Below are 57,671 nucleotides of genomic sequence, written 5' to 3' on the forward strand. Positions count from 1 at the left end.
CCTGGAGTTGTTCTCTACCGAGTTTTTTATAGATCACCAACTGATTTTCCTCGAGATCAATGTAGCCTGAATCTGCAAGGATTGTTTCATTTTTCTGAGCAGTGGTGATGGTGACCTTTGGCTTTGAAAGAGTGTGAAGCATTTTGAGCTGACTTCCCTGAGTGGATGCCGAGTGAACTTCAACGCATTGAGTGTGATCGATAGAACAAGTTTTTAGATTGAATCCACTTATGGAAGAATCAAAACTCTTCGCTGAGGCGATAACCCCAGCGAAGAAAAATCCGATTTGAAGAAAAATTAATTTTGTATTCACAAAGTGGCTCGAGAGTTATTGCTTAGGTGCGTTTGCTGGCAAGAAGCTGTCAGCATTTCCTTCTGGGAATAGACCACCCAGTGTATTGTCACGAAGTGCAGTCGGGCTTGTTCCTTCCGCATTCCAAGTTTTTACTCCCAATGAACGCAAGTCTTGAGCTGGTTTGTCCAGTGGTGCAAGAATGTTTACGTTCGCAGAGTACTCGTGAGTTTGGCCATCTTCTGATTCGATAGACCAATTCACCGGCGCAAGGCCCGCGAGAGCTTGATCTACCAACGTGATATCCGCAGAAAGTTTGTCTTGGTCAGTGCATACGCCTTCCTTCACAAGATAGCCTTGACGAGGATATTGCGTGTTCGTGCTTGGGCATAAAGAGTCGTGATATTTCACAGCCCATTTAGCTGCGACACTCATATCGGAACCCAAGGCGCGAATGTCTGTCAAAGATTGAGTCTTCGACAGTTTCAAATCAACGCGAGATTCGATCATTTGCGCGACTTGAGAAGCAGAAAGTTTTTGTGTCGAGATATCTTTTGCAACTTGGGCTGCACCCTTAAGGCTGTAGCTATTCACAAGGGAAAGAAGAAGGATTTCTCCCGCAGCTTCCTGCTTCAGAACCATGAGGTCCGCGATATTTACTTTCACAGTTGAGCTTACTGATTTAGTGCATTCTACTGTGGCATCTGCTTGAGAGGCCTTAGGGAACACTTTGCATTGGCTATCATCCTTTTCCATAGATTGATCACCGAACATCAAAGAGTTCATTGAAAGTTGCAAATCCAAATCTTGGTGAGCCGTCACGAAGGTACGGAAATCTTGAAGGGCGGTTTTATATTGATTCAAAAGATTTTGGATGTCCTCTTCAGTTTGGAAAACAGGAGTGTTCGGGGCAGATCTTGTGAAGAAGTCATGCAATGGAGAAGTCTTTGGAATTTTATTAAGTTTCTCTGCCAAATCCGCTGCATATCCGTATTTTTGAGCCATTGGAGCAAGGCGTGTATAAAGACCTCTGAACACCATGAAACGTTTTAAGAAAGCTAGATAAAGTGCTGCTTTCATATTCTGCGGGTCTTTCTTTAAAGCCAATTCAAAGGCATGGTTCGCGTAATTTAAAGTATGAGCGGTCATAAGCTTTTCGCCTGCAGCGACTAAACCATCAGCTGACATCATAGAGCTGATCGATATTCTTTCTCTTCCAGCTTTGGTGGCAGCAGCATCGGCCTTCGTGTTAGCCTTCGTCACTGCATTTAAATCTGTTTGTCTTGGCGAGCAGGCATTTAAAGACATCATAAGGCCTGTGCAAAGAAGAATTGATTTAATTTGCAGTTTCATAAGCTCATCCTTTGTAAAAGAAATGGTTAGGCTATCTGCATGAAAGAGTACAAAGATGACGCCAAAATTGCCGGAACTAGGACTGACGTAAAATTCATTACAAGCAATGGCTTTGTCTAAAGATTGGACATCATACTCATTCTGGGCTTGTCATTTGTCTTGGATCACTCAAAAATCTAGTTATTCATTTGAGGGAGAAGTCGTGCGCCAGTCTCATTTTCATACATTCGCTCTTTGCTTACTTTTCACTGCTTGCGCTTCCGAGCCGAAGAAAGAAGGACCTGATTGGATTCGTCAACCGACTCGTACAGTCGATAACGGTTATATCGTTTACGTCGGTACAGGTGACTCTCGCGATTCAGAGCGTGCGCAATTAAGAGCAGAGGGAATGGCACTCGAAGATTTAGCTAATGAGTGCTCATTCATTCCTAAAGGTGCCCGATTAGAAGATCGCTATATCGTCAAAGGCAAAAGTGAAAACACTGCCTATGTGAAAGTCGCCGTGGAATTCCAAGAATGTACAGAGGCACAGAAAGCTCTTGAACCCTCTGACATCAGAAAACTGGCGAACACAAGTTTCACCGAACAACTTCGCAGATTCCAAGACCTTGAAGAGACAGGTGAGCTTCCAGACAAATCCGAATACGCAGTTCTTGATATGCCGGCAGAAGTTCAACCTCCACCGACAATGCAGCCAGGGGTGAGCGACTCTGTTCATTTTGCAGTGATGAGGCAATATGTCGCTTATCAAAAGCAAGTTGTGATCTTGGCGCCTCCCACCGTGTACCCGCCGAATTCTCCGGCATCACGAACATTCGTGACAGATCTTCAGCCGACTGTGGGACAGATTCAGCAAACAGCGGCAGCGAATCCTGCGCTTGTGAAGAATCCGCAGCCTTGGTCTAAAATTTATGATCGTCCTCATGTAACAAGACCTGCGGTGTTGGCGCCTCATCATCAATCTGGATACAAAAGTGCCTTGCCGTATATTCATCAAAACGATGTGATCAAAGGACGCAATAAGGGCTCTAAAAAACGCAGACGCGGTGGACGCCACGGCGGAGAGGCCCGTGAAGGTGGCCGATAGTTTTATCGGCGCCAAGCTTTAGCAATTTGTTTTGTGAAGAAATCAGGGGCCAAGGCATTGATCCAAAGTTTTAACTGCAAATTGAATTCTGCCTTGTTCGCTTTCCCTTCAAAAAACTGATTTACAACCTCGATCGCCACATCTTCAGGGATCGCATAATCAAACGATTTTCCGATCTGATAATAACGTAACGATGTACGGCCCATATCTTTTTGCAAAGGCGAGTGCTGACTTTGTGCGATGTAAGTCATAAATGGCACTTGGCCGTTTTGCTCACGCTGCAACGACTCCATCAATGTCCATAGTGCTGCGTGTGAAGAGGCGTAGGTGCTAAGCAATGGATAACCACAGCGGCCGCTAGAAGATAAGACGCTTAATACGCCCAAAGGCTTTTCGCTTTTCCATTCCTTCAAATAAGTTTGAATCAATTGAAGGGGAGCAAAAAACTGCACTTCGAAGATTTCGCGAATTTCTTTTTCCGATTGATTTTCCAGCAAATCCACAGTCAAGCCGCCGGACGCGTTGATCAAACCGGCATATTTTATCTTAGGCACTTGCACCTTTAGTTTTTCAAGCCAACCTTGGTGCATAAAATCAACAATGGCGTGGCCCGCGATTAAAGATTTCTCTTTCTCGGAAAGATTGTGAAGAAGGCTCCTCATTTTGATTTCACTGCGACCAATGAGAAAGACGGATTGATCATGTGTAAGAAGTTGCTTCACAACAAGCAAGCCAAGGTTGCCCGTGGCGCCATTTACAATGATGGGTTCTTGTTTTGATGTTGTTATCGCGGCGGTTATGGCCTTCGTTGCCATGACAGGAATTGGTTTTTCCAGAAGTTCTGCCACTGCTGTTATGAATGTTTCCAATTCTGAATGCAGCGTGAAGAAGTGCGGCGATATACGAACATAATTACCGCGAACTGTGACCGAAATTTGCTTTTTCTCGAAATATTCGTGAACTTTGCGATGATCGACCTTTTGAGGGATTTTAAAACAAACAATACCCGCGGTCAGATCCTTTGGACTTGTGAGTAATTCCAGATTTAAACTTTGCAGTTGCTCTGTCAGGAATTTCAAATGGTCTTGGATTTTTTCATGAATGCGATCGATGCCGATCTCCATGAAAAGTTTCAAGGACTCGCCCATGCCAATAATGGGAATGTAATTGGGAAGGCCGGGCTCAAAGCGTGTCATTTCGTTTGAAAATTCAAGCTTTGATAAATCGAAGTATTCCGGATAGCGATGACTTGTCCAGCCCACCATGGGAACGAATAAAGTGTCTAGCAATTCGCGTTTCGCATAAACGAATCCGCATCCCACAGAGCCTAAAAGCCATTTCTGTGATCCTGACGCCATAAAGTCGAATCCCATGTCATGACAATGAATGGGGCTGTTGCCGATCGCTTGAATCGCGTCAACACAGGAATAAATTTTATTTTTACGACAGAAATCTGCGAATTCTTTTAAATCAATGCGCTTGCCAGTTTCAAAGCTGACGGCGCTGACACTGATAACTTTAACGTTTTTAAGATCGATACCTTGCAAGGCTTGGGTGATAGTTTGATCTTTGCTGATGGAAAATGGCACAAGCTCAACACCGAAGCGCTCTAAATTTTTCCAAGGATAATAGTTAGACGGAAATTCATTGTCAGGAACTAGAACACGGTCGCCTTCCTGCAAATTCAAAGCAAGGGCGATGGTACTGACAGCGCTCGAAGTGTTTTGAACAAAAGCAATTTCAGAGGCATGGGCGCCCAAAAAGCTAGCTAGGTTTTTGCGGATCATTTCGACTTTATTGAGGCTTTGATAGAAATGTTTTCCCAACGGCTCTTGCATCAAACCGATTTCATCTTGCATGGCTTTAACGGATGAATCTGGAACAGGGCAGGTGGCTGCGTAATTTAAAAAGCACTGCCCTTGAAGAAAGGGCAGCTTTTTTCTAAATTCTAAAATCTCAAGCTCGGTCATCATAATTGACCTTTGTCCTTTTGCACGGCTGATCTATACACGCGCATAAAACGTAAAAGCAAAGTGATCGATCCGCCAATGATAATCCAGTAGAAGAAATAAAGAATGAAATCTAAGCCCCAAGAAAATTTAATGCTGAAATACTGAAATAGAGAACACAACATCAAAGCTGCTAAGCGATCCGTCTGACCGACAGGTCCCACGCTTTGCACAGGCAATCCAGATGGGGCTCCGAAATAACCAAAGAAGGGGACTGCCCAAGCAAATAGCAAAACGAAAACACCTAAAGGATAAATGCCTTTTGCGATAACCAAAGTTGGAATCAGCATCAAATCACAAATTTCCGGAGTAATGCGATTTAAGATATCGCCTAAAGCAGTCGATTTGTTGTAGTGAACCGCAACCAATCCATCTAGGGTGGCCACAAACATACGCACAAATCCTAGCAGGCCACCGACGATAAATAAAATCTCGGGCCCTGTTGTAATCGCATAATAATAGCAAAAGGCCATCACAGCCCCTACAGGTAAAATTGCCCAGCTAATATTATTCGGGTTCACGTCACGACAAGCGGGAACCGCAAAGCTAATCATCTTGCGGAATGGATATTTTAAAAGATACAAGCCAACGTCCATGATATGATCCTTTTATAAAAATTTAATAATGAAGTAAGCGACTGGGATCGTGAAGATCAACGCATCAATCCTGTCGATTATTCCAGATCCACCTGGCAACCAAGTGCCGGAATCTTTCTGTCCATGAAGCCTTTTAATAAGCGAGAAAGCCAAATCGCCAAAAAGTCCCAAGACACCAATAGAAACAATGATCAGTGAAAGCTTCCACCAACCCAGGCCGTCCAAATTGAAAACGTTAAAGCCAAGCGGCAATCCCATACCTAGTAAGGCCAGTGTGCTCACCAAACCCACCCACCATGTTTTTTGTGGACTGACGTTGGCAGCGACTTTCGCGTGAATCATTTTACTTTTGAATGATGAATCCACGGGGGCTTTGGAAAATGCTTTTCCAACCCAGTAAGAAATCAAATCACGAATTTCGGTTAAGAAGACGACCAATAAGAATGCGTGAACTTCGAAGCGATAAAGCGAATAAGATAAAGGCAATAGAATCGCAAAGAAGTTAAAGCTTGTTGTGATCGAAGCAAAACTTTTTGCAGGACCATCCGTGCGATTTTGCAAAACATAAAACAGCGGAATGAAAACTCCTAAGAAGGTAATGCTGAAAGCAAAGAATACCGGCTCCATATCAAAATACAGAAGTATATAGTTGATCACGCAACCGATTGCTGGAAATACGAATAAAGAATCTTCCGCAATTTTACCTAATGACTTTTCCTCAGGAAAAATAAGGCTGTGGTATTCAGCAAGAGATAGCAGACTTCCACAGCATAGAAGAATTGCAATCACAATCGGATGCAGCACCAAGGCAAGAGCGAACAGACTTAACATCCACCAGAAAGTTAAAGTCCTTGCCATCAACTCGTGGGCGCTTTTGTGGCCCTTTTGCTGAAGTTTATTGATAAGCACAGAAAAGAAAGACAACAAACCAATACAAATCAAAAAGAAGACCAAGAGCGAGGTCTGTCCAGACACGCTGAACTTATAAAGTGCAATCGCATTGGCGATCACAAAGAACGCAATTTGAAACATCCTACCTGCCGTACAAAGTGTGTGATTGGTAACTGAGTCCTTGAGTTTGTTTTTTAATTTTATAAATACGCAAAATTCCAGTCAGGAACGTCAGTACCGCTAACACTACGATAAAGTAGTTGATGTAAAAAGCAGTCAGCGTAGAGAAATAACAAACAATCGCAAAAACGCAGAACAGAAGACTGCGTTCGGCTTTGCCTCCGAAAACGGATTCATGTCGGCGAATGTGCCCTGGAAGAGCGCGGCCCAGAAGACCTGTGAACTCTGCGAACCAGCAACAGACTAAGAAAATTCCAAGATAAAGGCTGTTTACATAAGGGATAAAATAAAGAACTCCATAGCAGATGCTATCGCCCCAGATATCGCCGAGTTCGTTTAAAACTTCACCCATCGGCGTTGCGCGATCTTGTGCGCGAGCGATCATTCCGTCCAAGGCATTAAAGACGAGTCTGAATAAGACTAAGATTGGAAATGCGAGGAGGGGCCAAGCAGCTGTATGATTTTGTGGATCCAAGTTGCGAAATCCAAAGTAAAGGGCCGCCGTTGATAAAAAGACGAAAAGCCAACCCAGCAGTGAAGCATGGTTGGCTGTCATCCCCGAAAACGCAAATGAGGTCGCCAGTTTTTGAAATCTGGCTTTCAGGGCGTAAAGCATATTAGCTTTCTAGTACGAAGTCCCAGCGAATTTTCACTGTGCCGTCGCCCTCAATAATTCCTTTTGGAGGATTAGGGAAAGGAGCAGCGGCACGGAATGCTTCAACGGCAGCGTCATCAAGATCACGCACACCTGAATCGCCTAGAACTAACACACGCACCAAAGTTCCTTTGTCGTTCAAGATGATCATCAATTTGGTTACACGGTCTTGTCCTGTTGAAGCAGGAGAGCGACCTTCTTTAAACATTTTAGAAAGTTTTTCGCGCACTTTACCTTCCCAGTGTTGGGCAAGTTGGCGACGAATGCGGTTGTAGTACGAGTAGTACTTAAACTCGCGAGTGTTCAACATGGTTTCAAGGCCTGTATCAACATCCTTAATATAGTCATCGGTACGGCTGGCATCAGCACCTTCGCGTGCCACATCAGATCCATCTCCGTGACCTAGACCTTCGCCTGCTTTGTCGGCTTTTTGGGCGATATCTTTTTTACGTTGTCTTTCCATGGCTTCGTTCGGGTCAAAGCTTTTGAAAAGATCTTTAGCGACCTTTTCTTCGTTAGCCTTAACTTCTTCCTTAGCCGCAGATTTTTCGTGATCGTTGCCTTTAGGACCTGATTTCGCGGGAGCCGCTTTTTTCAAATTTTGAAATTGCCCACGGTTTGCTGCCACAGTTTGTTTCGTAACCACTTGATTTTTAGCGCTCAAGAAACGGGAGTTCACAGGCTCTTTTTCATTCAAAGAGTTTTCGTTTTGCTCAACAACTTGATTCGCAGGAACTGTTGCAACCTGGGTTTTCTCTTGGCGTTTTTCGGCTGCAGCCATTTTCGCAAGATCTTCAGGAGTGATCAAATCAATGCTCACGCTTTGAGTTGGTTTCGGTTTTAATGCTTCAAGATCTCCAAAAAGAAGGAGCCCGCCCAGAACTAAAACGTGGACCAACAGCGAAAGGGACACAAACTTTTTGAAAGATGGTGACTTCTTCATAGGACCTCACGTCTTTCTATCGGTATTATGACACGTTAATATGAGGTTTGGGTGAGCTAGTCCGGTAAGAATTCGACAGAGGTCTAGGGCCAGACTTTGACTGTTCGGAGTTTCTCGAGTGAAAATGATACATCTATGAAATTTGACTCGTGGTACCTGACAGACAAAGGCCTTCGACGTGATTCCAATCAAGATTCCTGTTTAATCAACAGAGAATTAGGTCTGTTCATTGTGGCAGACGGCATGGGAGGACACTCTGGCGGGGAAGTCGCTTCCAGTATGGCTGTGGAGACGGTGGAAGAATTAATGCTTCAACCGAATGCGATGAAAAAATCTCCGCGAGAGCTTCTACAACTTTCTTATGAAGAGGCTTCAAAACGCATTTTTGATCTTGCAGCTAACGAGCGTCCTGAGCTTGCAGGGATGGGAACCACAATGGTGATGGCCCATTTGCGCGGCAAGCATCTTTATGTTGGAAATGTCGGTGATTCCCGTTGTTACTTGTTTAAGAAGCCTTATCTTTGGCAAATCACGGAAGATCACTCGTTGATCAACGAACAATTGCGCGCTGGTGTCATGAGTGAAGAACAAGTGATGCAATTTGTCGGAAGAAACGTCATCACTCGCAGTGTCGGCTACGAACGCGATGTGTATCCTGATATTATCGAGAGGGAAATCAGCCCTGGCGAAATTTTCCTAATGTGCTCAGACGGACTTTCGGGATTGGTGCCCGATCAAAGAATTTCTGAAATTTTGAATCAAAATACACCTGACAAAGCAGTCAAAGCCTGTGTAGAACAAGCCCTGGCAAATGGCGGAGACGACAACGTCACAGTCATGCTTTTACATTTTTACGAATAGCTATAAGTAGCGGCATTACGAGGACTTGGTTTGGAGAAAAAGAAAGTCACATTATTCATCGTGAGCAATCAGACGGGTAAAACCCGTAAGCTGGTGTTATCAGCAGCCTGGTTGAAAGCGGTTTCTTTTATCATGGCCATTGTCATCGTTATTTTTGCGGCTGGGATGGTGGACTATTTTGGTCTGCTTTTGCAAGCCATGGAAAATAAACGTCTTAAGGTTGAAAATGCTCAACTGATAAAGCAATTCCAGATCGTTGAAAGTAAAGTCAGTGCTCTTGAAAACTCGCTCGAGCGCGTGAAGACATTTACGACAAAATTGAAATTGATCACGAATGTTGATTCTAATGATCGCATCACGAAGCTGACGATGGGTCCAAAACCTGCAGCTGGTCAACAGGTTGAAGAGTATGAGCCAATGGAGCAACGTCCTGACGGCGAAGCTCTTGCTCAGCAAGACCAAGTCTTTGTGAACAAGAAACCTCTGAATGATCAAACAGGAGAGTTGGCGAAGGAAACTACTGACAAAGATTATGCGTCTTTGGTTGTTCGTATCGATAAAGCTGTTAAAGAAACTCAATTAAAGGAACAAAGTGTGATCGATTTGTGGGAAGGTTTGTCGGAAAGACAATCGCTTCTTTCTGCAACTCCAAATATCAAGCCGGCAAAGGGTTGGTTGACGTCGCGCTTTGGTTATCGTGTGTCACCGTTCTCTGGGAAGTCAGTTCTACATGCGGGCTTGGATATCGCAGCAGCGCCGGGTTCACCTGTTTATGCGCCGGCCGATGGTGTCGTTACATTTGCAAGTTACGACGAAGGTTATGGTAAACTTGTTAGCGTCGATCACGGTTACGGAGTTTCCACTCGTTTTGGTCACATGTCTCAGATTTATGTTCAGGTTGGTCAAAGAATTAATAAGTGGGACGTTCTAGGAGCGGTTGGTAATACGGGCCGTTCGACGGGTCCTCACTTGCACTATGAAGTTCGTATCAATGGAACTCCAGTAGATCCAATCAACTACATTCTTGACGAATAGCACTGTCAGCTTCACAAAAAAAGCTTAGAAACTTTCCGGCTAAGGTTTAGACTTAAATCACCGGAGGCGTTTATGAAAGTTCTGAGTTTACTCTCTATTTTGTCTTTTATTGTTTCCACACAAGCCATGGCAGCATTACCTCCGCAATTTTCCGAATGCTTATTTGGTGATAGCGCTTCTGTATCGACTCAAGATGTGAAAGACATCGCGCAAGTTTCTAAAGTTACTTACTGCCAAAATCAGATAGGTTTAACTAATAAGTCTGACACCATGGATATGCTTAAAAATAAGAATATCCAAGTCGGTATTTCATTGGCGAAAACAAATTACAGCCGCGAGGATTTGATAGATCTTGCAAAGACAGGTTCCTACGTTCTTTATGTCGATAGCTCAAAGCTTACAAAAGAGTACTTGATCGATATCGCAAAAGCGGGGGCGCAACTTGTGGTGGTGAGCGCCACGGCGGGATTGTCGGCCAGTGATTTGCGTGACATTGCCCGCGCAAAACCATTTGTGTACAATGTAAATTCAGCTTCACAAAAAGAAGATTTAAAAAGCCTCGTGGACTTGGGTGTGCAAGTCGTGATTCGTTCAAGTCAGGCGGGCTTGTCTAAAGAAGACATTGTCGAAGTGGCAAAAGCCAACTCCGACTTAGTCAGTGTGATGCCCTAAAACTATTGATTCATCACGGACACTGTTGGAAGTGGACATTGAAGCTCTTTAAGTTTTTTGCCAATCAGAATCGCGTCGTTTTGATAGCCTTTGCTTACAAGTATCTTCTTCGCCTGATCTACAATCGACAGTGATGTTGAACTTCCATTCAGCAGCAGATTTCCGCGACATGCTGATACGACGGCAGTATCCATTTTCACATCTAGAACCGGATCGATCATATCACAGAAGAATTGAATCGCACCCAAGTGATCCATCGCTGCACTCCAATCTAGCCATGCCCCTTCAAGTTGTTGGCAGGCGATTTCGTTTTCACGAGACCCTGGTGGCAATAGTTTAAGATTCAAAGTGTCGAGTGTTTTCATTGAGTTAACGTCTTTAGTTTGTGCGACGGGGTCCATGTACATCGCGCCACCTGGGGTGAACTTCACAGTCTTGCCTTGTCCGCTATCTGTTAGACTCCACGCGCCTGATTTCAATGCTGAAACACCGGCAAGGAAAGCAGAGATCGCCTGTGAATGCATATCACGAGTGTGCTCAATCCAAGCAAGAACTGGCGGTTTGCCGAAGTTCCAGATTTTTCTAGAGCCGAACAAACCTGCTTTTAAAAGAACCATTCTTTGCGCCAACTCGGAACGATCAATGATTGAGTTATCCTGAGCAAGGTCTTCCATCGCCTTTTCTACACGTTGAATAGTGACCTCTTGAATCTTGATTTGGTTATATTGAGCTTTCCAATTGCGGTACTGTGCATTTTGATTCAGCTCGTTTTCAAGGGCGATCTTATTTTGCCCCACAATCGTAGCTGTAGCATTCACGGCATTGCGAATACCAGAGAGCCAAGAGCGACCTGTTTGCGCGCAGGACCGAAGAGCGGTGTCGTCGGTACTGATTTTCGGTGCAAGCTCAGAAATTCTTTTCACTGAAGTCAGATGCAATGCACGCAAGGTCATTGCTTGAAGCATTTGTGATTTATTTCCTTGCGAAACGGCGGCGCTTAAGTTGTTGAACGTTGAGGCAGGAAATGATTTTCCATCCTGAGACCACTGAACAAGCTCTTGAGATAAGGTGCAAACCATCAGGTCATCATTGCTTGAACTGACTTGCATATCGATAGTCGCCAAATCTGTACGATCACTGGCAAGTTGAGATTCGATCCCAGCGATTGATTTGCTTACTGTGGCTCTGTATTTTAACAAAGCTGAAAGCTCACCCGTGGGACGAGAAAATTCACCCTTATAACGAGCTACATCTTTCTGAAGCTCTTCATTGATCTTGTCGATTTTGCCACTTTGGGCAAGTTGCATAAAGCGAACTTTTTTAGCGACCTTCGTGAATTCACATGTATTTTGTAGCACGGCATTTCGGTGATCTGGGTTCGACATATCCAAAGTATTGTTGTCGATCATTTTCGCTAAAGCTGAAATGCCAGAAGTTGCAACAACTCCGCCCACAACGAACGGAAGGGCCGGAGCCAGGGCCGCGTTCATCGAAACTGCAAACAACGCATATGGTGCGATGCCATTGATAACGTCATTCAATGCAAGCAAGGTTTTACCAGTAGACATCGTTTGACGACCGCATTTTGAGTTCAAGAATTTATTATTATTAAGAATATCACCTACGTTGCCAACCGCAGTTAATGCAGCTGTCATACTTTGATCTATCTGGGCTGTATTCATTTGAGTTGGGTCAGCGGCATTCATGATACTTTGTAGAGAAGCGATGTTGTCTTTGATAACCTTGCCGTTATCCTGCAATGATTTCATCGAAGGATCGTTTGAGCATTCTGTTGTGACAGCCACTTCTTTTGTTAAGGCATCAACAGCTTTGATAAGTTCGGCGTGTGGCCTATTTTGGAAAAGAGGACATTGGTAAGGTTCTGGTACGGTGGCTGAACCCATCGTAGGTTTGCCATTTTTTCCAATTGTAGATGAGCTGCCATTTGAAGAGCCGTTGTTATTTTTTTTGTTCTGCTGACCCGAGTTCTTGGAAGAGTTGTCTGTCGAGCCAGAAGCATCGCCATTTAAAACAGCATCATCAATAGCGAACATATCGATGTCATAGCTTGCGACTTCTTGCTTAATGGGGTTGCTCTTAGCAAAGGCTACAGCAGGAATTTGCGGTAAACCAACACTGATAGTTAGCGCAATCATTAACGTGCTTTTGCTCAAGTTCGTTTTCATCGGATCTCCGTGTTTAACTTTTCGCCGAGTAACTCTTTACGCGTGCCAAATTGAGGCGCGATCCCTGACTCAACGACCTCAACTTATTGAAATCATTAGAGTGGTCCCGTACTTCCATTTAAACGCCTGTTATCGTGAAGCTAGATTTGCAAGAGCAATGCACAGGCGCTTCATCTTGAGACAATGGAGTAGGGGGTGTTGTCGAAATATCGTCAAGTGATACCGCAATGGTCACCTAATAACAGTATCCCTAAGATTTCTTCGTATTTTCGATTTCATCTGCAAATTAAGAGGTTCTGAATAGTCTTCGTTGGAACGGGAATTGTATTGAAGAAGATATGGGATTTTTAGTTTCATTTCTTTTAGTATTCTTAGGTTTTTCAAAATGCCACGCGAAGGTTGATATTGATTCAACTCAACCATTGGTTATTCCTGTGGATACTTATACTCCGAAAATTACATCAGCAGATGTGGCCCAGATTATTCCAACTGATGCGTCTGTAGCGAAAGGATGCTCGACATCCACGATGATGACTCGTATTGCAGATCGCAGCTTCAATATGTGGTTCAATTCGCCCGTAATTCAGGAAAGTATGGTCGGGCATATGGCGAAAGAAACCCAAGAAAAGTTGAAAACGGATGTCGTTGTCCCTGCGGAATCTAAAGGCGGTATCACTCATAAATTCGCTTTTAGAGTAGAAGCTTTCCAAGCCTTAGCAAAAATGGAATACACGGGGTGGATGAATGCCGCGATCAATTATGACGCAAAGGCCGCATCCACTGATATTTCAGTGAAAGAAAAAGTCCTCGTTAACAAAGAATTATTTGTAACTCATAAAGCCAACAAAGATCAGGATCTATCGATGATTGGTCTTGCCTGGCAGTGGTAAAAAGCCCTACGCTTAGGGCATGGAAAATATAGTATTTATTGCAGGAAAAAGAACAGCCTTTGGAGCATTTGGCGGATCTCTTAAGGACGTATCAGGAACTGATCTTGGGGTTGTTGCCGCTAAAGCGACTCTCGAGCAAGCGGGACTTTCCGCTGAGAAAATCGATCACGTTGTTTTCGGTAACGTGGTTCAATCAAGCGCAGATGCTGCGTACCTTCCAAGACATATCGGATTGAAAACAGGAGTTCCGGTGGGCGTTGGCGCCTTGGGAGTGAATCGTCTTTGCGGTTCTGGTTTCCAATCGTGGGTGAATGCTGTGCAGATGATCCAAACGGGTGAAGCCACAGCAGTCCTTGCCGGTGGTGTTGAGCAGATGTCATTGATTCCTTATGTAGCTCGCAAAGTTCGCTTTGATGGTATGCGCATGGGGAACTTCGAACTTGAAGATATGATGACAGGCGCTTTGACAGACACTTATGCGAAAACTCCGATGGCGATCACGGCTGAAAATTTGGCGGTGAAATACAATATCACTCGCGAACAAGCCGATCAGATGTCGATTCGTTCACAACAGCGTTATCATGCAGCTGCACAAAAAGGTTATTTCGCGCAAGAGATCACTCCAGTGACTGTTGAAACGCGCAAAGGATCTGTGGTTGTTGATAAAGACGAACATCCAAAGCCGGATGTGACTCTAGCGAAACTTGCGACGATGAAGCCAGTCTTCAAAAAAGACGGTATCGTAACAGCGGCAGGGTCATCAGGTATCGTTGATGGTGCGGCTTGTTCTTTGTTGATGAGCGAAAGCAAAGCCAAAGAATTGGGAATGAAACCTTTAGCTCGCATCGTAAGCTATGCCTCTGTAGGTTGTGATCCATCCATTATGGGTATCGGTCCGGCCGGTGCGGCTCGCAAAGCTTTGGAAAAGGCAGGCTTGAAGCTTGAACAAATGGATCTTGTAGAGGTGAACGAAGCGTTCGCAGCTCAATACCTGGCTGTTGAAAAAGAGTTAGGTCTTGATCCAGCGAAAACAAATGTAAATGGTGGTGCAATTGCAGTAGGTCATCCATTGGGCGCTTCTGGAACTCGTATCATGAATCACTTGGTTTACGAACTTCACCGTAGAAATGCGAAATACGCGTTGGGTTCTGCATGCATCGGTGGCGGCCAAGGGATCGCTATCATCATCGAAAAAGTCTGATACACTCCGCTCTGCCGGGGTGGCAAGTCTATATTGTGGCGACCAAGTAGGGTCGCCGTTTTTTTCGTAGTAAGGAAGCTTCATGGATAATGGAATTAATTTACATCAAAGAGTGGCCTTGATCTCAGGCCCCATGACAACAACAGTTTCTAGTATCGTGATGACACTCACTCGTCTTGGTGCTGACTGCGTGATTCTAGATACGGACAAATCAGTAGGTTCAGCTTTCGCAAATCAAATCAACGACGCCCGCGAAATCAACGATAAGTACGGTCGCGCGATGGTGATTCAAAGTGATTTGAAAACTCCTGAAGAAATCAAGGATGCTGTTGGTAGAGCAGCACAAACTTTCGGTGGTTTGGATATCTATATCGATGCTTTGATGATTCAAAAGCCAACCCCAATGAAATTCGAAGGTGGCATCGATAATATCGATGGAATGATCGACAAGCATTTGAAATTGCCGTTGATGTTGACTCAAGCGGTGATGGCTTACTTGAAAAGCCGCAAAAAAGGTCGCGTTTTGTTTTTGTTAAATGATTCACCTGTCGCGAAAATCAAAGAAGATCTTGTGGGTTCTGCGATTCGCTCGGGACTGGTTCAGTTCGCAAGTTCTTTGGCAAAACAGACCAGTGAATTCAATGTGACTGTAAACGCTTTAACTGTGGCTTTGACGGAAGAATACATTCTAGCTCACGACCCTGAATCAAAATCCATCAAAGAAGCCATGGAGAAAATGAAAATCATCGATCCTTCGCTGAAAATTACGGAAGGCGATAAGATTTCTCAGACCATTGCATTCCTGGTAAGTCCAATGGGCGCTACAATGAACGGGCAAAAATTCGTTCTTTCTTAGAGGTCTTTCATGAATAAGTATTTCCGTTTGATATGGACATACCTGATATCTCGCCATCGCAGCAAAATGGAGGCGTTTGACGAATGTTCAACGCCGTTTCGTTGCTGGCCCAATGATTTAGATGTTCTAGGACATATGAACAACGGCGTTTATTTTTCCTTGCAGGATTTAGCTCGCACGGACTACATGATTCGTATCGGAGCTTTAAAGCCCATTACTGACAACGGCTGGTATCCCGTTGTGACTGCGGAACGCATACGGTTTAAAAAATCTTTAAAACCCTTTCAGAAATTTGAAATCAGAACGAAGCTGTCTTATTGGGATGATAAGTGCATTTACCTGATTCACACTTTTGTGGCGAATGGTGAGGCGTATGCCTGGGGTACTATTCGTACGCGCTTTTTAAAAAAGGCGGGTGGTTTGGTCAATCCTGAAGAGCTATTGCAAGCCATCGGAAAGAGCACTCAAGCCCCGCCAATTCCTGAATTTTTGAAGTCTTGGATCGAAAGCGAAGAGGCGCACGAATCTTTGGTGCAGGGAAAAAGATAAGGCGCAGATTAAATATTCTGCGCTTTCAAAATCATTTCAGCTTTTGCAAAATCCTCTGGCGCTACATAGATACGATCGATAATGCGCGTACCTTCATAACGTTTAAAGATTTCAGTGGATTGATTGATCGGTGTTGGTTTGCTCCAAGGGTCGTATTGATCCACCACGTAAATCTGTGCAGCACGCTCTTCCGGAGAAGCTGTGTGATACTTTGAAAGACGTGCTTTTGAGCTGGCCCAAATAACTTCCAAACCTTCTTTTTCCAAAGCTTTTTTGATGAATTCGGGACGCTCTGATTCCGTCGTGTTGTGCTGCTCGAGCAAAACTTTGAACGGACGGCGTTCAGCGATACGACGAGCCCACGGATTGGAAACACTACGCAAGTGCTCGTGCAGGCGATAGTCGTTGTACAATGTGTACTCTTTGATATCGCCAGGTAATTTGAATGTGCAATCTGGGGAGGTCAAATAGCGATTCAACATTTCTTCATAAATGATGCTTTTGTGATGGCCGTACACCATCAAATGCATGTGATGGCGAGAAATCAAAAAATCATCAAAGGAATATAAAGCGCGGCGGTTCATAGCCAGATACAATTTATTTTCCACACGGTGGAAAGTCATGTTTTGGATCAACCAGTTCGAATCAATCTTGCCGTAGTTCGTTCCGCAGAAGTAAGAATCACGTTCAAGGTAATCCATGCGATCGGCGTCGATTTCACTGCTGACAAGTTGAGAAAGAATCGGGCGGAAGTCCACTCCATTGTCGACGAAAAAATCATCCGGGCAGTGAAGGGCCTTATCAATCAAGCAAGCAATGTGAACAGGAGAAATATCTGCAAATTGTTTTTTGATTGTCTCAGAGATCGGCGAATCCGTAACGTACTTGATCGTATAGTCCTCGTGATTTGCTTTACGATTTTTGTACATCACCATGTGCGCTTCATCGCCATACTTTAGCTCTTCATCGTAGATTTTGATTTTCAAATCTGCGAGGGGAGGCATCACTTGTTCAGTTGTATGACTTAAAGGTCCGTGACCCACATCATGAAGAAGTGCTGCAAGTCGAACGATTTGTCTAAAGCGCATTTTCACCGAAGGTTTTGAGAACGGATAAACGCGGAAGATCGAATCAAAGACAAGAGTCGCCAAGTGAGCAACACCAATAGAATGCAAATAGCGATTGTGTGTCGCGCCCGGAAAACTAAATTCAGAAAATCCAAGCTGCTTAATGGCTCTGAGGCGCTGATATTCGGCGGTGTCCAAGACAGCAACCTCTGGATCAGCATAATAAATGGAGCCATGAACAGGATCCCGAATTTCCATTAATCCTCCTAGGTACGCCGTACCTTTTTGCGATGCCGCGCACAAGACGGCTGGCTGCGGTTCAAGGTATCGGATGTTCAGATTATTCTGTCAATACAGGGTGTTTGTCGAGTGGCGGATGACGGCTTCTCTACTAGACCTAGGTATTGGCTTTGAATGCATGGTCTATATATTGATGTCTCTTGCTGCATGCCAAGAAAAAAATTCCTTCCTACCGCCGAGTTTCCTTATCACGTGACTGCTCGATGTACGAATCAAGAGTGGTTTGGTGCACCAATGGAATATGTATGGACCGTTTTCTCTGATTACCTCCATTTTATTTGGAGAGTCTACGATGTCCGAATTCATGCATTTGTTCTTATGGGAAATCACTTTCACATGCTGATCTCTACTCCAGAGGGAAATCTGGATTTAGCTATGAATTATCTTATGCGAGAGGTCAGTAAGCGGATCGGTGAACGTTCCGATCGCATCAATCAAATATTTGGTGGCCCCTATCATTGGACGCTCATCCGTGATTCCCGTTATCTTCACCATGCTTATAAATATATTTACAGAAATCCAGTGAGGGCAGGAATCTGTGCTCGGGTAGAGGACTATCCCTATAGCACTCTTCAAGGAGTATTGGGGCTCGATTACTTGTACATTCCAACCTATGACGACTTCGCTTTGATGTCCTCTCCGGATTCGCATCTGCAATGGTTGAATAAGGAATATAATGAGGAAACCAGAGAGGCGATTCAGAAGGCTTTACGCCGAAAAGAATTCGCACTTCCGAGACAGAAGAAATCTCAGCGCCCACTTTTAATAGAAAATCTTTTTCCATAACCAATAATAAAAACCCCGTAATTCCCGCCACTTAATTGCGCAAAGCATCGCAAAAAGGTACGGCGTACCTCCGGGGCTTTGGGCTAGTTTTGCTTTTTTTTGAGACGTATCACTTTAGGAATTCTTAGGCACACCGATGAGTAAGGTACGAAATGAATCGCCCATCGGCACCAAGACGGTGCCCTGAGTTTCAAGGATCGAGACTCAGCAAATCTTCAAGGAGGAGGAATTATGGGTTTACGTATTAACACGAATACAGCTTCGTTAAATGCACAGAGAGTTCTGTGGGGAACGAAGATTGGTCTTGATAAGAGCATGGAAAAGCTCGCTTCAGGATTCCGTATCAACCGCGCCGGTGACGATGCCGCAGGTCTAGCGATCTCTGAGAATTTGAAAGCTCAAGTTCGCGGTCTAAAACAAGCGTCACGAAATGCTCAAGACGGTATCTCTCTAGTCCAAGTGGCAGAGGGTTCGATGAATGAGATCTCTTCGATCTTGATTCGTCTCAGAGAGTTGTCAGTGCAAGCAGCTTCTGACACTGTCGGACCGACTGAGCGTCAATTCCTAAACGTTGAGTATGATCAACTGGTGTCAGAGATCGATCGTATCTCCGAAGGTACAGAGTTCAACGGAACTCAACTTTTGGCAGGAACGGGTTCAATCTTGGACTTCCAAGTTGGTACTAGAAATAATCCAGAAATCGACCGTATCTCGTTCGACGCATCAAAAGCAGACGCAAACTCTGCAGCACTTGGTGTAAACTTGACGTCAGTAGCGGATAAAGCTTCAGCACAAAATGCTCTAGCAGCTATCGACCAAGCGATCGTGAGTGTCTCTGCAATGCGCGCAGACTTCGGTGCGATCCAAAATCGTCTTCAATCTACAGTTTCAAACATCCAAGTGTCTGTAGAGAATATGTCAGCAGCTAACTCTCGTATCAGAGACGTAGACGTCGCTGAAGAGACATCTGAGATGACAAGAAATAATATCTTGTTGCAAGCAGGTACTAGCGTACTAGCACAAGCGAACCAACAAGCTAACGTAGCATTAAATCTCTTGAATAAATCTTTCCAAGGCTAGTCTTAACTGACTAGTCTTCTGCGGAAGATTTGTGGTTCACGGTCTTGAAGATCAAGATCACCCTCGAGAGTAATAGCTAAGCTCGCTATAAAGAGCTGACAATTTGATCTGTTTCCTGCGACGAGGCCGCTATGACGGCGGCCTCATTTTTCTAGAAGTTTTCTAGAGCAGTGAAGCGGAGAAGAAGTTTATAAAACTTCTGAATAAGTTTTGTGTTTGATATTTTTCATTTCCGAAAGAACAAATCTTTCGATGACAGCATTCTGCTGTGTTCACACGTTGTATCTTTGCGCACAACGCGCGTTCTAAAAAGCTTCTTCAAGAAAATCTGAAAAATAAAAAAAGAAAAATGAAAATCTGGACTCGAGACAGTTGTTATTCATGTCGATGAGTATAGCGGAGCTTCATCGTAAGCATCCAATTTTAACAACTAACAGGTGCACGGATCGCGCCTTAAGCCAATGGATGGCAAAAGTTCACGGAGGACTATATTATGCACGGAGGATAAAATGGGATTAAGAATTGGAACGAACGTGTCAGCATTGAATGCACAAAAAAACCTCTACATGACACGAATCAACGCAGATAGATCAATGGCAAGATTGGCCTCGGGTATGAGAATCAATCAAGCTGCAGATGATGCTGCGGGACTTGCGATCAGCGAACGTTTAAAAGGACAAATTCGCGGTCTAAGACAAGCTAACCGAAATGCCAATGACGGTATCTCGTTAGTGCAAGTGGCAGAGGGTTCACTGAACGAAGTTTCCAACATGCTCATTCGCTTGAGAGAGTTGGGCGTTCAAGCTTCATCTGATACGATTGGTGAAACAGAAAGAAAGTTCCTAGATGTTGAGTATCAACAGTTGAAGTCCGAGGTTCAGCGTATTACTGAATCAACGAAGTTCAACGGTTACGATCTTCTGAACGGAACTGGTGGAATGATTGATATTCAAGTGGGCGTGAACAACGATGCTTTCCAAGATCGCATCAGTTTCAATGCCGGCGCAGCAAACTCTTCGTTGGAAGCTCTGGGCTTGACAGCTGAAAGTGTCGCAACAAAAGAGGGCGCGCAACTTAGCTTGAGTACTGTGGATACAGCAATGACTTCAATCAATGCGATCCGCGCGAACTTTGGTGCTCTTCAAAATCGTTTGGTATCAACATCTAACAACTTGTTGATCGCAGACGAAAACTTGTCAGCAGCGAATTCGCGAATCAGGGACACTGACGTGGCGGCAGAGACTTCCGAGATGACAAGAAATAACATCTTGTTGCAAGCGGGTGTTTCAGTCCTAGGTCAAGCGAATCAATCGCAACAATTAGCCTTGAAACTATTGGGCTAATTAAAAGATTTCTAAAAGAAAAGGGCAGCTTCTTCAAGCTGCCCTTTTTGTTTTTACTGATTAAGTTTTGTGATGAGTGCGATGTACTTTTTTGCAAGGGCATCCAGTTGATCAAAAGCATCAGACTTGCCCAGTTGGTTTGCTAAAGCTTTGCCGGCTGCCTGTTTACCGTGGGCCTCGCCCATTTTATTTGCGATGTACAAAGACATTTGTTTGGCATTGTTCATGTCTGAATCTGATGTGATTTTTGCCGGATCCAAATCAACATAAGAGAAGAATCTTTCACGCAGCAAGAAGGTATATTGTCCCGCAACGATGAACTCGAAAGGACCAGCCACTTCTTCTTTAGGACGGTATGTATCGGCTACTTCTTTGAAACGAGTCAACGAATCTGGTTGTCCTGCAAATAAAGAAGTTGCTGGTGCCGTTTCCATTTTAAACTCATAGATATGGCGATTGCCCTGAGCATCCGCAAGCAAGAACCAGAAGCGAGGAAGATCTTGGCTGCCGCCTGTGTCTTTCTCTTTAAATCCAGTATCCAGGTAAGTCATGCCTTGCATGTGGCTTTTGAAAACGGGCGCAGACTGAGTCAGCAAATCTTGAATTGCTTGTGGCGTTTTAGAAAGTGGAGTCAATTCCGCTTTGTCGTTAAATTTATCTCCGTCAGTGAGCTTGCCGATTTTCTTATTGTTGTGAGTTTGGAAGTCGCTGTCAGAATTGCTTTCGATCTCTTTGAGATACTGGGGTTTATCCATTTTCTTGCCGTTAACGCCGTCAACGTAAGCTTTGAATAGGTCTTTCGCGTCGACTTTGAATGGTGAAATTTGATTACCAACAAAATAGCGAAGGAAGTCTCCTGCTAGAGACGCATTGGCTCCGCTGTCATCGACGTCAATCAATGTGTATTTGCGACCGCCTTGTTTTAAAGGCACATCGCCGAAGTTTTGAATGTGCGGATCACCTGTAGCGACTCCGCGAGGGCCAAGAATTGCGGCGTCTTGGTTCTGATAAAGCCAATTCCAAAAATGGGGAGCGTTCGAACGAAAACCCATGAATAAGTCTGAGCTACTTTTTCTCCAAGTGCCGTCAATCGTTTGTGTCGCTTGAATATCTGAAGAGAAAATCGAAGTGCACATGGCACCTTGCCCATAAGACGCGACGGGCGCAAATAGGGTCATGGCTGTCAAAAACTTAAGCAACGATTTCTTGTGAATTCCAATTAAAGCGGCGTTCATGGTTACCTCTCGATAGTGTTTTTTTGAGATTCAAGTTTCGAGCCATTTTTACCAAATGTTAAATCGTGTTTTCAGTAGATTTTCAGTCCCCTGGATTGCGCGCTGGGCCTATCGTTAGTTATTGAATTCCTCAGTGAAAACTGAAACTTTTGAAGTATGCGAAGTCTTCTAGTTCTCGTTTTCCTTGTCTTCAATTCGTCCGTCGTTTTTGCGGCCTGGGACCTCAATGATGTCTCTTATTTGATGCCTCTTCCGACCTCGATTTATAGTGATCATATGTTGCACCTGGAAAGCACAGGGGCAAGAGGCGTTTTGTTACCGGCAAAATTTCTTTCAAGCATTCCACCGTTAACCGTTATCAATACTCAAGATGAAACTGCAAAAGCTTTAAGAGTTATCGCTGTCCGTATCGATCCTTGTTTTCCGCTGCCAACTCCACAATCTTGTCAGCGTCAAATTCGTTTGATCTGGCAACCCCTTGAGGTTGGACCGCGTAACAGGGTGCAGGTCACAGATGCATCTCTTCATAGTTTTTATCTTTTAAATGAAACGGATTTCAAAAATCTGATGAATGATCTTTCCGCTTGGAAGTCGAAATTTAAAATTCAAACGCAAGGATTGCCTTTGCAAATTCATCCAGCGTGGTCCCGTGATGGTGATAACTCTGTGGCTTTGGCGGAGTTTAACGGGATTGTTTTGAAGTATGCGGGTTTGCAAAACCTTATGCGTGTCACGGCGATGGTTTTGCGTGGGACGGGCGATATGTGGGCCTTTCAAGGCTTCACAGTGAATCAAGGCAAGCTTGAGCTGATGCGTATTCCCCGTATTGATCGTTTTGCACAAGTGTTTGTAAATCAAGCAATGCCTTCAGATCATTTTGAAAATGGTCAGATCAATCCGGCGCCAGCAGGGGATGATACTTTGAATAATGTCATCACGGATTCCGGCAAATTCAATTCAGGATTCGAGGATCTTCTGCGCAAAGAATTGCGTGCGATGTATCGTATTGAAGATCCAAAGAGCTTCAATCCTGAAAACACAGATTGCGTCAGTTGTCATGTTTCCCAACCCGCTCGTCAGTGGATCATGGCAAATCGGACTGATCTCGGAATTGATAATATTCGGCAGAATTTCAGTTATAAAAATGCACGCTACAACTTGAGCAATCAAAGTGCGAATCTTGGCAACACTCAGATCATTCGAGCCTTTGGGTATTTCAATTCAGATGTGGCCATCAGCCAGAGAGTGATTAACGAGTCCGCGGAAGTCGCAGACTCGCTCAATTTAATGCAACAATAGGTTATTCAGAAATAGCAGTATTGATATTATCCCAAAGAACTGGACTTAAAAGCTCAGAGCCAATCATTAAAACAGGCTCTGCATCTTTTTGGCGACCACGTTTTGCTTCCGTCGGCATATGTCCAATACCGCCGACTTTTTCAAACCAAGATCTGCGCATAGCCAAAGAGTTTGAAACTAACAAGTGCGGATAGCTCTCAAGCTCTCGTTTGTTGGCTCTTCCATATTCGAAAGAACTTAAAACAGCGAAGTTCTTATTGGAATTAATTTCTTCCAACTTTTGGAAACCTAATTCGATCAAGTATTTAAATTTCTGACGACCCGGAGTTTTCGATGTGAAAATCAAATCCAAATTTCCAGAAAGGAAGTTCGCTTCAAGCTCATTCAAGTCATAAATATCCAAAGTGATTTTCTTAACACCGACCTCTTCGAAGCAGAGCTTGACGGCCTTTAATGCGAAGTCCGACAAGCCTTCAAGGGTGCCGATATGAAGTTCGGCCACCATTTGATTGTTACTGATACCTTGCATTTCGAGCTCAAGACGTCGAATGGATTTTTCAAAAATCTCTGCCAACTGAAAAGCCACGTTCGTCCAGCCTGATTTTCTTTTTGCCGATCGATCCAATAAAACGATTTTTAGCTCATCTTCGATCTTTGCGATGATGCGAGATAACTGCGGCTGACTGAGTCCCACATGAAGAGCTGCTGCCGACAGGTTTTTAAAGTGAACAGCTTTGGCAAGGACGCTGAGTTCATAGTAAAGTTGCTGCATAAATTCTAAACCTCAGGGCTTTCTAATATAGTTTACGAATGCTATTAGACCCAAAACCATGGCTAAGACATAACCGACAAAGCTTGCAGTAGGAATGCCCCAGATATGGTTTTCAGTTTGGTGCACGAAGATAAATGACGAACTTAAAATCAACGCCGAAATAATCACGCCTAAGAAAAGTAAATTAAAAGAAACCTCAATCGAGCGTTTCAGTTCTTTGATTTCATAAATGCGAACTTTAAACGCGTGATCAGGACTATTGATCTTTCTAAAGAAGAAATTCAATTGGCGAGGAAGAGCATTAATGAACGCTCTTGATTCCCGGGCAATCTGTGAAAGGTCGTTTGCGACTTTCTGAGGACCAAATTGAGTTTTAGCCAGCTCGCCCGCAAACTCTAAAGAGTATTTTAAGAAGTCAAAATCTTTATCGATCTTTCTGCCAATGCCTTCTACTGAAACGATGGATTTAAAGAACAACATCAGTTCGGTTGGAACTTGGACGTGATGGCGTGCCGCAATTCCTGAGGACTTCATCAAGATCTTGCCAAGATTGACGTTCTTAAGAGTCAATCCATAATAAGGCGCAATCAATTCACGCAAATCTTTGGCGAAGATATCGATATTCACTCGATCCGAGAATGGCGCAAGGTCCACGTATTCAAAAGCCAGACGATCGTAGTCCTCTTTGGAAAGGGCTAAGAGCATATTGGCAATAGCTCCTTGAGTGCGCGAATTCAAACGTCCCACGACGCCAAAGTCAATCAAGCCGATGTGATTGTTCGGAAGGACGAAGAAGTTTCCTGCGTGCAAATCCCCGTGGAAAAGCCCGTCATGGAAGACCATTTTTAGATATGCGCCGAGACCGCGGCGAATGACCTCATTGGTATTGATGTCCGCTTGCGAGAGGGAAGTGGCTTGACTGAGGGGGACCCCAGGCAAAGCCTCCATCGTTAAAACCCGTTCTGTTGTGAAGTCGAAATAGACATCCGGAATTTTGATTGTCTCGTCGTTGGCGAAATTTTCTTGGAAGCGACGGATGTTGTTTGCTTCAACGACGAAATTTGTTTCAAGTTCTAATGTTTTGAAATACTCGTCAACAATGCCTTTGGGATTGAAGGGACGAGTTTCTGGAACGTAGGTAGATAAAAGATCGGCAAGCAAATACAAGACGTTCAAATCATCATTAACAGTTTGGATGACGCCAGGTCTTTGCACTTTGAGAACGACATCCTCGCCGGTTGACAAACGAGCCCGGTGCACTTGCGCGATACTTGCAGATCCTAGGGGTTCCGGGTCGATGGTTTCAAAGATTTTGTAAAGATGCTCACCGAACTCTTCTTTAAGAACACCTTCGATAACCGAAAACGGAAGGGGTTGAACGCGGTCATGAAGCTTTTCGAATTCAGAGACATATTCTTCAGGAACCAGATCGGGACGCGTGGCAAGAAGTTGTCCTAGTTTTACGAACGTAGGCCCCAGCTCTTCAAAGCTCATACGCATGCGCTCTGCCATCGATAATGATTCAATATCTGAAGAGGTGCTCAGGCGTTCGATGATAAATCGGCCGAGTTTTACTTTCTCTGCAACTTTATGAAAACCATGACGTGCAAAAACACTTACAATGGTGCGCAAGCGCGCAGCATTCTTAAGCGTTTTTCCAATTTGTCTTCCGGTGTTCAAAGCTGTCACTACGATCTCCGAATGATGTCATTATCCAGGAAGTTAAATGCAGGGGCAAACAACAAACGTTTACAAGCTATCCATGGTCTAAGGGAAAAAACTGCCTAGCCTAAGGTTGAACAACATAAAAATAAAAAAATGGCGGACTCATCATCCGCCATTTTTTATTTTTTCTTTTTAGCTGTCTTCTTTTTCTTGTCTAGTCTGCTGTCCTTCAGGCTTTCACTATTTTTGACAGAGTAAGAGTCTTCATCGCGAAGTTTGGAATTTTCTGAAAAACGCAGCTTTTTGCTAAGCTTTGGTTTTTCTTCTCCGGCCGAGTCCTCACGATTGGCTTTTCTGAACTCGGAAGGGCCCAGAATCATGCGTAAAAGATTCTCGTCTGGTCCCTTGCGTTCTTCGCTGTCGAGTTCACGAGGTTTAAAGTTGAATTGTTTCGTCGCTTTATCCTGCTTCAGGGATTGGCCCGATTTATCTTCACGGCTGTCGCCAAAGAATTTGGATTTTTGTGGCTTACCGCCGCCAAAGCCTTTTCCGGCTTTTCCTTCTTTTTCGAAGCGGCCTTCTTTGAAGCGAGACTTTTCACCTTTTTCCTCTTTGCCCTTGCCTTTCGCAAAGCGGTCCTCTTTGCGACTAGGACGTTGTTCTTTACGATCGTTATGAATGCGAGGATAGTCTTTGTCGCCGCGTTCACGTTCTTTTTCAGAGTTCTTGCGAAGGCGCTTCAAATACTTTTCAGAACTTGCTTGAGCTGGTGTGCGATCATCTTCTTCGTCTTCATCGTGATCTTCAATCTCTACACCGGCCTTAACAAAGTTGACTTGGCCTAATTCAGGATCAGCAGCTGCCACTTGAATGCGAATATTGTCGCCGATGCTGTATGTGAAGCCAGAGCGGCGAGCGACGAGCTTTAAGTTCTCTTCATCGAATTCATATTTATCGCCACCGAGATCATCCAAACGGATTAAACCATCGCAGTCGTACTCACGAAGAAGAACAAAGATACCGAATTTCGCGACAGAGCTGATCATGCCGTCCAGTTCTTGGCCTATGAATTTCTCCATGAAGCGGGCTTTCTTAATCGATTGGACCTGGCGTTCTGCTTTTGTAGATCTTTGTTCGGCAGCAGAAAGAATAGTTCCTGCTGTTGCCAGATCATCTTCACTCATCAAACGATACTGTGAACTTTTCACTACTTGGTTTTTAAGCAAGCGGTGAATGATCAAATCAGGGTAGCGACGAATCGGCGATGTGAAGTGCGCATAGTATTCAAACCCCAAACCAAAGTGGCCCACATTATTAGGGCTGTACTTTGCTTGACTCATTGATCTTAAGGTTAGGATATTCAGGATTTGTGCTTCAGGACGGTTTTCAAACTCTTCCAAAGCTTTTGTCAGGCGCTTTTGCAATTTGCCTTGGCCTAGCTTTGTTTTGCCACCAAATGTTGCCATATATTTTTCAAGCAAGCGAATGGCTTGCTCGTTAGGTGGCTCGTGAATACGATATAAAGCAGGGACGTTGCGCGAATTTAAGAACTTTGCAACAGCCACATTTGCAGCCAACATCATCTCTTCAATCAAACGATGTGAGAACAGGCGTTCAGAGCGTTGAATGTCGATAGGAACACCGGCTCCATCAATCACAAGTTCCGTTTCAGGAATTTCTAAATCTAGCGAGCCATCTTTAAAGCGTTTTCCCATCAAGATCTTTGCTAGATCGGCAAGTCTCAAGATGTTTTCTTTAACGTGAGCGTGTTTCTCGACGACGTTGCCGTCAATAATTTCTTGGGCTTCGCCATAAGTGACTCGCGATTTGCTTTCCATGACAGCTTCATAGAAGTCAGAACGAGTCATCTCGCCAGTAAAGTCGAATTGCATTTCAGCGACCATGCATAAGCGTGGCACATGAGGATTCAAAGAGCATAATCCGTTACTAAGAACTTCCGGCAACATCGGTACAACAAAATTCGGGAAGTAAACGGAAGTACCACGCTCGTAAGCGTCGCGGTCAATTGCTGTGCCCACTTGCACGTAATGACTGACGTCAGCGATAGCGACATAAAGAAGAAAGCCTTCGTTATTCACTTCTACATAAACAGCATCATCGAAGTCTTTGGCTGTAGCACCATCGATAGTGATGAGATCAATGCCGCGCAGGTCTTTACGGCCTTTAAAGTCTTTTTCATCGGGAACTTCTTTATAGCGTTTTGCTTCTTCCAGCGTCTCTTTAGAGAATGCTTCCGGAATATTGTTAGAAAGAATTACGCGCTTGATATCAGTCAATGGGTCGAGGGCATTGCCGATGACAGAGACGACTTTTCCTGTGAACTGTTTTCCATCCTCTGGGTAAGTGATGGCTTCAGCGGCGACAAGCTCTTTGTCTTTCGCTTCCATTGAGTCTTCGATTTTTATGCGAAGATCCTGACCCCAGCCTTTTCCTTCATCGCGAAGGATTCCGTATTTATCGTTAAGTTTATAGAACCGTCCGACAAAAGTTTTCGTTCCTCGTTGGATGACTTTGACGATCTCGCCACGGAATCTGTCACTCCCTTTTTCAGGATAAACTTCAGCCATGACCTTATCGTTCGTCATGATGCCTTCCATGGATGTGCGGGGAATATAAACGTCAGGATGCTCTTTATCGTCGGGAATGAAGAAGCCGAAGCCGTCTGGATGTCTTTTGATAGTGCCTGGGAGAATTTGTTTCTTCTGCATGTGCGAGGTGTTCATCCTTTTCATCAAGATTAGCACAACTTAAAAGACGCGATAGGAAATAATCGTCCTTATATATGTCGAAGAAGTTGAAATTCGCTTTCGTTTCGATGACGACGACACATTTTACGAAGAGAAACAATCTGCATTCTTCCAAGACAGTTAGTTTTTGTTGATGATTTTATCGTGGAATTGTTCGAGACGCACAGGACCTCTAATTAAATTATTTTCGATCTGAGAAGGAAAATGCGGACTAAGGTCCAGGTATTTTTGCCATAAGTCAGGACTATGATCTAGTGCGCCAACTCTACTTTGAACTCTAGCGTCATTGCCTCTTTCTTTTTACTTTTTTTGATGTCAGAAAAATCCAAAATAGAGATCAAAAGACCTACTTATCCACATGTGAAAAAATAATCACAAAGGTTTTGAAATCCGCTACTGTTGCGGATTTCAAAGATGTCTGTTTGATTGAATTTGTGGAGTCGAACACAGAGAAACATAAAAAAATTCTGAGATAAATTTATAACTTTTTGAGTGCATCTTTTTTCCATAATTTTGCGACGAGCATTTGAGGTGCGACATTTTTGTGGTTGATCTTGGACTGGACCCTCATTAGCATTTTTTGTGTAACGGATTACAGACTTTAATGGTTTAAAGACTTTTTAAAGAACTCATTACGATTGCAACGAAACGAAAGGATGCATCAAATGAAAAAACTTTTAGTATTGGCAGCATTGTCAATGGCAGCAGCTCCTGCGATGGCTTCGAAAGCTCGCGTAGAGGCACTTGGTAACGACGCTAGTTTGGTTGATGTTCAAACAGCATTTGTTAACCCAGCGGATATGATGTTCGTAGGCGACCAAGCAACTTTTGAATTTGGTTCTTCAAGCACTGCTGGTTACACTTACGATGGCGCTGGTGGCTACACTGCAAGCACAACTCCTCATGCTGAGGGTGGTTTCTTCAAGACTTTGTCTTGGGGTAAAGTTGGTGCGTACCTTGGTCACAAAAATGACACTTCAAACTTGTTCATCGACCGTGTTAACAACACTCTTGCTGGTGCTGGTTTCCACTCAACAACAGGAGCATTGTTGAATGAGCAAAATCCTTTGGATTTGTTCTACGGTAACGACATGGGTGGATTGAAATACGGTGTGAACGTTCACTATTCAAACTCTCAATCTCAAGACAACACAACTATCGGTAAACAAACTGAAAACACACTTGGTGCGTCTTTCGGTGTTCGTAGCGATGTATGGAATGCTTGGGTACGTGCAGGTCTTGCTGGCGACACTAAATCAACTGATCTAGCGACTTATGCTCCAGAGCTTAAATCTAAAGGCCTTTATGGCGTTGGTGGCGGTTACTGGTTCGATACTATCTACGTATACGCTAACTACCAATATGCTAAAGGTACATCGACTATTGCAGGTACTGACCAAGATATCACAAACCAAGTTTGGTCTTTGGGTATGGTTAACAATCATAAAGTTGAGGGTGGTAACTTCTTCTACGGTATCAGCTACGCATACAACCAAATTGATGCTGGTTCAACTGTAGGTAAAACAACTGATCAAGGTCTTCCATTGATCATGGGTCTTGAAGTTGATGCTAACTCTTGGTTGACTCTTCGTGGTTCAGTTACTCAAACTGTTCTTTACGGTGAGAACAAAACTGAAGCTGCTGCAACTACAAAAGATCAACTTACAAACGACACAGTTGTTGCTGCTGGCGCAGGTATCAAATGGGGTAAAATCAACCTAGATGCTACTCTTGCTGGTGCAGTTAACGGTCAAGTTAACGGCAACAACTTGTTGGCTAACGGTTCTCTTACTTACATGTTCTAATTTAGAACGTTTAAGCTGAGTTAAGCTAAAACGAAAAAGCCCAGGGTGACCTGGGCTTTTTTATTTTAAGGACGCTACGGAAATAAAAAAGACGATATCGACCATCAGTCGTTAAGATGGCCACACAATCTCTGTTCCATGAGATCCCGTACCGATCCATTTAGTACGTAAAGAACCATTGATTTTGGCGATCTTATCCAATGAAGAAAAGCGCTCCTGTGGAATCGAATAAGCCACCATAGGCTCTTGAGCTCGAGAAACAATCATCAGTGAAGGATCGGGACTATAAACCAAAGCACTTGGTATTTCGATATTTGAAATAACCTTCATGGGCTTCAACTTTTCGGCATCTAAGATAACAATGGCACTGTTAGAGGGGATCGTGACGATGACCTTTTTCCCATCTAAGGTCTTTCTCGCACTGAGGGCTTCCCCATGCACGTTGGTAAGAATTGGATCTAATGTCAGGTCTGTTACCGTTTTATCTGTGATGCTTGCGATGGCGGTGGGCAGGTGCGCTCTGTCTGGATCGCTAGTCACACCGAAGCACAGAAATTTTTGTTCACCAGTTATGACAAAGTGTCCGTAACCTTTGTCTCCATGTTCAAGATTGATTTGATCGATAAGTTTTCCGGTCGCAAAATCAATGCGCGCTAGATTGGAAGAAAGATCCTGAGTTGCACCGGCCGCCTTCATGGGTTTGCGAAAGTCTGGTTTCAGGCCCGAATGCATAATGAAAAGATGCTTTTGATCTGCGGATAGTTGCATATCATGCGGAAGAACTCCGTAAGTTGGACGAAGGTCATCCAACTTAAGAGTTTTAGTGTTATAGATTAAAAGCACACCGACATTGGCTTTGTAGTCCATAGCGCCAATCAAGACATGCTCATTATTTGGAGACATAACCCCATGGCCATAAAAATAATGGTTTGCCGGTAGTGGTAGTGATCGTGTTTTCTCGCTTGTTAGAGAGATTTCAACGCTGCTTTCACCCCACTTATGGACGGCGAACAACTGATCTGGATTTTTAGAATTTTGAATGATCTGATGAGGCAGGAACTGCGTGGGGATGGTTTTAAAGCTGGTGCCTGAGAAGTTTCCTGCAATCACATGTCCAGGAGATCCAATCACAGGGCAGGGCGTATCTGGATGAAGACGCTTTTCTCTTGCACCTGTCCCGAGTGCAAAACCACGGTTGTCCCAAGGATTGTTATTGTTATCAGCCTTGGTGGCTAAAGAGGCCGCCCGCACCAATGGCTGGTCGAACAATAAAGACAGGAACGTCCCGCCTAGATATCCTAGAACTTGCCGTCGTTTTGTCATCACACTTCCTTGTGTCACTTAGAAGTATAGCAGGGAAGTGCTTAGCGTAAAGATTTTCCTGACTCGACCAAAACTCTGCTTTCCATTAAAACTTTGGAAATCTCTGCAGTCCTGGATTTGCTGGCTATTCCTGCGGCATTATTTTCCAAGAATAGTTTGAACCTGGGCCACTGATTTTTGAAGTTCAACGGAATCGTTGTATGCACTCTGAACTGCAGCAATATCGTGGCGTTTGCTTGCTTGAATTGCCGTGTTTAGCAAATCGCTTGCGACCATGCTGATTTGACCCAAGTTCAATTGTTGAAGCGCGCCATCTTGGTCTCCAGCTTTTTGAACAAGTTGATCGACCAACTTATTTTGTGCAGTCATGAACGAAATTTGAGAATTCATTTGGGAGATTTCGGCATTGTCTGCCTGAACAGCATCCAACTTCGTATCCATATTTTGAATGTACTCAGCGCTATTGTAGAAGTCTGAATCAGAAGCATGAGCCATAGTAGTAACAGAAGTCATTGCCACAAAACTTGCGATTGAAAGTATCAAAGACTTTTTCATAGTAAATCCTTTAATTATAATCTTTAAAATTTCCTAAAATCAGAAAAATTATTTATTAACGACAGACAAAGCTTGTTGTTTAAGGGCGCTAACATGGTTGTAAGCTTGATCAATGATGTTTCCATTTTCGCTACCATCGGCTGTGTTATAAATAGCGGAAGCTTGCTTTTCAATTTCTGAAAGCATTTCTGCTCGAGGTCCTGCTTTTTCAATTGATTGTCTTAATTGAGATATTTCAGAGATCATCGAACTCATTTGTTGAAGTTCGCCTGTTTGAATGATCATTTCTTGATGTTCTTGGTAGATAGGATCTTGCTCATAATCTTCAGCATGAGCAAATGTAGAACCCATTAGAACTGCGGCAACTGCTAACAATAAAACCTTTTTCATAATCTCTTCCTTTATGAATGTTTAAATTCCGAAAGAGGGAGATGCGAGGTCTGTGCCTGGTTGAGACACGATTAAATGGGACTTTGCTGTCTACAAATAAGACAAAGGCCCCTCTGGGGCCTTTGCGCAATGATCTTAATAGCTTATGGAACAGACAGTTGTCTCAAGCTGAGACACTATTTCTTGTCTTCGGTTTTCGCTGGCTTGGCAGCTGGAATATCGAAGTAGTCTGGCTGAACGAATTCAACAGTGAACGGATATTTATAAGATTTGTATGCACCAACTTTTGGACGGCCTGCTTTAACGTAAGCATCATCCCAAAGATTTGCTAGTAAAACAGCGCCGCGAGCGAGATCGTTCAAAACGATTTTGTTCATGCGTTTGAAAGCAACAGAAACCGGTTGTCTTTCGGCATCTACGCGAACTTCCATACCGTGGTCTTTTGTTACAGTCGATTTCTTGATGATAGGATCCAATTTCAAAATCTTTGGAACTTCTGCCGTAGAGATCACGCTTAATGCGCGCATTTTCTCTAGAACAGTTGCTGGCTTCAAGAAGGAAGGATTTTTCATGTCGCGGGCTGCTTTCAATACAAGAGCATCAAGGTCGCCATCGAATTCACTAACAACGCCATCCTCGAAGTAAGCGTGGATGCCACCATGGCCGGTTGCCCAACCGTCATAGTCTGATGTTGTATGAAATGGTTGAGAGGTATCGCCAACGAAGTGACCCATTAAGCCCATATCTGTCGTCATTTGATAAACTAGCTTGTTGTAGGGAAGTTCGTTGTCTTGTTCTTCTTTACGATTTGCAGGCGCCTGAGCCGCTTCGAATTGTGGTTTCAAGGCTGCGATACGACGAGAGAACTGGTCCACTCTCCACCATGAAGAACCAAACTCTGTTGGGAAGAATTTGATTGTTGAACCATCCTTTTTAAATTGGTTTTCTTTGCCTGTGTATTCGGCCATCAACTTCTTGTAATCCAAAGGAACATCTTTCGGATTCATTCCCGTAATTTCAACGTCGATGAAGTGCGCAGGGCTTCCGTATTTTACCGCGTCACCACCTTCACTTTTCCAGTAAAAATCAGGCATGTTGCAAAGGTGACCCATCATCTGAGGTTTATTGCGAAGATAATCCTTCAAACCTTTTTCTTTAAGAAGGAAAACAGCTGTGCGGCAGATCGTATCATGACCGCGACCGCCCCAACCGAATGCGGTTGAAGACGCTAGCAGCAGAAGCAGAGTTAATTTTTTCATGGGTACTCCTTTAAAGTTCTTTTCCTAATGCTTTTGGGGGACGGCTTGCGCCGATGAATCCTGCCAAAGCAATGATGGTAACGATGTAAGGCAAAATTTGAACAAATTGAACGGGGATTTCGACGCCACCGATTTGTGTGCCTTGCAGACGGATTTGCACGGCATCTGCAAACGCAAACAACAAGCAAGCAGCAAAAGCAGGAAGCGGTTTCCATTTACCGAAGATCAAAGCTGCCAAAGCCATAAAGCCGCGACCACCTGTCATCATCGGAGAGTAAGAAGAAGCCAGATACAAAGAAAGACTTGCGCCACCCCAGGCAGCGAAAGCTCCGCTTAGGGTCACTGCGATCCAACGCACCTTACGAACGCTTACACCGCTGGCCATCAAAGCTTCAGGATGTTCGCCCGCAAATAACAACCACAGACCTGAGCGCGTTTTGCGAAGCCACCAAGTTAAAGCGATCACTAAAAGGAAAGCCATTGCGAGGGGCTCAAATGTAAAACGGCTTTCTGCAGGCAATGCCGGAGTCGATCCTGTGGAATTATAAAGAATCTTCGTCATGAATGGAATCACACCCATCACTAGAAGATTGAAAGCCATACCAGTCACGATCTGATCCGCACGAAGTTCGATCACAAACAACGCATACAACGCACCGATTGCAAGACCCGCAATAGTTGCCGCAATCCAACCAATCCAAGCATGGGAGGCAGAGTGTCCCGCCACCGCGCCTACGAAAGCACCTACCAACATGAAACTTTCAAGAGCGACGTTCACGACACCAGATCGTTCGCTCATCATACCACCCATGGACGCAAAAATAAGCGGAGTTGCCAAACGCAAAGTCGCAAAGAGCAACGTGACGACTAATAAAGCGTAATCCATTAGCTCTTTCTCCTTTTTGAACGAAGATATTCCCAATACGCTTGCGCCGCTACACCTAAAATAATCAGGGCTTGGATAATGTGAGAAAAGTCACGAGTGATTGTTGAAGTTTCAAGATCAAGATCTGAAGCGCCTTTATGAAGAGCGCCCATCAAGAATGCTGCTACGATAATTCCCAACGGATTGTTATTCGCAAGCAGCGCCACCGCGATACCGATAAAACCGTAATCTGGAGAGAAGCCGACACGGTATTGACCTGCGCTACCCATCACCTCAGACAAAGCGACACAGCCGGCAAGGGCCCCCGCTAAAGTCATAGCGATCATCAAAGTTTTCTTTTCAGAGATGCCCCCACGATGGGCCGCTTCTGGATTTGAACCTACGGCGCGCAATTGGAAACCCCAAGTTGTTTTCCATAGGAAAACCCACATCAAGATTGCAAAAACGATTGCGAAACCAATCGACGCATTCGCTGGAGTATCTGGAAACAGGCGCGCGATCAAATCATAGTCTTTAAACATGTAGTTCGCAGACACCATCGCTGTTTCCGGATTTTGTGAATTTGGATTTGGGATAATTCTTAAAGCAAACCAGCTTGCCAGGCCCGCAGCGATAAAGTTCATCATGATTGTGATGATAACTTCATGACTGCCACGATACGCTCGAAGCCAGCCCGGAATAAATCCCCACAAACCACCTACTGCAATCGCAGCGATAAAGGCGATAAATGGAGCAAAAGGAAAGGGAATATTCGGGAAGAGCACACCGACGGCTGCCGCCGTTAATGTTGCCATGGTCAACTGACCTTCAGCGCCAATATTGAAAAGACCTGCGTGAAAGCCGATAGCCACAGAAAGACCGCAAAAAATTAACGGAGTCGTGTAAGACAACGTCAAGCCGAAGTCATACATCGAGCCAAACGCACTCCTCATTAAAACCATGAAGATGTGCCAAGGATTTTCACCGGCAAAGAAAGTAAGAAGAAGAGCGACAGTCAAGCCAAGCGCAAAGCCAATAAGACGTCTCATTAAGCGCCTCCCATGGCTGCGCCCAAAGCGATTTCATCAAACTGACTGCGAGTGAACTCGGCCACAAAGCGTCCTTTGTATAAAACTGCAATACGATCAGAAAGAGCCATCAATTCATCAAGCTCGGAAGAAATCAAAAGAATGCCAGAGCCCTCATCGCGACAGCGGCGAAGTTCGTTGTGAATAAACTCGATAGCTCCGATGTCGACACCGCGAGTAGGTTGAGCTGCGATCACAAAATCAGGACTTTGCGAAAGCGCGCGTGCGACAACAAGTTTCTGCTGATTACCACCAGAGAGTTTTTCAAAAGAATGAAGTTCATTGCGAGGACGAACGTCGTAAACTTCCATCGCCTCTTTTGTGGCTTTCAAGATATCCTTCTTTTTTAAAAAGATACCGCGAGCAAAACGCGAAAGTTTTTGTTGCCCCAAAAGGAAGTTCTCCCACACAGGGCGTGAAGGCAAAACACCAAAGCGTAAACGATCTTCAGGGAAAGAACCGACCTTGCCATTTACTTCGATTGAACCACTGAAAGATTTTTTATCCAAAGCGTGGCGATCAAGTAAAGCACGGATCAAGATGTCCTGACCATTTCCCTCAACACCGGCAACTCCGACGATTTCACGTGCATAGACATTCAAACACACATCATGAATTTTGTGATTACCTTGTTCCGCGCATAAATTTGAAATTTTCAAAACCTCTTTCGAAGTGTCCACTTTTGTTGAACGCTCTTTCGGGTTTTGCAAGCGACGACCCACCATCATTTCGGCGAGGTCTGCTGGAGATGTCTCTGATGTTTTTTTATTTGCGATCACTTGGCCTGCACGGAAGACGGTGACTTCGTCGGTTAAGGCCATCACTTCTTTCAGTTTGTGAGTAATGATTAAAATCGTTTTGCCTTCTTCTTTAAGACGCAAAAGATTTTTGAAAAGATCTTGAACCTCCTGGGGAGTTAGAACTGCTGTTGGTTCATCCAAGATCAAGATCTCAGAATCTTGAGAAAGAATTTTTAGAATCTCGATACGTTGTTGCGCGCCAACGGATAGATCTTCGACCTTTGCATCCAGGTTGATATCGAAACCATAACGTTGAGCGATTTCATGCAAGCGAGCCTTTTGCTCTGCACGCGGAAGAACGGAAAATGCAGAACCTTTTTGTTGAAGAAGAATATTATCCAAAGCCGTGAACGGCTCGGCCAACATAAAGTGCTGGTGGACCATGCCGATCTTGTGGGCCATAGCATCGATAGAGGAATGGAAGTGAACCGGTTTTCCGTGAACAAGGACTTCGCCCTCATCGGGCTTGTAAAGTCCAAAAAGAATTTTCATCGCCGTGGATTTGCCAGCGCCGTTTTCGCCGACAATCCCGTGGATGGTTCCCGCTGTCACTTTGAAGGATAAATCCGAATTGGCGCGAACAGTGCCAAAGTATTTTGAAATTCCTCGGAATTCGACAGCAGGAGTAGTGCTCATGATCGCTTATTTCTTTTTGTAGTAATCAGGAACTTGAATTTGACCAGCAATGATTTTCTTTTTGATCTCTTCAACCTTTTTCTTCATCTGTGGAGTGATCAATTTTTCGTTGTATTTATCCACCGTATAGTTCACGCCATTATTCTTCAGACCGAACTGAACAATGCCGCCGGCAAATTTACCTTCTTGGGTTTCTTTGATTGTATCATAAACGGCAACGTCTACTGCCTTCATCATGCTCGTAAGGATGATACCTGGCTTGATCCAGTTCTGATTGCTATCAACACCAATGGCGAATTTCTTTTTGTCTTCCGCTGCATCGAACACGCCTGTGTTAGAAGCGCCTGCACATGCAAACACAACATCAGCACCATTTGAGTATTGTGATAAAGCAAGTTCTTTAGATTTTGCAGGATTGTTCCAAGCCTCGCCAGTCACGCCAACGTAGTTGTCAGTGATTTTGATTTTTGGATCAACGTACTTAGCACCTGCTGCGTATCCCATTTCAAAACGACGGATCAACGGAATATCCATGCCGCCGACAAAACCGATCGAATGAGTTTTAGAAGCCATTGCCGCCAAAGCACCTACAAGGAACGAACCTTCGTGTTCAGCGAACATCAAAGAGCGAACATTCGGAGCAGAAACTTCTCCGTCAACGATGGCGAATTTTACTTTAGGAAACTGTGCCGCCACTTTTTGGACGGCTTCTTTTTGAGCGAAGCCGATGCCGATGATCAAATCGAAATTTTTGCGAGCAAATGCACGATGAAGATTTTCGATTGCATTCGTGTCAGTCGCTTCAACGTATTTCAATTCAATTTTCAGATCTTTTTCAGCTTTGGTAGCGCCGGCATAGGCTGCAGAGTTAAAAGATTTGTCGTCTTTTCCACCTTTATCGAGCACCAGACCAACTTTAATTGGAGCTGCGAGCGCAACTGTGTGTGTTAACAACAATAACAGGGTAGCAAGGATACGTTTAGCCATCTTTGGGGCCCCTTAGTAAGCACTTAACAAGTGAGTATGCACACGAATTAAGCGTTTGATTTCACAAAAAATTTCAGTTTTTGATCGGGCTCAAATTAGGGGACTGACTTTCGTCAGTCAAGTCATAATCATTTCAGAGCGATAATCGAGGGCCGTTACAAGTCAGTTATGTCGAAATTTCAATTAGGCGGTTGTATAATATCAGCTTAGGATGACTTCAACATTTAACCCAACGAAGAAAGTGCGGAGGATAAGAGTATGGAATCTCAGACAATACTCAACGGCGGAGTAAACTCCCTTGGTTTTATGAGCAATCAAAATCTAACCATTCCAAATACTTCGAATGTTCCCTACGAAGTCATTCACCTCAAAGAAGAGGAAATGATTTTCAAAGAAGGGGACACACCGAAGGGCCTTTATTACGTTCAATCGGGATGTGTTAAAGTTGTTGTTAATCGTTCTCATGCCCGTGGACGTACGACGACAAACGAGTATGTTACTAAACTGGTTTCACCAGGCGAGTACTTTGGGTACAAGTCTTTGGTGAAAGGTGTGGGGTCACAGTCTCACGCCAAAGCTGTGAAATCGACTGTCTTGTGGTTGTATCCACGTGAGTTGATTCAAGTTGCCATGGCGCAGGCTTCACCTTTGGTGAAACTATTGTTGAACCAAGCTGTGAATGACCTCGAGTCTTTTGAAACCACAAGCCAACTTCACTATTTGGCTTCTGTTCAAGAGCGTATTGCTTACCAATTGGTTTTGTTGGCTGATAAGTTCGGCGTACAAACACCAAATGGAATCTCATTGAATTTGAAACTAACTCGCAACGAGTTCGCTCAGCTTGCAAGTACAATCAATGAGTCTTTGTCTCGTCATCTGACTGAATTCAAAAATGAAGGTCTGATCGACTTGAACGGCAAAGAGATCATTATCAAAAATCGTGATGGTTTGATGAGAAGATCCGGCAATTTCTAGTTGTTAGGTTCTTTTTCCAAACTCGACTGGTTTGCACTCCGACGAAGTCGGGATGTGAACAAAATAAAAAACCACAGCCTTAAAAACTGTGGTTTTTTATTTCTTAGACTTAAATGCCGCTCGGCAAATGAACTCTTAAAATCTTACGGTAACTGAAATGACTTTGCTGGTGCATTTGGATTTACACGGCAAAGGCCCGCTTCGACCGGGCGTTGGAAGATCTCCGCAGCACCCTGTGGGATGACACCATGGCGAGGATAAACCGCGTAGCCGCCTTGTGGAAGCGCTACAATCATATCGTTTAACAAATTACGACGAAGTCCCGACGTCATTTGAATTGGATCAAACGGTACCATGATACGATTTCCAACGGTTGTCGCCACCAGAACGCCGCCTTTTGCGAAGGCATCCTGTAAATAAGCTGGCGGATTTGGGAAGGCGATATCTATGAAACAGCCACGACCGGTTGGAAAGAACTCAAGCAAGTTCAGCGAAAGTCCCATCTGGTTCCAGTAGCCCACACCTTGAATCTTCATCAGCACTTGCTGGCGATTCAATTTTGGCTCCTGAGATTTCAGAATACCTACTCCAGCCGCGACAATCGCCGCTGCATTAGAACTTCCGTAAGGAGTCGTTCCGTCAGCCAATTGTAATCTCGAAGGAGCAAATACATCAGGCTTATTCAACGCTAAGGACACTGAGGACATAGGGAAATCACTGGCGCCGACCGTGATGACTGTTGGATTGTCGGCAGGATTCAAAACCGTTTCGTTCGCTGTGTGCGAGGGCATGATGATATTATCTGCCTCAATAGAAATGCGAAGTGAGTCGTTTTTCGTAAAGTTGTGCGAACGATCTTTCACGCGCAAGAAGTATAGACCCGGCTTCAACTGAGCCTCGATGATTTCTCGAGGATATTTTGAATAACCGGGACGATTTTCATTTATGTCTGTGGATTGTTTTAAGCCCGCTGTCTGAACAACACTTAGAACGTCATCTGTCAAAACGAAATCCAAATCCTTGTTCGTGCCAAGGTTTGAATCGTTCTTAAAATCATTCCAGGCAAGAACAGCGCGCAAGTAACAAACATGGTTTGTATTGTCGTTGCAGCGGATGGCTAGCGCGTTGTTTTGATCTGGCAATTTTACCCAATCATCTTGAATTGTCTGAATGCCAGAGTTGTAAGTTGTAAGACCGAAGTTGCCAGCAGCATTAACCCAGATGGCCCCTGCTCGAGTCGCGCGAGATACTTCTGCGTTGATGAAACCTGTACCGTCGTTATTGCCGCCGTATTGCCATACTTCAGAATAAAGAACTAAATCCACTTTGCGAGCGATGATATCGTCGATCGCTGCCTTAAAATTCGTAAATCCGAAAACATTATACAGAGTCAGATCTGGCGCCCACTGATCCGCGCGCATATCGTCTGTCATAAACGAAGTTAAAATCTGAGCCATGCGAAGCCCGTGTTCGGTCTTCACATCATCCGGTGCCGCCAAAGGACCCGGTACGTAGCGAGTGCTCGCAGGCAAACTCACGCCGATTTCTTTTTCATAGCCAAGAAAGCCTTTATCAAGGACAGCCACTTTCAAGCGGCGACCAGGATTTTTCACTTGATAGAATTTTTGGAATCCCAAGTTTGACTTCAGCGTATCAAGATTTGTGAACGGCGAAGCAAAGCCAGGCAAAGAAATAAGAGTGGTTAGCAGTAATGAAACATAAAACTTCATAAGGTATCCTTGTGTTTCCAAAAAACAAAAATCACAAATGCTTCGCCGGTGAAGTTTTATGTCGATGAAGAGAAGTCTTCGGCGAAACTTAAAGTGTGCTGCGAAAGAAACTCCAGAGCAGCACACTTTCAAAAGTCACTCCATCGTGCGAGCACGACCGAGCGATTGGGCCTACCACCAGAAATTTGAGTAGTAGTAGTAAGAGTAGTAACCGTAGCTGTATGTGTAGCATGGACGGTACCATGAACCATACCAGTACATATAGCTGTAGTAGCTATTGTAACCATTGTAGAAGTACCAGCTTGAAGAGCCACCGTCTTTATCAAGCTCACCACGAACGTTCGTAGGTGCTACTTGGCTGAAAGAAGCAGTTTGCGCCAAAGCTTGTGCTTGGATCTCGTTTCCAACTTTAGCAGATGCAGTTGCAATCGCTGTTGAGTTGTCACGTTTGTCTACGCGAACAACTACTGCATTGTTCATTGCAGATTGGTTGATCACAGACGCTTCGTTATCAAGCTCACCCGCGAAAGCTGAACCAGCTACGCCCAAAGCAAGAGCCGCTACAAGAATCAGGTGTTTCATTTAAAACCTCCTAGTGTTTTGCTCTTTTTTTCTGCAAATGGGCCCTCTTGTCACTCGAAAAGCGTCTGCATTTTGAAACTCCTTGACGCCAAGCATAGCAAAAAGGTACGGCGTACCTGATGGAACCGATTGGGTATATTGAGAGTTGTTTTAAGGATAAATTTGGGACACCGCGACAGCCGGGGTTGGTTAAGAAGGCTTGGGCGAAACTCAAGATTCGCGCCGATTTGCAGCCCGAAGAATCTCTGCAGGGGCTCGAAGGATTTTCCCATGTGTGGCTGATTTGGGTTTTTCATCAAAACAAAGTCTCTCGTTATCATGCGAAAGTTCATCCTCCACGCTTGGGTGGAAAGAGCATGGGGTTGTTTGCAACAAGAACTCCACATCGTCCCAATCCTATCGGCCTTTCATTAGTTGAAATTGTGCGCGTGGAAAAAGACGGAATCGTTGTGTCTGGTGCGGACCTGGTTGATGGCACTCCGATTTTAGATATCAAACCTTATTTACCAGAAGTGGAATCAATTCCTGGAGCACGCACGGGGTGGACCTCTGAAGTTGTCAAAGATCCAATCGTTGTGGAATTTACAGACCACGCACAAAATGTGTTAACGGCTTGGCAAAAGCGCAATCCAGATAAAGAACTGCGGGAAATTATTGAAGAGACCTTGAAATTAGATCCTCGTCCCGTGATTTATAGAGGCTACGAGGAGGGAAAAGATTCCCCTTATCGTAACAATCATGCGGTTCGTTTATTTGATGGAGATGTCCATTTCACATTCGAAAACCCCACCCTGGTGAGAGTTTTCGATATTCTTTTTACGCATAATTAGTTGCAGTTGCCTTTTAATGAAGCAACAAGTTACATAGGTTTACCGATTAAAGGGGGAAATCATGAGAACTACGGAAACTGCGTCTCATTCTGAAAACAGCACTCTTCGTAAGGTGCCAACACTAAGCTTGGCGAGTTACACAACTGGTTCATCAGCTGAAAAATCAAAATTCATTGATGAGCTTTTCACAGGTCTAAAAGAATACGGATTCATCATTCTTAAAGATCACAACGTAAAAGCTGCGGATCTTCACAAAGCTTACGAAATTCTTGAAAAATTCTACTCTTTGCCGACAGCTGTTAAAGAGTCTTACATTTCCCCAAATGCAGGTTTCCAACGTGGTTACACTCCATTCGGTAAAGAGCACGCTAAAGATTCTCCAGTGATGGACTTGAAAGAGTTCTGGCACGTGGGGCGTGTTCTTGCTGCTGACAGCGAGCTTCGCAATGTTTACCCAGAAAACATCTGGCCAACAAAAGAGCTTCCTGAATTCCAAACTCACTTCGTAAAACTTTTCAACGCCCTTGAAGAAGCGGGTAACGTGATGCTTGAAGCATTGACGATGCCTCTTGAGGTGGACAAAGATTTCTTCGCTCGCATGACGAAAGACGGTAACTCGATCCTTCGTCTTCTTCACTATCCACCAATTCCTGACGGTGTTGACCCACGTTGCGTGCGTGCGGCGGCTCACGAAGATATCAACTTCATCACAATCTTGCCTGCGGCAACTGCTTCGGGTCTTCAATTAAAGGACCGTGATGGCACTTGGTTGGACGTTGATTCTGAACCAGACACATTGATCGTTGATGTGGGTGATATGTTGGCTCGTTTGACGAACGACGTTCTGCCTTCGACTACACATCGTGTGATCAATCCACAAGATGGTACGAATGGTCATCGTTACTCTATGCCGTTCTTCATGCACCCTCACCCGCAAGCGATGTTGAGCTGCCTTCCTTCTTGCAAGGGAACTGGAGCAAAATACGCAGATATCACAGGTCAGGACTTCTTGATGCAACGTCTTCGCGAAATCGGTCTATTGAAATAGTACCGAAAAAAGTCAGCGAATTAGAAATGACTTCAAGGAGGGGAGCTGTGTTAGTTCCCCTTCTTGCATTTTAAGTGGTTTTTTTATTATACAGACATCGGTACTTGCGGATTGATCATGAGGGGGGATTTCATGAAATATTTGTTGGTTCTTTTTACCGTTGCGATCGGATTGTGGTCTTTAGATTCCATGGCCATCGATCTTGCAATGAAGTTCAGTGTTAATAAAGTCGGGGATAACCACGAAATAGAAAAATCAGTGACTTGGAATCCGAACACTCAGGAAGCCATTGTTCGCATGGGACTTGTCCCTAGTTTTATTGACCCGGCTTTGTCGGATAAAAACGTTGATTTTTCAACGGCTAAAACAGTTCAAGTCGTTCCAGTGGATATGCCAGAATTGGCGGAAGCTTGTAATCAAGTGACGCAGTGGCAATTTGAATATCGCCCCGGTCTTCCTAACTATTTGATGTATATCACGCTCAAAGGTCCAGATTGTCAGCACCTAGCCGAATATTTAGAGCTGTATAATACTCGCTTTCGATTTGTTCAGGTCTCAACGCAGACCGATGCCATTGACGTAGCGGTGCAGATTAGCCAATAGTTATTAGATGAACAAAAAAAATATCATCATTTTGGCTGTCATCGTTGCCGTTCTTCTTGTGATTTCTTACTGCTACTTCGGTGGCAGTAAGCAGAAGGTTCAAGATTTCCCACCGGATCTTCCAAATCCGGCGGTGAGCACGACGCCAACTCCATCGGCGAATTTGAATGAAGCTCCAGCGCCTTCTCCTTCTCAGACTCCGGATGCAAATGGTTTTCTTCCTACTAAAATGGAAGACCCGCATCGTTTCGAAGCGTTGCAAAAGAACTTCAAAGACATGTCAGTGTGTTTGAATATGAAATTGGGACCTTTTACTCAAAGTGATGATATGAACTTTGAGACATTGAATACAATCATCGCTCCGGATTTGGGTGATATTGTGACAACAAGTGATGATTGGTCTGCGACGGATATTAAAACCAATAGCGGTGAAATTCGTCGTATCTTTGTACAGAACTCTGCGAATTCAAATACGGAATCTGTGCGCACAGTGAAATACTATGTGCTTCAGGCAAATGGTACTCAAAAAGAATTGCCTCTTACTAAAGAACAGTCCGTGAATCCTTCTGATAGTTTAATTTCAAGTCTTGAAGGTGATGGTCAGCTTGTGACGAAGTCTGTAGCTAAAAAAGTTTTCTATCAAAACGGTGATGATCTAAGTGTCGTTGAAAGAAACGGCAAAATTTATTCTTTCGGCCTGGCCCATGACGGTAAAACGTTTAAATGCCAAGGTGTCGATAGCGGTTCCGTCAGTTGCTCTTGCCAGTAGGGTGACTGCCTTAAAAAGGCCAATGAAAATCTTTGTGACAGTAAAAAAGGGGATTAAGCCCTTTAGTTTGATCTGATAGCGGCATGGGGCTTGAATAAGTCCCATGGATTGCAAAACGAGGATCAAGCATGAAGGCTTTATTGGCTTTAACATTTTTGTTGGGGACCGGGGTTGCCCGTGCCGATGTCAAATGGTTGGACATCTCGGCTCGTTATACCTGTCAGACAAATCATGTGTTTTTGAAGACTGCTGAAGGTGAGCCTTTAAACTTTGAGCCTAACACGACGGTCGTATATGCCCCAGATGATTCGCAAAATCAGAACCTTGTCATTGGCAATTATGGCTATGTCATCTGGATTCGCCAAATGAGCGATACCGCCATGGGCTTCACTTTGATGAAGAATGTCGACGGCGATCTTAAGACCGGTCAGGATGTTGTCTTTGATTCAAATCAAGCCTCGTTAGAAATGGACTTCCCACTCAACAATTCAGCTGGCGAAGGCAGTGCCCACTGCAAAATTGAATTGAGTAGTAAACCTTCGACTCGTTTTCCTTAGATAGAATTTGTAGTTCTTAAAAAAAGCCCCGTCATTAAAACGGGGCTTTTTTATTTCTAAAGGATTGTTGTAAAGAAGGATGCTTTTATTGGAAGCGAGTCAAAGCGTCGCGCAAAGAATCCAATTGAACTTTGGATTGAGCTAGTAAGGCTCTGTCCGCTGCGATTACGTCTTCATCAGCATTAGCTACAAATTTTTCATTCGAAAGCTTGCCGCTTAAGATGCCGATGTCTTTCGTTAGTTTTTCGATGGACTTGTTGATGCGTTTCAACTCTTCATCGAAGTCTACAAGGCCTTCAAGCGGGATAATGACTTTCACTTGCGCTTCACCCACAGAAACTGGAGCCACCGCGCACTTCATAAGGTTGCCTTCTTCGCCCACTTCCATGCTCTCGAGACGAGCCATCGTCATCAAAGCTGTGCGGTTGTTGCCAAGAATCTTTTGAACGCTGTCATTTGTAACACCCAAGCGAACATTCAATTTCACGGCAGGGCTGATGCGATTTTCACCACGAATATTGCGGATAGCTGTAATAACCTCTTTAACGATATCGATTTCAAGGGCTGCTTGATCAGAAGCCAATGAAAGGAATTCTTTATCGTTACGGGTGTTCGGATATTGATCGACGATACAAGCTTGTCCTTTGATCGGAAGCTTTTGATAGATTTCTTCCGAAATGAAAGGTGCAAACGGATGCAACAAACGAGTGATGCGGTTCAATACCTGAGCGATCACAAGTTGAGTTGCCGCTTTCTCTTCAGCATTGTTGCCATTCATGATTGGCTTCGTGAATTCGATATACCAGTCACAGAACTGATTCCAGATGAACTGATAAAGAGCTGTCGCGGCCTCAGAGAATCGTTCGCCTTCCATAGCCTCTTCAACTTGTTTTGTTGTCTCGGCAAGTTTTGCGATGATCCACTGATCGAACACGCTAATGTGTGCTTTGTTCGGCAACGCCTTCACGCCTTCAGCTGGAGCTTTGAAATCGCCAAGATTTGTCAGTGCGAAACGAGCCGCATTCCAAATCTTATTCATGAAGTTGCGATAGCCTTCCAAACGTTGTTCGCTGAACTTGAAATCTTTTCCAGAATATAAGTGAGCAGCAAATGTAAATCTAAGGGCGTCAGCTCCGTACTTTTCGATCATTTCAACCGGATCGACAGAGTTACCCAAAGACTTCGACATCTTTCTGCCTTGGGAGTCGCGCACCAAGCCGTGGATATAAACCGTGCGGAAAGGAACGTCGCGCTTGAACTCTAGACCCATCATGATCATGCGGGCGACCCAGAAGAAAATGATATCGTGACCAGTTACCAAGTAACTAGTTGGGTAGAACGTTTTCAATGTCTCGGTCTCTGTTGGCCAACCCATTGTAGAGAACGGCCACAAAGCGGAACTGAACCAAGTATCCAAAACATCGTCGTCTTGTTTTACATGAGTGCTGCCGCATTTTTCACAAGCTGCTACGTCAGTTTCAGAAACAGTCGTGTGGTTGCAAGTTTCACAATACCAAACTGGAATACGATGACCCCACCACAATTGGCGCGAGATACACCAGTCTTCAATGTTGTTCAGCCAGTGAAGGTAAACCTTTGTCCAAGATTCTGGTTCGAAACGGATTGTGCCACTTTCAACAACACGCTTTGCAGGCGTTGCAAGTTGTTCCATTTTAACGAACCACTGTTCAGACAAGAACGGCTCAACAACCGCACCGGAACGAGAACAGTGACCCACAGAGTGAACATGTGGTTCCTCTTTAACCAAAAGATTTTGTGCTTTCAAATCTTCAACAATGCGCTTACGAGCTTCTTGAACTTTCAAGCCCGCGTAGGGGCCTGCGTTTTCATTCATCTCCGCCTTGCGAGTCAGAATGTTGATGAAATCAAGATTGTGGGCTTTACCAACTTTGTAGTCATTGAAGTCATGGGCTGGAGTGATTTTCACAACGCCAGAACCGAACTCTTTATCAACGTAAGTGTCGCCGATGATTTGAATCTGTCTGCCAATCAAAGGCAGAAGAACTTTTTTGCCGATCAAGTGTTTGTAGCGATCATCTTCAGGATTTACAGCAACGGCCGTATCACCCAACAAAGTTTCAGGACGAGTTGTCGCAACTGTCAGGAAGCCTGAGCCATCTTCAAGAGCGTAATTGATATGGTAAAGAGTCCCTTTGATTTGTTTGTGTTCAACTTCCAAATCAGAGATCGCAGTTTCAAGAGGGCCTGACCAGTTCACAAGACGTTGACCACGATAGATCAAACCCTTGTTGTAAAGACTTACGAAAACTTTGCGAACGGCTTTAGAAACACCCTCATCCAAAGTGAAAACAGCGCGATCCCAGTCACAAGAGTCACCAAGACGACGCATTTGCGAGTAGATGCGATTGCCGTATTGATGTTTCCACTCCCAAACTTTTTCCACGAATTTTTCGCGGCCCAAGTCGTGACGAGTGATGTCTTGTTTTTTAAGTTCTTTTTCAACAACTGTTTGCGTGGCAATGCCCGCGTGGTCCGTACCAGGAAGCCACATTGTGTTGAAACCGTTCATTCTTTTCCAACGAATCAACATGTCTTGAATCGTATGGTCCAAGGCGTGACCCATGTGAAGGAAACCGGTGACGTTTGGTGGCGGCAAGATAATAGAGAATGGAGGTTTAGTCGATTGATCCTGCGCTTTAAAGAAGCCGGAATTTTCCCACCACTGATATGTTCTGCTTTCAACATCAGCCGGATTGTAACGATCTGATAACTGTTCTGACATTTGGGTACCCCTGAAGGTTTAAGGACACGAAATCCCAAGGTTTTTAACTCATCGAGATTATCAGAATAAGACCTTAGAGTGTAGGAAAACTGGACTAGATCTGGTCGTTTCAGCCTGAATCACTGCGTTGGAAGTCCTCGCTAAAAATGGACTTGGCGGGTAAATTGAAACGGTGTTAAAAGATTCATAGCTTAGCGGGTATTATGACGGGTCGACGCATACTTAGTTTTTTAATTTTGTTTTTCTGCTGCATGTATTTCACCCATGTCGTGCCGTCGTCTCTTTATCTTTTCTCAATGCATCAGTCTTATAAAGGAGCTGTGGTTTCTACGGTCTCTCCTTTAAAAGAAATTCAGATGGATCCACATTCGCAAGTTTTAGCTCCATTTAAACGTCTCCGTAAGCGTCGCCACGGCGACCTTCAAGATCACCTGCAAAGACAAATTGGACCAATTGTCACAAAAATCGTGATTCCAAACCTGAATTTAGTTTTAAATCTTCCTCGTATAAATCTATTTATGGACTCGATTTCCGTTTTAAATGGAATTGAGCCGTCACCGCTTCTTCCTCCTCCAAAGGTTTAAACCCGTTAGAGTATTTTCTGAGTTGATGTTAGTTTAAATATTGGAGTTTTTTGTGAAAAAAGAAAATCAAGAGGGGCGCGGCCTGGCCTATTTTGCCGTGCGAAATCCTCATTTCATTCTAGTTTGTTGTCTTATGATTATCATTCTGGGGAGCTTGAGTTATGTCATGCTTCCTAAAGACTTGCTGCCTTCGGTAAAAATGCCGGCAGTTCAGATCTTATCTTTCTACCCGGGTATGCCCGTGGAGCACGTTGAGAACAATCTCACGGCCAGCTTCGAGATTTATACAGGGCAAGCCATTGGGGTGCAAAGACAAGAGTCGCGGTCTTTGAATGGTGTGAGTATCGTAAAGAACTACTTTTCGGAAGACGTGGATCTAAACACGGCTTTGGCTCAAACGACCTCGCTGGTGATGTCAGCTTTGCGTCGTTTGCCTCCGGGAACTCAGCCTCCATTGATTATGCCGTTTGACCCGACAGCTTCGGTTCCGATTGCGTTGGTTGCGGTCTCGGGTGATAAGCCTGAAAAAACGCTTTATGACTATGCTCGTTACAGCGTCAGAAACTCTGTTCAATCAACTCCGGGTGCGATGGCTCCAACTGTTATGGGTGGTAGTGAACGCCAGGTTGTCGTGTATTTGGATCGTGATAAGTTGACCAAATATAACTTCTCGCCGTTAGAAGTTTTAAATCAGATGACGAAACTTAATACGTTCATTCCGTCAGGTGACGTAAAAATTGGCAATACCGATTTTCAAATTAATAGTAACGGTCTTGCTCAAACAATTAAAGAGATGAACGACTTTCCAATGCGCTCGGGGAATGGAACTACCATTCTGCTGAATCAAATTGGTAAAGCGGAGGACTCTAAGAAAATTCAGACGAACTATGTGTTGATTGATGGAAAACCGCAAGTGTATGTGCCGGTGTATCGTCAGCCAGGTTCGAACACGATTCAAATCGTCGATGACGTGAAAAAAGCTGTCGATAAAATGAATCATGAAAACAAAGATATAAATCTGAAAGTGGTCAGTGACCAATCTAGCTTCGTTCGTAAAGCTATCGATTCGATCTCAGAAGAGGCTTTGATCGGTGGTGGTATGGCAGCGTTGCTTGTCTTACTATTCTTAGGAAGTTTCAGAGCGACTGTCGCGATTGCATTGTCGATTCCACTTTCATTCTTGTTTGCGTTCTTGGGTCTTCGCGCCGTAGGGCAGACCTTGAATGCCATGACTTTAGGTGGTTTGGCGTTGGCCGTGGGTGTATTGGTGGATAACTCGATCGTTGTGATCGAAAATATGTTCCATCACTTGGAACATAAGGTAAACCCATTAGATGCGTCCCTGAAGGGGGCCTCTGAAGTGGCCTTGCCTGTTTTGATCTCGACACTTTCGACATTGATCGTATTTACGCCAGTGTTGTTCTTGCAGGGTTTGGTGAAATATCTTTTCGCAGCTCTTGCATTGGCAGTTATCTTTGCGATGATCGCTTCATATTTCATTGCGATGACTGTGATTCCTCTTTACTCGTCCACGTTCATCAAAAAACTAGAGACTCCGAATCGTTTCTTCCATTTGATCAGCAGTGGTCTTCATAGACTTACTAAAATCTATGGGCATTTGATTTCTTGGTGTTTGAAAAGATCCGTGTGGATTGCTGGTGTTTTTGTTATTTGGCTGATCGGTGCTTTTGCATTGGCGCCAAAAGTAGGAACAGAGCTGTTCCCTAAAGCGGATGCCGGTGGTTTCGTCATGGAAGCCCGTTTGAAATCGGGAACTCGCCCTGAAAAATCCGTGGAATTTGCAAAAGAGCTGGAATCTAAAATCAGAACTTGGATTCCAAAAGAAGATCTTGAGATGGTGCTGATCAACGTAGGTGTTTACTACGGTTACCCAGCGGCATTTACTCCGAACTCGAGCTCGCAAGATATGTTCTTCAACGTTGAGTTGACTGAAAATCGTAAGCATACGTCCCAGTACTATGCTGAAGAGATTCGTAACCACTTGAAGAAGGAATATCCAGATTTGGAATATGGTTTCCAATTGGGTGGTCTATTGAGTTCGGCCTTGAACGGTGGATTGAAAGCTCCGTTGGATATTTCAATCATTGGTCCAAAATCAGAAAAAAGTATCGAGATTGCTAAATCTTTGAAATCGAAAATCGAGGGCTTGCAGGGTGCGCGCGACGTTCGTGTTGAAGAACGTTCCGATGCCCCAGAAATCCAGATTGACGTAAATCGTAAAGTGGCAGCAGAGATGGGACTTACTACGGATGAAGTTATCAAAAACGTAGTTAGTGCGGTAAGTAACAGTTCGAGCTTTAACTCAGCAATTTGGGTAGATCCAAACAGCGGTATTGACTATATGCTAGGTGTTCAATTCGATGAAAAGGAATTCGAAAGTTTGCAAGACCTTTTGAAAATTCCAATCACGGGTAGAAATCAAAGCCGTACTGTGACTTTAGATAAACTCGTCACTTTAAAACACGGTGAAGGTTTGACTGAAGTTAACCATGTGAACTTGAAGCCAGCGGCGAATGTTTTGGTCAACAACTATGGCCGTGATATTGGATCTTTGGCGTCTGATATTAAAAAAATCATCGCTAATGAAAAACTTCCTGAAGGCTATAGCATTGATGTACAAGGTGAATATTCGCAAATGACGGGATCCTTGTCATTGGTAGGCGGCGGCTTCGTCTTGGCGGTCGTCCTGGTCTATTTGCTTTTGGTTGTTCAATTCAGAAGCTGGAGCGTTCCGATGATCATCATTTCTGCGGTTCCACTGGGATTAAGCGGTATCGTGATCATGTTCTTCTTTACAAATACGTATTTCAGTATTCAGGCTGCGATGGGGGCGATCTTCCTGATTGGTATCGGGGTGTCGAACTCGGTATTGTTGCTTGAGTTCATCTTGAAGCGTATCGAGATGGGAACTCCATTTGAAGTGGCTATCATTGAGGGTGCGCAAGCTCGTCTTCGTCCAATTATGATGACAGCTCTAGCTGCAATCATGGGCTTGATCCCGATGGCAATTGGATTGGGAAAAGGTGCTGAAGCCAACGTCCCATTGGGACGTGCGGTTGTTGGCGGTCAGCTAATCGGTGTGCCGTTGATGTTGATTATGGTGCCTGTGCTATTCTATATTTTCGCTCCGGCGAAGTTTAGAGCTCATGTTGCGGTTAATGAGCACGAGCATACTCATGCAGAAGCCGAACAAGTGACCCTAGAAGGTGCAGAGGAAATCACATGAAAAAGTTAACGTTGATAACAGTAGCGTTGTTCTTCCCGCTGGGGAGTATGGCGAATGAAGTGAGTCTGAAGGATTTCCTGAGTCAAACTTGGAAGCAAAATCCTATTTCTGATATTTCACATTTGCAGGACCAGCAAGCAGACGAATTTAGCAAGGCTGCTTCCGGCAGATATATGCCGCATCTTTCGGCAGATGTGATTGATTCTTCAGGAATGCCTGGCTCGACATCGAGTTTACACGTGGGGGGGCTGATGGGCTCTCCTTATCGTAAAGGACTTGGTGCTGGAGTGATTTGGGATCAGTTGCTTTATGACTTTGGCAGAACAGACTCTTTGCTGAAAAAGTATAAGGCTGATGCAGATGTGGCCGAGGCTCGCTTGGCAAAAGAGAAATATGAATTTGTAGCCCGCTTGTCTTCCTTATATTTAGGATGCGCTCATGACCGTGCTCAGATTTCCAGTGACAATCATTTGATTCAGCTGGGTGAGTTGATCGCGCGTGAAACATCCAAAATGACGGATACGGGGCAAAAGACAATTGTCGATAGATCTTTGACTAAAATCGATTTGGATGACTTGAAGCTAGAGCTTTTTGACTTGAAAGAGTCATTGGCGCGCAACAATTCAGAAATGAAGCTATACAATCCGGGACAAGACTTACTATGCAGTGAACTTAGTGAGGCTCTGGCTCAGGATTCTTATAGTGATCTCAAAGTGAAGCCGCCAGAAGTGCTTCTGGCCCGGGCATCACATAATAGTGCTCAAGCTTTGATGGAAAGTGCCTCTGCAGAACAAAAGCCACTTCTATCTGCGACGGGCAGTTATGGTTATCTGCAAGATGATCGCCTGGTGAGTAAAGAAGATTATTCTGTTGGCGTCGGTCTGACATTCCCGTTCTATAACGGTGGTGAGGATCGTCACAAGGAAGCTGCATACCATTTATTGGCGCAAGCTCAGGATAAAGAGCTTCAATTTGCCATGACCGAGTTCAAAGTTCATATCGACAAATTGGATTCGCGAATTGCGCAGCTCAAGTCAGATCTGAGATCATTTGAAACCCAGTCGAATGATGCGGAAAAAACAATGAAAGTTGCCTTAAATCGCTACCTTCACTTACAAGGAAACTTAGTGGATGTGCGCGAATCTTTCAAACGTTTGAGATCCGCAGAGGCGGGACGTTTGAAAGTGACTGAAGATTTGGTCAGTGCTTCTTTAGAAAGAAGTATTCTTGATACTTCTGGCATGTAGAGCGATTGATTAGATGAAATGAAAAAGGCGAAGTTCCTTGTGGAAACTTCGCCTTTTTTTTGCATTTAGGAATAAATCCTAGAAGCGGAATAGAGCCGTGATTTGGTAACGGTCATTCTTAGGTTCTTCGCCATCACCGTAGTAATGAGTTGTTTGCTTAGAATACTCCAGACCTACGCGAACTTGACTTGTGAAATCGTGAATCGCATTGATGAAGTACATAGAGTCTTTGCTGATAAGTGTATTAGCACTACCAGTTCCCCAGTTAGTTGCATTGGCGAAATCGCCTACATTGCTAGCTTGAACTTCCATGTAACCCGCAGTCATGTAAGTTGACCATGAAGTTGGAAGTACATATTGCAAGCTCACGTTCCAAGTTTGAAGATTCAATAGTTGGAAGTTTCCGCTTCCATCGAAACCACCGTAACCTGCATCCAAGTTCGTATTGCCTGCAGCTGTAGCGCCGGGAGCACTTCCTGCAGAGAATGAAGACAATCCGCCTGACCAGTTAGGCAATGTATCTGCATAACCTTTACCGGCTGTGAACTCACCAGTGATTGTCAATGAGTTGCCTGGATCTTTTGCATCAGACGCAGGAATGATTGGGATCAAAGTATCCACAGAGATCGCTGTGCCGTTGGTATTGCTTGTTGAAGTGCTGCTCGCAGTACCTGTAGTAAACTGAGTGAATTTACCAGTGACACCAACGCTCAAAGATTCAAGCTTTGTGTCGCCGTATGTACCTGTGTAAGCCGTTTTTAAACCATCGAAGGACCAACGTGCACCGACGTTCAAAGTTGGCAAACTAGAATCACGTTGAACAGGTCTTTCTAATGAACCTGCAACTTGAAGCTTGTTGCTATCACCTAACATCATAGACTTCATAACCATGAACTGAAGGTTACGTTGGAACAGTTCACCAGGTCCAGGAGCCAGTGTGATAGTAGTTGGGAAGTAGTACGGTTGCCATCCAAACAGAGACCACGTTTGACCAGTCAAAATCTGCCAGCCATTTGATTCAGTACTCATGTACATGTGACGGATGCGAGGACCTGGGTTCTGACTGAATGCAGTTTCAGAGTTCGCACCGCCTGTTGGGCCTTGAGGTTGTGGATCGTAACCGAAGAAGTCGAACTCCATAACGCCTTTAGATTTCCAACCATTTGTTTCCGGAGCATAAACAGAGAAGTTCAAACGACTGTTTCGTCCAGAGAAGAATGTTCTGCCATTATCGCCGGCCATCGTTCCGCTACGTGCAACGCCCGCGTTTCCGATGATCTCTGTGAAACTGCGAGTAGAATCGTGAACATAGTCAGTTTCCACGAAACCACCCATTGTCACTTTCCAATCGTCTTTATCCATAAGTGTAACAGCAGCGTGAGCCGTCGTTACATTGAAAAGGGAAAGTGCAATAGCAGCAGTTCCCAGAAGTCGTCTTTTCATTGTTGCCTCCGTAAGGTAATTGTTTTCGACGAAAAAAAGTTTTCTTTCGCCTTAAGGCTAGCAAAGAAAAATCGTGGAGAAAAACAGATTTCTAACAAGATTACTTTAGGTCCTGTTGTATTTTTGAATCTAAACAAAGAAATGGTGTAGGTGTTTTTTTGGAAAGCTCTGTCCCTCGCATTTGATGTCGAGGAACGTTGCATATATATAAGGCACTAAAGATTCTCTTCGAGCTTCTCTTTTTCAAGACCGTTTAATCCGCCACGAACGTGATGAGCATTGAGGAAACCCGCAGCCTCTAAGGTTGCCACAATGTTTTTTGCACGAGAACCATCTTGATCAATAACAACTATTGCGAAGTGAGGAGGAAGTTTTTTAGCTTGGACAAGTTCCACAACATTATTTTCGTCCGCAGAAACGCTCACATTGGCAAGATGCATGGCTTCGACGCTTTTATACCAAGTGCTGAGGTCCACCCCCAGGTTGACTAAGATAAAAGGAATGCGGCCGCGAACAAGATTATTGAATTGGAAGTAGCCAATTTCTGTAATGTCCATGTTATGCCTCTGCCTTTTTCGCATGTTCAGGAATCAATTTATAATTTATAAGGACGATGACGAAACCGATAAATGCCAAAGCACCTGATGTCCAAAATGGGGCTGTGATTGCCAGTGATCCGTAAAGAGCTCCGCCAATTGCAGGTCCCAAAATACGTCCTAAAGAAGCCATACTTTGTGTCACGCCCATGGCAACACCTTGCTCTTTTGCGTCCGTTAAAACGCTGATGCTTCCTAAAGTTGCTGGATTAGTCAGGCCGTTACCCAATGAAAGAAGAGTCATCGTCACTGCCATCAGGCCAATGTTAGGTGCGATGGCAATACCGGTGATTCCCAACGCCAAAAGCAAAATTCCTAAACGCATGACCTTGCGTTCGCCCCATTTGGGTAAAAGACGACGAACTAAGAAACCTTGAGTGAAGACGATGATAATGCCGATGTAGGCAAACCCGAAGCTGACTTGTTTTACATCCCAGTGAAACTTCTCTCCCATGAAAAGAATCAACGTAGCTTCCATTCCTGACATTGCCAAAGATGACAAAAGGAAGACGGTCATCAATGCGCCCACAGTTTTTGTGTTCAAATAGTGCCACATAACAGAGAGGCGTTTCTTTTTCTCAGCAGATTCGCTTTTTTCGGATAAAGATTCTTTCAAGTATTTCAAACCGAAAAGGAAATTTATCAAACACAAACCTGCCACCCATAAGAAGGCGAAGGACGTGTCGAAGTGAGGAGCTTGATTGATATGATGACCCCATACTGCAAGACCGCCACCAAGTGCCGGTCCCACGACAAATCCCAAACCAAAAGCGGCACCAATCAAAGCCATCCCTTTTGAGCGTTCATGTTTTGGAGTGATATCTGAAATGTAGGCCGACGCTGTTGAGAGACTTGCGCCGAAGAAGCCTGCAAGTATGCGAGCGACGAAAAGCCATTCCAATGTGCGGGCCCATGCAAATAAAAGGTAAGACAGACCTTCGCACAACAAGCAGAACAGCAGGATAGGTCGACGACCTAATCGATCACTCAAACGCCCCCAGAATGGAGAAAACAAAAATTGCATCGCTGAATAGACAGAAAGAAGCAATCCCGTTTGGAACGCCGTCGCACCGAAGTTGCGGCTTAAAAGAGGAATGATGGGAATAACCACACCAAAGCCTACAAGGTAAAGGAAAACGGTGAAAAAGATGATGGCCAGTTGTGATTTGTTTGATGTCGTGGTCATAGGGTTGTTATTATTAGGAAGTTATGAAAATGGCAAATAATCTTCAGCGTTTGACGTCGGTCGTTCTAGGGCTTTTTCTGCTTTCTTCTGCAGCCAATGCCTTTGATAACTATAAAGAGTTTAAAAGAGATCATTGGGATTTCGAATTGGGGACTCAATTCTTTTATTCAGAAGCCAATTACGTGAATATGGGCACGGGAACCACGAGTTTGACGAGTGGAAATCATTATCAGCTTCTCGATGTGGATTTTAGCACTCGCTATATTTTTAAAGATTGGTCTCTTTTTGCTGAAGGAACGATGAGTAATGCAGAAAGTAAGAATTCTGTGGCGACTCGCACCAATAGTACGTTGACCCAAGCTCTTTTGGGTATGGATTTTATGATGTACGATGGCTACCTTCAGCTCGTTCCAGAGTTAGCGGCTTTAGTTCCATTTCAAAAAATTAGCACTTCGGATGACCAAGTTCTTAATTCCGAAGGAGTTTTTGAGGCTTGGGCTCGTATCACTGCGCAAAAGGATTTTGGCAAAGCACGCATTTATGGTTGGTTGGGGCTTGATTATCGCGGCGAGGGCCGCTCATATCTGATGCCGTGGGGTGTTGGTCTGCAGGGGAAGTTCTCGCAGTTTAAACTTGGCGCTGAACTTTACGGATCTCAAAGTATCACTGACGATACGGATACTAGTAACAAAACAATCCGCAATGCTTATTTGAATCAAGTCGATGCAGAATCTTATAAGTTCTATTCCGTCAATCCATCCATTGTAGATACGATGCTGTATGCGACTTGGAGTATGACTCCGGCGTGGAGTGTCCAAGTGAATGGTGGTGCGACAGTGGCAGGTGAAAATGCAGCTGCGGGATACCACGTCGGTGGATTTATTCGCTACAGTTTTGATTTGGCTGCGGGCTACGTTCCTCCGGATCGCTATGAACCAGTTCACAATGCTGTTCCTGAAGGAAAATCAAACATGTATCAGCAAGACTCAGAATTGAGTTCCGATAAAAAAGTAAAACGCTTCCGCGAGCAAACAGATGATGGCGTGGATCAGAATCTTTTCAAGCCGGCTCCGACAAAACGTCAAGTGAAGCCGAAGACAGTCGACGATGAACTTCAACAGCAAATGAACGATACGGAATTCCAGATCGAGTTAAAACAAGATCGTAAAAAGAAAAGTCCATAAGTGAAAGGCGGGAAAACCCGCCTTTTTTATTGGATGATGGTTCTTAA

50 protein-coding genes are annotated in these 57,671 nt (G+C 44.3%); 23 read left to right on the top strand and 27 right to left on the bottom strand.

Annotation, left to right across the window (positions count from 1 at the left end; translation table 11 throughout):
* The coding region (locus tag VF412_RS08830) for a hypothetical protein (protein WP_331338867.1) at window positions 1-313 on the bottom strand (313 nt) is incomplete at its 3' end.
* 15 nt (window positions 314-328) lie between these two features.
* Window positions 329-1,645 (bottom strand): hypothetical protein, encoded by a 1,317-nt coding sequence (locus VF412_RS08835; protein WP_331338868.1) that lies wholly within the window; start codon window positions 1,643-1,645, stop codon window positions 329-331.
* Between the two features lie 106 nt (window positions 1,646-1,751).
* Here VF412_RS08835 and VF412_RS08840 point away from each other — a divergent pair, with 106 nt between their 5' ends.
* Complete coding sequence (locus VF412_RS08840) at window positions 1,752-2,732, top strand: hypothetical protein (protein ID WP_331338869.1); 981 nt, start codon at window positions 1,752-1,754, stop codon at window positions 2,730-2,732.
* A gap of 2 nt (window positions 2,733-2,734) precedes the next feature.
* On the opposite strand, the gene VF412_RS08845 is transcribed toward VF412_RS08840, so the two are convergent.
* From VF412_RS08845 to VF412_RS08865, 5 genes are read right to left on the bottom strand one after another with little or no spacing between them, the layout of a single operon-like run.
* A complete protein-coding gene (locus VF412_RS08845) occupies window positions 2,735-4,705 on the bottom strand; it encodes an aminotransferase class V-fold PLP-dependent enzyme (RefSeq protein WP_331338870.1) in 1,971 nt (656 codons plus the stop codon).
* Window positions 4,702-5,337, bottom strand: coding sequence for a hypothetical protein (locus tag VF412_RS08850; RefSeq protein WP_331338871.1), 636 nt, complete (start codon window positions 5,335-5,337; stop codon window positions 4,702-4,704). Before VF412_RS08850 ends, VF412_RS08845 begins: the two co-directional genes overlap by 4 nt.
* A 12-nt stretch (window positions 5,338-5,349) precedes the next feature.
* A complete protein-coding gene (locus VF412_RS08855) occupies window positions 5,350-6,369 on the bottom strand; it encodes a phosphatidate cytidylyltransferase (RefSeq protein ID WP_331338872.1) in 1,020 nt (339 codons plus the stop codon).
* Between the two features lies 1 nt (window position 6,370).
* Window positions 6,371-7,024 carry a CDP-alcohol phosphatidyltransferase family protein gene (locus VF412_RS08860; RefSeq protein ID WP_331338873.1) on the bottom strand — a complete coding sequence of 218 codons (654 nt, stop codon included), beginning with the start codon at window positions 7,022-7,024 and terminating at the stop codon, window positions 6,371-6,373.
* A gap of 1 nt (window position 7,025) precedes the next feature.
* Window positions 7,026-8,006: a TonB family protein gene (locus VF412_RS08865; RefSeq protein WP_331338874.1), complete on the bottom strand. Its 981-nt coding sequence runs from the start codon at window positions 8,004-8,006 to the stop codon at window positions 7,026-7,028.
* Window positions 8,007-8,141: 135 nt separating this feature from the next.
* Here VF412_RS08865 and VF412_RS08870 point away from each other — a divergent pair, with 135 nt between their 5' ends.
* The 3 genes from VF412_RS08870 to VF412_RS08880 all read left to right on the top strand — a co-directional run bounded on the left by VF412_RS08870 (window position 8,142) and on the right by VF412_RS08880 (window position 10,574).
* Entirely contained in the window at window positions 8,142-8,867 is a 726-nt protein-coding gene (locus VF412_RS08870; RefSeq protein WP_331338875.1) for a Stp1/IreP family PP2C-type Ser/Thr phosphatase, read from the top strand.
* A 30-nt stretch (window positions 8,868-8,897) separates the two neighbouring features.
* Window positions 8,898-9,902, top strand: a complete 1,005-nt coding sequence (locus VF412_RS08875; protein ID WP_331338876.1) for a M23 family metallopeptidase — start codon at window positions 8,898-8,900, stop codon at window positions 9,900-9,902.
* A gap of 72 nt (window positions 9,903-9,974) precedes the next feature.
* The gene (locus VF412_RS08880) at window positions 9,975-10,574 is read left to right on the top strand and encodes a hypothetical protein (protein WP_331338877.1); all 600 of its coding nucleotides are present in this window, start codon (window positions 9,975-9,977) and stop codon (window positions 10,572-10,574) included.
* Between the two features lie 2 nt (window positions 10,575-10,576).
* Here VF412_RS08880 and VF412_RS08885 read toward each other — a convergent pair whose 3' ends face one another.
* Window positions 10,577-12,760 carry a hypothetical protein gene (locus tag VF412_RS08885; RefSeq protein ID WP_331338878.1) on the bottom strand — a complete coding sequence of 728 codons (2,184 nt, stop codon included), beginning with the start codon at window positions 12,758-12,760 and terminating at the stop codon, window positions 10,577-10,579.
* 338 nt (window positions 12,761-13,098) lie between these two features.
* Between VF412_RS08885 and VF412_RS08890 the strand changes: the two genes are divergently transcribed.
* The 4 genes from VF412_RS08890 (at window position 13,099) to VF412_RS08905 (ending at window position 16,256) form a co-directional block, all read left to right on the top strand.
* Window positions 13,099-13,650, top strand: a complete 552-nt coding sequence (locus VF412_RS08890; RefSeq protein ID WP_331338879.1) for a hypothetical protein — start codon at window positions 13,099-13,101, stop codon at window positions 13,648-13,650.
* A gap of 19 nt (window positions 13,651-13,669) precedes the next feature.
* A complete protein-coding gene (locus VF412_RS08895) occupies window positions 13,670-14,851 on the top strand; it encodes an acetyl-CoA C-acetyltransferase (protein WP_331338880.1) in 1,182 nt (393 codons plus the stop codon).
* Window positions 14,852-14,933: 82 nt separating this feature from the next.
* Window positions 14,934-15,707 (top strand): SDR family oxidoreductase, encoded by a 774-nt coding sequence (locus tag VF412_RS08900; protein ID WP_331338881.1) that lies wholly within the window; start codon window positions 14,934-14,936, stop codon window positions 15,705-15,707.
* A 9-nt stretch (window positions 15,708-15,716) separates the two neighbouring features.
* Window positions 15,717-16,256 carry a thioesterase family protein gene (locus VF412_RS08905; protein ID WP_331338882.1) on the top strand — a complete coding sequence of 180 codons (540 nt, stop codon included), beginning with the start codon at window positions 15,717-15,719 and terminating at the stop codon, window positions 16,254-16,256.
* Between the two features lie 8 nt (window positions 16,257-16,264).
* On the opposite strand, the gene VF412_RS08910 is transcribed toward VF412_RS08905, so the two are convergent.
* A complete protein-coding gene (locus VF412_RS08910) occupies window positions 16,265-17,581 on the bottom strand; it encodes an HD domain-containing protein (RefSeq protein ID WP_331338883.1) in 1,317 nt (438 codons plus the stop codon).
* Window positions 17,582-17,770: 189 nt separating this feature from the next.
* On the opposite strand from VF412_RS08910, the gene VF412_RS08915 reads away from it, so the two are divergent.
* The 3 genes from VF412_RS08915 to VF412_RS08925 all read left to right on the top strand — a co-directional run bounded on the left by VF412_RS08915 (window position 17,771) and on the right by VF412_RS08925 (window position 20,832).
* Window positions 17,771-18,409 (top strand): transposase, encoded by a 639-nt coding sequence (locus tag VF412_RS08915; protein WP_331338884.1) that lies wholly within the window; start codon window positions 17,771-17,773, stop codon window positions 18,407-18,409.
* Between the two features lie 231 nt (window positions 18,410-18,640).
* Entirely contained in the window at window positions 18,641-19,489 is an 849-nt protein-coding gene (locus tag VF412_RS08920) for a flagellin (RefSeq protein ID WP_331338885.1), read from the top strand.
* 509 nt (window positions 19,490-19,998) lie between these two features.
* Entirely contained in the window at window positions 19,999-20,832 is an 834-nt protein-coding gene (locus VF412_RS08925) for a flagellin (protein ID WP_331338886.1), read from the top strand.
* A gap of 53 nt (window positions 20,833-20,885) precedes the next feature.
* Here VF412_RS08925 and VF412_RS08930 read toward each other — a convergent pair whose 3' ends face one another.
* Window positions 20,886-22,067: a hypothetical protein gene (locus tag VF412_RS08930; RefSeq protein WP_331338887.1), complete on the bottom strand. Its 1,182-nt coding sequence runs from the start codon at window positions 22,065-22,067 to the stop codon at window positions 20,886-20,888.
* A 156-nt stretch (window positions 22,068-22,223) separates the two neighbouring features.
* Between VF412_RS08930 and VF412_RS08935 the strand changes: the two genes are divergently transcribed.
* Entirely contained in the window at window positions 22,224-23,366 is a 1,143-nt protein-coding gene (locus VF412_RS08935; protein WP_331338888.1) for a hypothetical protein, read from the top strand.
* A 1-nt stretch (window position 23,367) separates the two neighbouring features.
* On the opposite strand, the gene VF412_RS08940 is transcribed toward VF412_RS08935, so the two are convergent.
* From VF412_RS08940 to rnr, 3 genes are all read right to left on the bottom strand, one after another.
* Complete coding sequence (locus tag VF412_RS08940; RefSeq protein ID WP_331338889.1) at window positions 23,368-24,138, bottom strand: LysR family transcriptional regulator; 771 nt, start codon at window positions 24,136-24,138, stop codon at window positions 23,368-23,370.
* 12 nt (window positions 24,139-24,150) lie between these two features.
* Window positions 24,151-25,827: an AarF/ABC1/UbiB kinase family protein gene (locus VF412_RS08945; protein WP_331338890.1), complete on the bottom strand. Its 1,677-nt coding sequence runs from the start codon at window positions 25,825-25,827 to the stop codon at window positions 24,151-24,153.
* A 155-nt stretch (window positions 25,828-25,982) separates the two neighbouring features.
* Window positions 25,983-28,532: a ribonuclease R gene (gene rnr / locus VF412_RS08950; RefSeq protein ID WP_414640834.1), complete on the bottom strand. Its 2,550-nt coding sequence runs from the start codon at window positions 28,530-28,532 to the stop codon at window positions 25,983-25,985.
* A gap of 704 nt (window positions 28,533-29,236) precedes the next feature.
* On the opposite strand from rnr, the gene VF412_RS08955 reads away from it, so the two are divergent.
* Window positions 29,237-30,376, top strand: a complete 1,140-nt coding sequence (locus tag VF412_RS08955) for a hypothetical protein (RefSeq protein WP_331338892.1) — start codon at window positions 29,237-29,239, stop codon at window positions 30,374-30,376.
* Between the two features lie 111 nt (window positions 30,377-30,487).
* Here the strand turns inward: VF412_RS08955 and VF412_RS08960 are convergent, their stop codons facing one another.
* From VF412_RS08960 to VF412_RS08995, 8 genes are all read right to left on the bottom strand, one after another.
* Complete coding sequence (locus tag VF412_RS08960) at window positions 30,488-31,699, bottom strand: DUF1513 domain-containing protein (RefSeq protein WP_331338893.1); 1,212 nt, start codon at window positions 31,697-31,699, stop codon at window positions 30,488-30,490.
* A 138-nt stretch (window positions 31,700-31,837) separates the two neighbouring features.
* Entirely contained in the window at window positions 31,838-32,254 is a 417-nt protein-coding gene (locus VF412_RS08965; RefSeq protein ID WP_331338894.1) for a hypothetical protein, read from the bottom strand.
* Between the two features lie 48 nt (window positions 32,255-32,302).
* A complete protein-coding gene (locus VF412_RS08970) occupies window positions 32,303-32,644 on the bottom strand; it encodes a hypothetical protein (protein WP_331338895.1) in 342 nt (113 codons plus the stop codon).
* Between the two features lie 176 nt (window positions 32,645-32,820).
* On the bottom strand, window positions 32,821-33,903 hold the full coding sequence (locus VF412_RS08975) for a hypothetical protein (RefSeq protein ID WP_331338896.1): 1,083 nt from the start codon (window positions 33,901-33,903) through the stop codon (window positions 32,821-32,823).
* A 10-nt stretch (window positions 33,904-33,913) separates the two neighbouring features.
* On the bottom strand, window positions 33,914-34,789 hold the full coding sequence (locus tag VF412_RS08980) for an ABC transporter permease (protein ID WP_331338897.1): 876 nt from the start codon (window positions 34,787-34,789) through the stop codon (window positions 33,914-33,916).
* On the bottom strand, window positions 34,789-35,817 hold the full coding sequence (locus VF412_RS08985; protein ID WP_331338898.1) for an ABC transporter permease: 1,029 nt from the start codon (window positions 35,815-35,817) through the stop codon (window positions 34,789-34,791). Before VF412_RS08985 ends, VF412_RS08980 begins: the two co-directional genes overlap by 1 nt.
* Window positions 35,817-37,292: an ABC transporter ATP-binding protein gene (locus tag VF412_RS08990; RefSeq protein ID WP_331338899.1), complete on the bottom strand. Its 1,476-nt coding sequence runs from the start codon at window positions 37,290-37,292 to the stop codon at window positions 35,817-35,819. Before VF412_RS08990 ends, VF412_RS08985 begins: the two co-directional genes overlap by 1 nt.
* A 6-nt stretch (window positions 37,293-37,298) precedes the next feature.
* Complete coding sequence (locus tag VF412_RS08995; RefSeq protein WP_331338900.1) at window positions 37,299-38,279, bottom strand: BMP family ABC transporter substrate-binding protein; 981 nt, start codon at window positions 38,277-38,279, stop codon at window positions 37,299-37,301.
* A 258-nt stretch (window positions 38,280-38,537) separates the two neighbouring features.
* Between VF412_RS08995 and VF412_RS09000 the strand changes: the two genes are divergently transcribed.
* Window positions 38,538-39,254, top strand: coding sequence for a Crp/Fnr family transcriptional regulator (locus VF412_RS09000; RefSeq protein ID WP_331338901.1), 717 nt, complete (start codon window positions 38,538-38,540; stop codon window positions 39,252-39,254).
* 143 nt (window positions 39,255-39,397) lie between these two features.
* Here the strand turns inward: VF412_RS09000 and VF412_RS09005 are convergent, their stop codons facing one another.
* Entirely contained in the window at window positions 39,398-40,984 is a 1,587-nt protein-coding gene (locus VF412_RS09005; RefSeq protein ID WP_331338902.1) for a S8 family serine peptidase, read from the bottom strand.
* A 171-nt stretch (window positions 40,985-41,155) separates the two neighbouring features.
* On the bottom strand, window positions 41,156-41,566 hold the full coding sequence (locus tag VF412_RS09010; RefSeq protein ID WP_331338903.1) for a hypothetical protein: 411 nt from the start codon (window positions 41,564-41,566) through the stop codon (window positions 41,156-41,158).
* A 119-nt stretch (window positions 41,567-41,685) separates the two neighbouring features.
* Here VF412_RS09010 and tsaA point away from each other — a divergent pair, with 119 nt between their 5' ends.
* The 5 genes from tsaA (at window position 41,686) to VF412_RS09035 (ending at window position 45,373) form a co-directional block, all read left to right on the top strand.
* A complete protein-coding gene (tsaA, locus tag VF412_RS09015; protein WP_331338904.1) occupies window positions 41,686-42,396 on the top strand; it encodes a tRNA (N6-threonylcarbamoyladenosine(37)-N6)-methyltransferase TrmO in 711 nt (236 codons plus the stop codon).
* Window positions 42,397-42,457: 61 nt separating this feature from the next.
* Window positions 42,458-43,444 (top strand): isopenicillin N synthase family dioxygenase, encoded by a 987-nt coding sequence (locus VF412_RS09020; RefSeq protein ID WP_331338905.1) that lies wholly within the window; start codon window positions 42,458-42,460, stop codon window positions 43,442-43,444.
* A 132-nt stretch (window positions 43,445-43,576) separates the two neighbouring features.
* Window positions 43,577-44,047 carry a hypothetical protein gene (locus tag VF412_RS09025; RefSeq protein ID WP_331338906.1) on the top strand — a complete coding sequence of 157 codons (471 nt, stop codon included), beginning with the start codon at window positions 43,577-43,579 and terminating at the stop codon, window positions 44,045-44,047.
* A 7-nt stretch (window positions 44,048-44,054) separates the two neighbouring features.
* Window positions 44,055-44,816 carry a hypothetical protein gene (locus tag VF412_RS09030; protein ID WP_331338907.1) on the top strand — a complete coding sequence of 254 codons (762 nt, stop codon included), beginning with the start codon at window positions 44,055-44,057 and terminating at the stop codon, window positions 44,814-44,816.
* Between the two features lie 128 nt (window positions 44,817-44,944).
* Entirely contained in the window at window positions 44,945-45,373 is a 429-nt protein-coding gene (locus tag VF412_RS09035; RefSeq protein WP_331338908.1) for a hypothetical protein, read from the top strand.
* Between the two features lie 85 nt (window positions 45,374-45,458).
* Here the strand turns inward: VF412_RS09035 and VF412_RS09040 are convergent, their stop codons facing one another.
* Window positions 45,459-48,137: a valine--tRNA ligase gene (locus VF412_RS09040; protein WP_331338909.1), complete on the bottom strand. Its 2,679-nt coding sequence runs from the start codon at window positions 48,135-48,137 to the stop codon at window positions 45,459-45,461.
* A gap of 320 nt (window positions 48,138-48,457) precedes the next feature.
* On the opposite strand from VF412_RS09040, the gene VF412_RS09045 reads away from it, so the two are divergent.
* The 3 genes from VF412_RS09045 to VF412_RS09055 are packed head-to-tail and all read left to right on the top strand — an operon-like array spanning window position 48,458 to window position 53,215.
* Complete coding sequence (locus VF412_RS09045) at window positions 48,458-48,721, top strand: hypothetical protein (RefSeq protein ID WP_331338910.1); 264 nt, start codon at window positions 48,458-48,460, stop codon at window positions 48,719-48,721.
* A 52-nt stretch (window positions 48,722-48,773) separates the two neighbouring features.
* Complete coding sequence (locus VF412_RS09050) at window positions 48,774-51,968, top strand: efflux RND transporter permease subunit (protein WP_331338911.1); 3,195 nt, start codon at window positions 48,774-48,776, stop codon at window positions 51,966-51,968.
* A complete protein-coding gene (locus VF412_RS09055; protein WP_331338912.1) occupies window positions 51,965-53,215 on the top strand; it encodes a TolC family protein in 1,251 nt (416 codons plus the stop codon). The genes VF412_RS09050 and VF412_RS09055 overlap by 4 nt, the downstream gene beginning before the upstream one ends.
* 78 nt (window positions 53,216-53,293) lie before the next feature.
* On the opposite strand, the gene VF412_RS09060 is transcribed toward VF412_RS09055, so the two are convergent.
* The 3 genes from VF412_RS09060 to VF412_RS09070 form a co-directional block, all read right to left on the bottom strand.
* Window positions 53,294-54,658, bottom strand: coding sequence for a hypothetical protein (locus VF412_RS09060; protein ID WP_331338913.1), 1,365 nt, complete (start codon window positions 54,656-54,658; stop codon window positions 53,294-53,296).
* A 215-nt stretch (window positions 54,659-54,873) separates the two neighbouring features.
* Window positions 54,874-55,215, bottom strand: coding sequence for a rhodanese-like domain-containing protein (locus VF412_RS09065; RefSeq protein ID WP_331338914.1), 342 nt, complete (start codon window positions 55,213-55,215; stop codon window positions 54,874-54,876).
* A gap of 1 nt (window position 55,216) precedes the next feature.
* On the bottom strand, window positions 55,217-56,440 hold the full coding sequence (locus VF412_RS09070; RefSeq protein ID WP_331338915.1) for an MFS transporter: 1,224 nt from the start codon (window positions 56,438-56,440) through the stop codon (window positions 55,217-55,219).
* Window positions 56,441-56,469: 29 nt separating this feature from the next.
* Here VF412_RS09070 and VF412_RS09075 point away from each other — a divergent pair, with 29 nt between their 5' ends.
* Window positions 56,470-57,624 (top strand): hypothetical protein, encoded by a 1,155-nt coding sequence (locus VF412_RS09075; protein ID WP_331338916.1) that lies wholly within the window; start codon window positions 56,470-56,472, stop codon window positions 57,622-57,624.
* Window positions 57,625-57,671: the final 47 nt, after the last annotated feature.

It is taken from the genome of Bdellovibrio sp., from assembly GCF_036384735.1.
Taxonomy (GTDB): Bacteria; Bdellovibrionota; Bdellovibrionia; order Bdellovibrionales; family Bdellovibrionaceae; genus Bdellovibrio.

What these genes read in the sequence shown, in the direction of transcription:
- VF412_RS09005 (WP_331338902.1), bottom strand. Translation starts at nt 40,984, where the DNA reads ATGAAGTTTTATGTTTCATTACTGCTAACCACTCTTATTTCTTTGCCT.
- VF412_RS09020 (WP_331338905.1), top strand. Translation starts at nt 42,458, where the DNA reads ATGAGAACTACGGAAACTGCGTCTCATTCTGAAAACAGCACTCTTCGT.
- VF412_RS09055 (WP_331338912.1), top strand. Translation starts at nt 51,965, where the DNA reads ATGAAAAAGTTAACGTTGATAACAGTAGCGTTGTTCTTCCCGCTGGGG.
- VF412_RS08880 (WP_331338877.1), top strand. Translation starts at nt 9,975, where the DNA reads ATGAAAGTTCTGAGTTTACTCTCTATTTTGTCTTTTATTGTTTCCACA.
- VF412_RS08990 (WP_331338899.1), bottom strand. Translation starts at nt 37,292, where the DNA reads ATGAGCACTACTCCTGCTGTCGAATTCCGAGGAATTTCAAAATACTTT.
- VF412_RS08940 (WP_331338889.1), bottom strand. Translation starts at nt 24,138, where the DNA reads ATGCAGCAACTTTACTATGAACTCAGCGTCCTTGCCAAAGCTGTTCAC.
- tsaA (WP_331338904.1), top strand. Translation starts at nt 41,686, where the DNA reads ATGGAACCGATTGGGTATATTGAGAGTTGTTTTAAGGATAAATTTGGG.
- VF412_RS08900 (WP_331338881.1), top strand. Translation starts at nt 14,934, where the DNA reads ATGGATAATGGAATTAATTTACATCAAAGAGTGGCCTTGATCTCAGGC.
- VF412_RS08860 (WP_331338873.1), bottom strand. Translation starts at nt 7,024, where the DNA reads ATGCTTTACGCCCTGAAAGCCAGATTTCAAAAACTGGCGACCTCATTT.
- VF412_RS08975 (WP_331338896.1), bottom strand. Translation starts at nt 33,903, where the DNA reads ATGAAAAAATTAACTCTGCTTCTGCTGCTAGCGTCTTCAACCGCATTC.
- VF412_RS09070 (WP_331338915.1), bottom strand. Translation starts at nt 56,440, where the DNA reads ATGACCACGACATCAAACAAATCACAACTGGCCATCATCTTTTTCACC.
- VF412_RS08915 (WP_331338884.1), top strand. Translation starts at nt 17,771, where the DNA reads ATGCCAAGAAAAAAATTCCTTCCTACCGCCGAGTTTCCTTATCACGTG.
- VF412_RS08955 (WP_331338892.1), top strand. Translation starts at nt 29,237, where the DNA reads ATGAAAAAACTTTTAGTATTGGCAGCATTGTCAATGGCAGCAGCTCCT.
- VF412_RS09010 (WP_331338903.1), bottom strand. Translation starts at nt 41,566, where the DNA reads ATGAAACACCTGATTCTTGTAGCGGCTCTTGCTTTGGGCGTAGCTGGT.
- VF412_RS08935 (WP_331338888.1), top strand. Translation starts at nt 22,224, where the DNA reads ATGCGAAGTCTTCTAGTTCTCGTTTTCCTTGTCTTCAATTCGTCCGTC.
- VF412_RS08890 (WP_331338879.1), top strand. Translation starts at nt 13,099, where the DNA reads ATGGGATTTTTAGTTTCATTTCTTTTAGTATTCTTAGGTTTTTCAAAA.
- VF412_RS09030 (WP_331338907.1), top strand. Translation starts at nt 44,055, where the DNA reads ATGAACAAAAAAAATATCATCATTTTGGCTGTCATCGTTGCCGTTCTT.
- VF412_RS08855 (WP_331338872.1), bottom strand. Translation starts at nt 6,369, where the DNA reads ATGTTTCAAATTGCGTTCTTTGTGATCGCCAATGCGATTGCACTTTAT.
- rnr (WP_414640834.1), bottom strand. Translation starts at nt 28,532, where the DNA reads ATGCAGAAGAAACAAATTCTCCCAGGCACTATCAAAAGACATCCAGAC.
- VF412_RS08835 (WP_331338868.1), bottom strand. Translation starts at nt 1,645, where the DNA reads ATGAAACTGCAAATTAAATCAATTCTTCTTTGCACAGGCCTTATGATG.
- VF412_RS08865 (WP_331338874.1), bottom strand. Translation starts at nt 8,006, where the DNA reads ATGAAGAAGTCACCATCTTTCAAAAAGTTTGTGTCCCTTTCGCTGTTG.
- VF412_RS08850 (WP_331338871.1), bottom strand. Translation starts at nt 5,337, where the DNA reads ATGGACGTTGGCTTGTATCTTTTAAAATATCCATTCCGCAAGATGATT.
- VF412_RS08985 (WP_331338898.1), bottom strand. Translation starts at nt 35,817, where the DNA reads ATGAGACGTCTTATTGGCTTTGCGCTTGGCTTGACTGTCGCTCTTCTT.
- VF412_RS08960 (WP_331338893.1), bottom strand. Translation starts at nt 31,699, where the DNA reads ATGACAAAACGACGGCAAGTTCTAGGATATCTAGGCGGGACGTTCCTG.
- VF412_RS09065 (WP_331338914.1), bottom strand. Translation starts at nt 55,215, where the DNA reads ATGGACATTACAGAAATTGGCTACTTCCAATTCAATAATCTTGTTCGC.
- VF412_RS08995 (WP_331338900.1), bottom strand. Translation starts at nt 38,279, where the DNA reads ATGGCTAAACGTATCCTTGCTACCCTGTTATTGTTGTTAACACACACA.
- VF412_RS09025 (WP_331338906.1), top strand. Translation starts at nt 43,577, where the DNA reads ATGAAATATTTGTTGGTTCTTTTTACCGTTGCGATCGGATTGTGGTCT.
- VF412_RS09040 (WP_331338909.1), bottom strand. Translation starts at nt 48,137, where the DNA reads ATGTCAGAACAGTTATCAGATCGTTACAATCCGGCTGATGTTGAAAGC.
- VF412_RS08925 (WP_331338886.1), top strand. Translation starts at nt 19,999, where the DNA reads ATGGGATTAAGAATTGGAACGAACGTGTCAGCATTGAATGCACAAAAA.
- VF412_RS08870 (WP_331338875.1), top strand. Translation starts at nt 8,142, where the DNA reads ATGAAATTTGACTCGTGGTACCTGACAGACAAAGGCCTTCGACGTGAT.
- VF412_RS08910 (WP_331338883.1), bottom strand. Translation starts at nt 17,581, where the DNA reads ATGGAAATTCGGGATCCTGTTCATGGCTCCATTTATTATGCTGATCCA.
- VF412_RS08905 (WP_331338882.1), top strand. Translation starts at nt 15,717, where the DNA reads ATGAATAAGTATTTCCGTTTGATATGGACATACCTGATATCTCGCCAT.
- VF412_RS08840 (WP_331338869.1), top strand. Translation starts at nt 1,752, where the DNA reads ATGGCTTTGTCTAAAGATTGGACATCATACTCATTCTGGGCTTGTCAT.
- VF412_RS09060 (WP_331338913.1), bottom strand. Translation starts at nt 54,658, where the DNA reads ATGAAAAGACGACTTCTGGGAACTGCTGCTATTGCACTTTCCCTTTTC.
- VF412_RS09000 (WP_331338901.1), top strand. Translation starts at nt 38,538, where the DNA reads ATGGAATCTCAGACAATACTCAACGGCGGAGTAAACTCCCTTGGTTTT.
- VF412_RS09075 (WP_331338916.1), top strand. Translation starts at nt 56,470, where the DNA reads ATGGCAAATAATCTTCAGCGTTTGACGTCGGTCGTTCTAGGGCTTTTT.
- VF412_RS08920 (WP_331338885.1), top strand. Translation starts at nt 18,641, where the DNA reads ATGGGTTTACGTATTAACACGAATACAGCTTCGTTAAATGCACAGAGA.
- VF412_RS08930 (WP_331338887.1), bottom strand. Translation starts at nt 22,067, where the DNA reads ATGAACGCCGCTTTAATTGGAATTCACAAGAAATCGTTGCTTAAGTTT.
- VF412_RS08885 (WP_331338878.1), bottom strand. Translation starts at nt 12,760, where the DNA reads ATGAAAACGAACTTGAGCAAAAGCACGTTAATGATTGCGCTAACTATC.
- VF412_RS09035 (WP_331338908.1), top strand. Translation starts at nt 44,945, where the DNA reads ATGAAGGCTTTATTGGCTTTAACATTTTTGTTGGGGACCGGGGTTGCC.
- VF412_RS08965 (WP_331338894.1), bottom strand. Translation starts at nt 32,254, where the DNA reads ATGAAAAAGTCTTTGATACTTTCAATCGCAAGTTTTGTGGCAATGACT.
- VF412_RS08980 (WP_331338897.1), bottom strand. Translation starts at nt 34,789, where the DNA reads ATGGATTACGCTTTATTAGTCGTCACGTTGCTCTTTGCGACTTTGCGT.
- VF412_RS08845 (WP_331338870.1), bottom strand. Translation starts at nt 4,705, where the DNA reads ATGATGACCGAGCTTGAGATTTTAGAATTTAGAAAAAAGCTGCCCTTT.
- VF412_RS08970 (WP_331338895.1), bottom strand. Translation starts at nt 32,644, where the DNA reads ATGAAAAAGGTTTTATTGTTAGCAGTTGCCGCAGTTCTAATGGGTTCT.
- VF412_RS08895 (WP_331338880.1), top strand. Translation starts at nt 13,670, where the DNA reads ATGGAAAATATAGTATTTATTGCAGGAAAAAGAACAGCCTTTGGAGCA.